Raw genomic sequence first — 56,232 nt, forward strand, 5'->3', positions numbered from 1 at the left:
CCACACGTGCGGCCCGGTGAACGCCCCCGCCACCAGGATGAATACGGTCATGGTTCCTCCTCGTCACCGCTGCCTTCCGCGCACCGGCCCGATCTCCCGGCAGCGCTCGCCGGTACCGTAGGAACTCCTCTTGGGGGAGGTTCACGTGTTTTCGTCGTACGACGGTCTGTGCACCATCGGCGAACTGGCCGAGCGGGCGGGTGTCAGTGTGAAGACCGTCCGTTTCTACTCGGACGGGGGGCTGCTGCCGGAGGCGTCCCGCAGTGCGGGCGGGCACCGCAGGTATGCCCCGGAGGCTGTGGAGCGGCTGAGCCTGATCCGTTCGCTGCGCGGTCTGGGCCTGCCGGTCGCCGAGGTGCGCCGCGTCCTCGACAAGCAGGACGAGGGGGATGCGGGGGACGCGCTGGAGGACGCCGTCGCCGGGCGGCTGCGCGTGCTCGGGTCCGAACTCAGGGCCCTGCGCTGGCGGGAGGCCGCGCTCCAGCTGGTGCGGGACTGCCCGCCGGCCGAACGCCCGGACCGGCTGCGCCTGGTCGGGGCGGTCGGCGCTCCGCCGAGCACCGCCGCACTGGTCCGGTTCTGGCGCGCCTGGCTCCCGGCCCGGATGCCCGCCCGGTCCGTACGCGCGTTCCTGGAAGCGGCCGTACCGGAGCCGCCCGAGGCCCCGGGGCCGGGGCAGGTGCTCGCCTTCGCGCGGCTGCACGCCTTCGTGAGCGGCCCGTGCGCCGGGAGCGGTCCCTGTCGGCCGAGGGCCCACCGAGGTGCGGGGGCGCGGGAGTCGGCGGTGCTGTACGCGGGTCTGGCCACGGCGTACGACCTGGCGGCCGGGGAGCTGCGCCGGGGCCGGGAGCCCCGTCCCGGCGAGGCCCTGGACGGGTTCGTGGACGCGTACGCGCGTACGTACGGCACCCGCGACACGCCCGGGTTCCGCCGTGGGCTGGCCGGTCAGCTGGCCGCCGACCCGCGGATCGACCGGTACTGGGAGCTGACGGCCGAGGTGCTCGGCGCGCCCGGCCGCCCTCCGGAGCCGACGCCCGGATCGGCGCACGACTGGCTCCTGGCGGCGCTGGACGCGCAGTTGGGGACGGCATCCGGCTGAGGATCGAGGCGCGGGGCCCGGGACGTGTGCGTCCCGGGCCCCGCGGCCGACGGTCCGGCTAGAAGGCGGTCCAGGTGAAGGCGACCTTGTCCCCGGCCTTCAGCTTGAACTGGCAGCCGCCGACCGGGATCGACGTGCCGTTGACGGCGATGTTCCAGTAGGCGACGCCACCGCCGCTGACGTTCTTTATGGTGTCGACCGAGAAGTCGTCGAACGAGGCGTACCAGGTGCCGTCCCAGGTGAAGTGTCTCTTCTTGGCAGCGTCGTCCAGGGCCGCGGTGGGCGTGGGAACGGCGCTCGGGTTCGCCCCTCCGTTGGTGCCGTCGCAGCGGTGCGTGCCACCGGTGGCGGTGGTCACGTCATGCCCCTTGGTCCTGATCTTTCCCTTGAAGAGGCGCCCGTCCGGCCCCTTCACGGTCAGCGTGACCTTCACCGGGGCGTTCGTGTGGGCCTTGGCCTGCGGCTGGGCCACGGCGGGGGCGGAGGCGAGAGCGAGGCCGAGGGCGGCCGTGACGACGAGGGTGCGGCGGGCGGATGTCAGGTGCACGAGCGTGCCTTTCCGGTGCGGGACGGCCTGCCGTGCCGCCGCACCGGAGCCGTCGGCCCGCGGCGCGTCCGGCCGCGTGACTCGCGGCGTACGCGCAGCGGTTCGCGGCTGCGGGCTTCGCACTGCAGACCATGACAGGGGAAGCGGTACACGTCACGCGCCGGGCTGTCCGACTCGCGGCCCGGGGGCCGCACACGGTTGCAGGTCAGCGCCGGATTCCCACCGGCTTCCCCCAGTCGCGCACGCATTCAGTTGTCGCTCCGGATCACCGGAGCCCTCGCATCGTAGGGCCGGGCGGCGGTGCGCTGCCGGGAAACGGCCCAACACGTGGGTGCCCACGAGCCGGTCGTACGGGAAGGGCGCCCCGGTACGCGGTGGTTCAGCGGCCGGCGGCCGGGCCGAAGCGCTCGGGGGCGAGCGCCGCCAGGAGGGAGGTGACCACGAGGTCCGTCGAGGCAGCCATGTCCACGGAGTCCGGGGAGAGCAGCCACTGGACCTGGAGGCCGTCCATGACCGCGATGATGGCGTTGGCCGCGTCCCGGGTGGTGCCCGCCCGGTCGGCGGGGAGGTCGCACGCCTCGTGCAGGGCGTCGGCGACGAAGGTCCGCAGGCCGTCGTAGCGGTCGCGGAAGTACTCCTGGGCGGGGTGGTCGTCGGTGACGGACTCCGCCGAGAGCACCGCGTAGAGCCGGACGATGCCTTCGCGTTCGGCGTTGCGCAGGGCGGTGTTCACCAAGTGGCGGAGGAATTCCAGCCCTTGGGGGCGGTCGGGGCCGAGCTGTTCGATGTCGGCCCGGTCGCGGAGTTCGAGGACGCTGGTCAGGAGCAGTGCTTTGGAGCGGAAGTAGTGCAGGACGCCCGCCTGGGTGAGGCCGACGCGGTCCGCGATCTCCGCCAGCGAGGCGTTGTTGTAGCCGCGGGCGGCGAAGGTGTCCATGGCGATGGCCAGGATGTCCTGCTGCCGCTGCTGGGCTTCGGGGCTGCGCGGCGTACGGGGCCGCGCGGGGCGGCGTGCCGGTCCGCCCACTGACTGGTTGCTCACCGGATCAGCTTAAGCCCGCCCCGGACGGCTCTTCGGGAGCCGTCCGCCTACTACTTACTAACCACTTAGTGGGTGTGGTTTCATGCCGTTGCCCCTCCGCTTCACGTCGTTGCCCCCTCATGCGTACGCGTACCGACCGAAGGAGAGCCGCACATGTCCCACCCCCGTCCCCCACATCCGAGAGCGCGCGCGGTGTGCGCCGCGCTCGCGCTGGCCGTCGCCGGGCTCGGCGTCAACGCCACCGTCACCACCGCCCGGGCAGCCGACCCGGTCGCGCAGGTCTGGGTCACCACCGCCGACGGCGGCAAGAAGCTCGCCGCCGAAGGGAACGTTCCGTTCGACGGCACCCCGCAGGGCGTCGACATCCGTATCGACGCGGGCAGCAAGGGCCAGAGGTTCACCGGTGCGGGCGCCTCCGTGACCGGCGCCTCCGCCCATCTCATCCAGGGCCTCCCCCAGGCGCAGCGCACCACGCTGCTGCGGTCGCTCTTCTCCGCGGAGGGGGACGGAATCGGGCTCAACTACCTGCGCCAGCCGCTGGGCAGCACCGACTTCGACGCCAACTCCAACGCGTACACCTATGAGGACACCCGGGGTTCCTTCTCCATCGACCGGGACCGGGCGCAGATCATCCCGGTCCTGAAGCAGGCCACCGCGATCAACCCGGCCATCCGGTTCATGGGCTCCCCCTGGTCTCCCCCGGCCTGGATGAAGACGAACAACTCCCTCAACGGCGGCAGCCTGCGGACCGAGCACCACCAGGCGTACGCCGACTATCTGGTGAAGGCGATCAGGGCGTACGGGCAGGAGGGCATCGCGCTCACGGACCTCACCGCCCAGAACGAGCCGGAGTTCGCGACGAGTTACCCGTCCATGAGCATGACCTCGGCCCAGCAGGCGGACTTCCTCCGGGTGCTGGACCGCACGCTCACCGCCGCGAACCTGCCGACCAACATCCTGGCGTACGACCACAACTGGGACCATCCGGACTACCCGCTGGACGTCTTCGCCAGGACGGGAGGCATCCAGCGGATCATCGGTGCCGCCTTCCACTGCTACGGCGGGGCCCCGGCGACGCAGCAGCAGATCGTGAACGCCGGGAAGCGGGTCTTCTTCACCGAGTGCTCCGGCACCGACAGCGTGAACCCCGCCGCGACCTTCGGCGACACCCTGAGGTGGCACGCCGAGAACCTCGTCGTACAGAACATGCGCAACGGCGGCGAGACGGTCATCAACTGGAATCTGGCCCTGGACCGGAACGGCGGACCCCACCAGGGCCACTGCGCCGACCGGTGCAACGGGATTGTGGAGATCGCCGACGGCCAGGTCACCCGGAACGCCGAGTTCTACGTCCTGGGCCATGTCACCAAGTTCATCAGGCCCGGCGCGACCCGTATCGGCTCCACCAGCCAGGGAGCGGGGGGTGTGCAGAACGTCGCCTTCCAGAACACCGACGGGACGCGTGCCGCCGTCGTCGTCAACACCGCCTCCGGTGACCGCCGGTTCTCGTTGACCGACCACGGGAAGTCCCTGGCGTACACGCTGCCCGCCGGTGCCGTCGCCACCTTCACCTGGGCCGGGGACGGCGGTACGACGGAGCCCCCGCCCGGCTCCATCGACCCGGCCGCCTGGTACCGGGTGCAGAACGCGGGCAGCGGCGCCTGCCTCGACGCCGCCGACTGGGGTACGGGGGACGGCACCGCGCTCCAGCAGTGGGCCTGCGGGACCGGGGCCAACCAGAGCTGGCAGTTCCGGCCGACGGGCGGTGGCCACTACCAGGTGGTGAACCGGCACAACGCGAAGGTCTGGGACGTGGACGGCGGCGCCGGGGCCACCGCCGACGGCACCCGGGTCCACCTGTGGTCCTCCGTCGGCTCCGCCAACCAGCAGTGGCGCCCCGAGCCCCTGGGCACCACCGGCCGGTACCGCTTCGTCGCCCGCCACAGCGGCAAGTGCCTCACCGTCAACAGCTCCTCCACGGCCGACGGCGCGAGGCTCTCGCAGCAGCCGTGCGGCGGCTCCCCGGCCCAGGCGTTCGCCCTGACCGGCTGACGCGGCGGAACCGGAGGCGCCCGGCCCCTCCGTCATGCGGGGCCCGGAGAAGGCGCGGCTCCGGTCCCCGCTCACGGCCCCCGGCCGCCCGGGGAGTCCCAACCGCCCCGGGACTCCGGACCGTCCTGGGAGTCCCGGGAGTCAGGACCGTACGGCGGCGGTGACAGCGAGGACTCGACCAGGGCGAGCTGCTGGGCGAGGCTCGTCAGCCACACCTCCAGGTCGACGGAGAGCACCGTCGGCGGCTCGGCCCCCGGTGCGGTCCGGCGCCCGGGGACCGGCCGCTCCCCGGTCATCCGCGAGGCGATCCGATCGGCTTCAGCCACCAGCTCCGCCGCCCCGGCCGCCACCCGCGCCGCGTCCTCGTCCGACGCGCCGGGCGCCGGGCGCAGCCCGAAGCGCCGCAGCCAGTGGGCACCGAGGAGCATGTGGTTCGACACGATGAGCGTCGCGTGCCAGTCGGTACGGGCGTCCTCCGGGACGTCCGAGGACTCGCTGCGGTACTGGGCGTACGCCGCCTCGGCGAGGCGCAGCCGGTGGGCGGCAGGCAGGGTGTGCGGCGAGGCCCGCGAACCGCCCGGCCGCTCCAGCAGCGCCCGGGCCGTCGGCTCCACCAGCGCGGCGCACGAGCGCAGCAGCTCCGCCATGGCCCGGCGCACCTCCCGCCGCGCCCCGGCCGGCCAGGCCAGCAGCCCGCACAGCAGCCCGATCACGCTGCCGGTGACGACATCGATCATCCGCGCCTCGGAGAGCCGCCAGGTGACGGGCTCGATCTGGGCGAACGCGGTGGCGACGACCAGCGTGAACAGCCCCTGGGCGTACGCGACGCCGAGCAGCGGCCCCAGGGCGAACGCCGCCAGCATCACCGGGGCGAGCAGAGCGGCGTACGCGTCGGTGTGCGGGCCCAGCCAGATCAGGAGCGCCCCCGCCACGAGCGCCCCGGCCGCGTTCCCCGCCACCGCCAGGCGGACCGTCCGCCAGGTCGCGCCCGCCGTCGTCCGGCCGAGGGTCAGGACGGCCAGCAGCACCCAGAAGCCGTGGGCCAGGTCGAGGGAACCGGCCACCGCGCGGGCGGCGGCGAGTCCGAGCGCGGTCCGTACGGCGTTCTGGAACAGCACCGACCGGAACGTCACGTTGCCTGCGACGCGCCGGGCCCACAGCCTGGGCGTGGACAGCTCCGCGTACCAGAACAGCTCGCGCGGGACGGCCGGAGCGGTGGGCCTGCCGTGCGCGGCGATGTCGGTGGTGACCTCCACCATCCGCGCCGATTCGGCCAGCGCCAGCACCCGCGACCGCCGCCGCTCCACGGCGACCGGGGGCCGTTCGCCGGGCGGTCCGGACGCCCCGCGTACGCGCTCCGCCTGGAAGTCCCGCATCGCCGCCTCCAGGGCCCCGGCCGGGGGCGGGCCGCCGCCGGTGCGCAGGAGGCGGGCGCAGTCGGTGCACAGCCCGGCGACGCGCTCCAGGAGGGCGGCGGAGGCGGGGTCGGCGGCCGGTGGGGCCTCGGCGAGCGTGGCGAGCTGGTTCAGGAGTCTGCGGACCGTACGGCCCGCCTGTTCCAGCGCACGGTCCGTGCGCCCCGCGCCCGCCGGGCGTTCGGCGGGCGGTACGGCGGACAGCCGCAGCTTCGCCCCGGTCTCGCGCAGCCTCTCCGGTGGTACGCCGCCGGGGGCGGTACCCCGGGCGGCCTCGTCGAGGGCGCAGGCCAGCCGTTCCCGGTAGGACGCGGCGGGCGGATCGGGCAGCAGGACCTCGCACACCGCGAGGAGCAGCAGGCCCGCGGTCAGCCCGGCCAGCCGTTCGCCGAGGCTGTCGGGGGCGTACGGCGGAAAGCAGGCGAGGATGTAGAAGAGCTGGAGGCCCGGGGCGACTCCGGCGGGGCGCGGGCCGCCCACGGCGGCGAACGCCAGCAGGAAGCCGACGACGAGCATGCCGCCGACGGCCGCCCAGGTGTCCACGGCGAGCAGGGTGCCGAGGGCCGTCAGGGCGAGGGCCGGGGGGAGCGCCCGCAGCATGGCGGAGGCGCGCTGGCGGCCGGAGCCCGGGACGGGCGAGAGCAGGCCGAGGGCGATGGGAGCGAAGAGGGCGTACAGGGCGGGGACCGGGAGCCCGGCCGCGTACAGCAGGGGGTAGAACCCGGCGCTCGCCGCGACGGTGACCCGGACGGCCCGGCGGAGAACGGCCGCCCGCCGCTCCCCGGCGGGGATCACCTCCCCCCTCCGCCCGGACCGGCCCCTTCGCCCGGCCCCGCGCGGAGGGGGGCTGCGGGGTGCGGGGGTGCGCTCGTGGTCTCGCTTACGGGAGGCAGGGGTTCGCGTACGAGGAGCGGGGATGCGCTCGTGCCGTCCGTGTCGGTGGCCGCCGGGTGCGGGGTTTCGCGTACCGGTGGCGGCTGTGCGGCGTTCATGCGGCACGCTCCTTTCCGGACCTCGGGTCTCCGGCCTCCCGGCCCCGGACCTTTGGCCTCCCGGGCCCCGGGCCCCAGACCGCCGGATCTCCGAACTTCCGGTTTCCTGACCTCCGGGCCTCCGAACCTCGGTTTCCGGCTTTCCGGCCTTCCGACTTTCCGGCCTCCCGGTCCTCGGGCCGTCCAGCCCTCGGGCCGTCCGGCTGAGGCCCGCTCCGCCGTCGGCCGCTGTCCCTCCCGCCATTGTCGGCCCGCTCCGGGCCGCTCGCCCGCCCGCTCGCTCACGACGGCGGGCGGGCGCGTGAAGGGCACCCGGTAGCCGGGCCCGGAGCGCTCAGATCGTCGCGGTGTCGATCACGAAGCGGTAGCGGACGTCGCTCGTGAGGACCCGCTCGTACGCCTCGTTGACCCGGTCCGCCGCGATCACCTCGATCTCGGCGCCCAGACCGTGCACGGCGCAGAAGTCCAGCATCTCCTGGGTCTCCGCGATGCCGCCGATCATCGAGCCCGCCAGCGCCTTGTTGCCGCCGATCAGGGAGAAGAGGTTCAGCGCGACCGGCTCCTCGGGCGCGCCCACGTTGACGAGGGTGCCCTCGGTCCTCAGCAGGTCCAGGTAGGCGCCGAAGTCCAGCGGGGCAGAGACGGTGGAGAGAACGAGGTCGAAGGTTCCGGCCAGCTCCTCGAAGGTCGTGGGGTCGCTGGTCGCGTAGTAGTGGTCGGCGCCCAGCTTGAGGCCGTCGTCCTTCTTGCGCAGCGACTGGGAGAGGACCGTGACCTCGGCGCCGAGCGCGTGCGCGATCTTGACGGCCATGTGGCCGAGACCTCCGAGCCCGACGACCGCGACCTTCTTGCCGGGGCCCGCGCCCCAGCGCCTGAGCGGGGAGTACGTGGTGATGCCCGCGCACAGCAGCGGTGCGGCCTCGTCCAGGGCGATGCCCTCGGGGATGGAGACGACGAACCCCTCGGTCACGACGATGTGCGTCGAGTAGCCGCCGTAGGTCGGCTCGCCGCTCCGGTCGAGGGCGTTGTACGTCTGGGTGCTCCCCTCGGCGCAGTGCTGTTCGCGGCCGATCAGACAGGCGTCGCACGTTCCGCAGGAGTCGACCAGGCAGCCGACGCCGACGCGGTCGCCGACCGCGAACCGGGTGACGCCGGGCCCCGTCTCCGTGACGATCCCGGCGATCTCGTGGCCGGGCACCATCGGGAAGATGCCCTCGCCCCAGCCGTCGCGGGCCTGGTGGATGTCGGAGTGGCAGATGCCCGCGAACTTGATGTCGATGAGGACGTCGAACTCGCCCACCGGGCGGCGCTCGATCGTGGTGCGCTCCAGCGGGGCCTTGGCGCGGGGAGCGGCGTAAGCGGCAACGGTGGTCATGCCGGAGGTTCTCCTCTGGGTGATGCGGTAGGAACGTCTCCCAGCATCGGGGGCCGGGCCGGGTTCACCCAGGTCACCGTTGTGCCTACGTCCGGTGGTCCTACTACTGGCGGGGACAGGCTCCCGCGCGTACGACCAGGAATAATGGGGTGCATGGACGATCAGCCCGAAGCCGCCGCCCCCGAGCCGCTCGACCGGCGCGCCGAGCTCAGCGAGTTCCTGCGCACCCGGCGGGCCCGGCTCCGGCCGCAGGACGTGGGGCTGCCGGAGTTCGGGCGGGCCCGCCGGGTGCCGGGGCTGCGGCGGGAGGAGCTTGCGCAGCTGGCCGGGGTCTCCGTGGCGTACTACACCCGGCTGGAACAGGGCAACGGGCGCAATGTGTCGGCCGAGGTGCTCGACGCGATCGCCCGCGCGCTGCGGCTCAGCGACGCCGAGCACGCGCACCTCACGCACCTGGCGAAACCGGCCCGGCACAAGGGGAGGCGCCGCCCGGCCAGAGTGCAGCGGGTGCGGACGGGGCTGCTCCACCTCCTCGACAGCATGGAGGGCGTTCCCGCGTACGTGCACGGGGCCCGCTCCGACATCCTGGCCTGGAACCCGATGGCGGCGGCGGTGTTCGGTGACTGGGGCGCGCTGCCGCCCGAGGAGCGGAACTGGGCGCGGCTGGTGTTCCTCTCCCCTGCCTGCCAGGACCTGTTCGTGGAGTGGGACTCCAAAGCCTCGGACATGGTCAGCTATCTGCGCCTGTACGCGGGCTGCCACCCGGACGATCCCCGGCTCTCCGCGCTGGTGGGCGAACTCTCGGTGAAGAGCGAGGAGTTCAGGCGGCTGTGGGCCACGCACAACGTGAAGGAGAAGGGGCACGGCACAAAGCTGATCCGGCATCCGCTCGTCGGGGACATGTCCCTGTCGTACGAGACGCTGCATCTGCCGGACGACCAGGAGCAGTGCCTGGTCACCTATCACGCGGAACCGGGGTCGGCGTCAGCCCAGGCGCTGCGCCTGCTGGCGAGCTGGGGCGCGGACGCGAGCCGGGCGCCCACCGGCGCGTAGGGAGGGTTCGCCGGCCGGCCCGCCCTCGCGTTCGGCCTCCTGCACCCGCCCTCGTGCCGGCCGCTCTCTCCCGCCCCTCGCGTCGGCCGCCCGCTCCCGGCCCTCGTGCCGGCCGTCCGGTCAGGTCCCGGCGAACGCTCCGGCGTGGTCCGCCGCCCAGGTGCGGAACGTCCTGGCGGGGCGGCCCGTCAGCTTCTCGACGGTCGGCACCACGGCCGCCTTCGCTCCCGCCCGCTGGCGCTCCGCGCTCTCCAGGAACGCCTCGGCCACCGGGCGCGGGTACTTCGCGAGGAGCGCCTCGCGCGCCCGGTCCGGGGTCAGCTCCTCGAAACGCAACGGGCGCCCCAGCGCCTCGGCGAGCTGTTCGGTCTGTTCGCGCGCGGTGATGGCCTCCGGCCCCGACACCGCGTACGTCCGCCCCTCGTGGCCCGTCCCGGTGAGGGCGGCGACCGCCACCGCCGCGACGTCCCGGGGGTCGACGCAGGCGACCGGCGATGTGCCGTACAGGGCCCGGACCACTCCCTCCGACCGGATGCCGGGTGCCCAGGACAGTGTGTTGGACATGAACGTCCTGGGGCGGACGAACGTCCAGGGAACCCCGGAGTCCCGGACGGCCTGTTCGTTGCCGCGCTGGAGGCGGGTGATGAAGTCGTCGGCGTCCGGTTCCTCCACCGCCATCATGGACAGCTTCACGAGACGGCGGACGCCCGCGGCGGCGGACGCCGTCGCGACCCTCTCGTCATCGGGCTCCGTGGGGCTGTTCGTCACCAGGAACACCGCGTCGACCCCCCGCAGCGCCCTGTCGAGGGAGTCCCGGTCGCCGTACTCCCCCGCCACGACGTCGACCTCGGGCCCCCGCACCGCCACACGCTCCGGGCGACGGGCCAGAATGCGCACCGGCCCGGTGCCCGCCAGCAGACCGGCGACCTCGCGTCCCACCGCTCCGGTCGCTCCCGTCACCAGAATCACCGCGCACACCCCTCACACACCGTCATCAACATGGTTCCACCCACCGCTCACCGCCCCCGGCGCAGGACTTCCGGGGTTCCGGAATCCGGGTCAGCGCGCCCCCAGAGGGCCCGACAGCACCGTCACGAAGACCGGCTCACCGTCCTGGTGGCCCGTCACCCGTATTCTCGCCCGGCCCGGCGCCGCGCCCGGCAGCACCTCCGCACCGATCGAGCACGGGCTGCCGAACTCCGCGTACCGGTGGAACCGTGTGGTGCCCTCGGCGGGGACGAACCCGCCCTCCCCCACCACCAGGCACGCGGCCTGCCGTGCCGCCTCCAGCAGCAGCATGCCCGGCACATGGTCGTTGGGCCGCTGGAACAGCGTCGGATGGCGGGTGTCCACCCGTAGCTCCCAGACGCCTTCGCGCGGGCTCTCCGACAGCACCACGTCCACCGCCCTGGCGCGGCCCGCCCGGGCCGCGGGAACGGGTGCCGTCCGGGGTATCACCTCGCCGGGCGCGGCGGCCCCGCGGCGCATCCGCTGGTAGACGCGGGGGCTGGTGAACCTCGTGGCCCCCATTCCCGTCGCGACCAGCTGCCCCGCCCGGTGCACCACCCAGTCCACCCGCCCCTGGACCGGCAGCCCGCCGCGCCACTTGAGCTCGGAGCAGGTGACCTCCACATCGATCACGGTGGGCAGGCCGCCCACCTCCAGGTGGTCGGGGTCGGTCGCGTAGTCCAGGTCGGCCATCAGGAAGTGGTGGCCGACCGGGACTCCGTACCCGGCGTGGAAGGCGAGCATCGCCGCCTGCCGCATCGCCTCCGTGACCAGGAGGGGGTCATGCCGGTCGGCTCCCACCGGGGCGAAGAACGGGTGGTCGTGCGGGAGCACCGCCTCCACGGAGAACCGGTCCGGTCCCAGCTTTTCCCAACTGCGCGGAAAAGCGTCCTCCGGCCTGCTCCTGTGCACCAGATCCATTCCCACCGGATGGACCACTCGGACCTCCGAACCCACGGCCGACGCCGGTACAGGGCCGGTCAACACTGCTGCTTCGGGCACAACTCCCCCCCAGGGGTCATGTAATGGCGGGTCATCACCTATGGCGCGCTGACAAGATACCGACTGAACGATCTTTCTTCTATCCTCGTTCCCGTCTCCCCGGGCCTGTGGGGGGTGCGAGGTGAGCAGGCAGGACCGGGGGATCGGCGCCCACCGGGAAATCCTGACGGCAGCGGCGGGCATGGCCTTCGGGAAACCCGGTCCGCAAGTCGCCGTCCGCAACGGAAAAGCCGAAATCGCGGGGCCCGGAAAAAGCGCTCCGCTTTTTCTTTTCCCGTCGGAGAAGGAGAGCGCGTCCGGCGTTCCGGAGTTCTGGGAAACACCGTCTCCCGTTTCCGGCCGACTTCTCGGCCGCCGGAAACCCGTGGGCAGAGGAACGCTGTTCGGCCGCCTCCACACCAGTCTCCTCACCCGTGCCGGTGTCCGTCCCTCCATGGCGCGGGCAGGCCCCGGATCGCACCGGCCCTCCGCTCGGCCGGCGGCGGACCGCCCGCGCCCTGCTCCCCCAGGCCAAACAGAACAGCGGATTCCGCCCGCGCGTCAACCCCTGTCCCAGCGCCGAACGGTCAGGTGGACAGGGCCAGTCGGGCGCCGATGCCGATCATCATCACGGCCACGAGACCGTCCAGGACCCGCCACGACGACGGGCGGGCGAGGACCCCGCTGAGCAGCCGGGCGCCGAACCCCAGGGCGGCGAACCAGCAGAGGCTGGCGGCCATCGCGCCCGCCCCGAACGTCCAGCGCAGCGATCCGCGTTCGGAGGCGATGGAGCCGAGCAGGAACACGGTGTCGAGATAGACGTGGGGGTTGAGCCAGGTCATCGCGAGGCAGGCGAGCACCGCGCCCCGCTTCGCCCCGGAGGGCGCCTCCCCGGGATGCAGGGCCGACGGGCGCAGGACCCGGCGCGCGGCGAGCACGCCGTAGCCGATCAGGAACGCGGCGCCCAGCAGGGAGACCGCGGTCAGGGCGGACGGCCAGGCCACGACGACGGCTCCGACCCCGGCGACGCCGAGGGCGATGAGCACCGCGTCGGACAGGGCGCAGATGGCCACCACGGGGAGAACGGCCTCACGGCGGACGCCCTGGCGGAGGACCAGGGCGTTCTGGGCGCCGATGGCGACGATGAGGGAGAGGCCGGTGCCGAATCCGGCGGCGGCGGTGGTCAGGGCATTGGTCATGGTCCCGACGCTAGGGAGCCCCGGCATCCCTGTACAGCTAATGATTCTTACGTATCATTAGCTGTCGTGATGCCGGAACTTCCCCTCGACCAGGTGCGGACCCTGCTCGCCGTGGTCGACGAGGGCACCTTCGACGCGGCGGCGAACGCCCTGCATGTGACGCCGTCGGCGGTCAGCCAGCGGGTGAAGGCCCTGGAGCAGCGCACGGGACGCGTTCTGCTGATGCGGACGAAGCCGGTCCGGCCCACCGAGTCCGGCGAGGTCGTGGTGCGCTTCGCCCGCGGGCTGGCCCGGCTGGAGCAGGACACGCGGGCGGCCCTCGGGATGTCCGGCCCGGGCGAGCCGACGCGGCTGACGATCGCGGTGAACTCCGACTCCCTGGCGACCTGGTTCCTGCCGGCGCTGGGCCGCGTGCCGGAGGAGCTGGGGATCGGTTACGAGCTCCGCCGGGAGGACCAGGACCATACGGCCGCACTGCTCCGCGAGGGGGTGGTGATGGCGGCGGTGACCTCCTCGCCGGAGGCGGTGTCCGGCTGTTCGGTGCGGGGTCTGGGCCGGATGCGCTATCTGCCGGTGGCCACCCCGGACTTCGCCGGGCGGTGGCTCGGGCCGGGCACCGGGGCTCCGTTGCGCGATCTGCTCGCGGACGCGCCGGTGGTGGACTTCGACCGGCGCGACGACCTCCAGGACTCCTTCCTCCGCTCCCTCGGGGGTGGGCGCGGGGAGCGGGCACGGCGCCATTTCGTGCCCACGTCGGAGGGGTTCGTCGACGCCGTGGCGGCCGGGATGGGCTGGGGCATGCTGCCCGAGGCGCAGGCGGGCCCGCTGCTCGCCGACGGCCGACTGGTGGGCCTCGCCCCGGACCGGCACATCGACGTCCCGCTGTACTGGCAGCAGTGGAAGCTCGACTCCCCGGCCCTGGCCGCCGTGGCGGAAGCCGTGCTGGCGGAGGCCGCCGGGGCGCTCGGCGGGGCCGCTTAGGATGGCGGGTCCTCCCCCGGGTCGGCGGGCCCGGCTCCGTACGGGCACCTTCCGGGGGCCGTTCCCGAGAGTTCCGGAGGCCCCTCCTTGCGCGTGCTGCTGGTGGAGGACGACGAGGACCTGCGGGCGGTGGTCGCGGCGGGGCTGCGCGAGGCGGGCTTCGCCGTCGACGGTGCGGGCGACTGGCCGGAGGCGGACGTGATGCTGCATGTCACCGCGTACGACTGTGTGGTCCTGGACCGGATGCTGCCCTCCGGCGACGCCCTCGGCGGGCTGGAGGGCAGGCGCCGGGCGGGCTGGTCCGTACCCGTGCTCTGCCTCACCGCCCTGGGCACCCTGGACGACCGGCTGCACGGGCTGGAGAGCGGGGCGGACGACTATCTGGCCAAGCCGTTCGCCCTGCGCGAGCTCGTCCTGCGGGTCCGCAGCCTGACCCGGCGCGCGGCCGAGCGGCTGCCCGCCTTCCTGAGCTGCGCGGACGTGGTGATGGACCTGGCCCGGCGGGAGGTGCGGCGGGGCGGGGTGCTGCTGTCGCTGAGCCCGAAGGAGTACGCCGTGCTCCAGCAGCTCCTGGTCCATCAGGGCAGCGTCGTCACGCGTACGGCGTTGCTGGAGCACTGCTGGGACGAGATGGCCGACCCCGTCTCCAATGTGGTGGACGCCGTCATCGCGGGCGTACGGCGCAAGCTCGGCGCCCCGGTGCTGGTGCACACCGTGCGCGGCCAGGGGTTCCTGCTGGGCGCCCGATGATCCGGACGCAGGGCTCCGGCTCCGCGCGGCGCCGCTCCCCGGCCCGGACCCGGCTGCGGCGGCTGCAACTGCGCCTGACCGCCGCGTACACGCTGATCACCGTCGTCGGGCTGAGCTGTCTGTCCTGGCTGGTGATCCGTACCGACGACCGGTCCCGGGAGAGCGCCGAGTACGACGAGATGCGCCGCCGGGCCTCCGTCGCCGCCTCGCTCGTCTATTACGAGGACGACCGCATCCGGCTGGACGGGCTCACCGACGACGAGGCGACGGCGGGCACGCCCCAGATCCTGGTGCTGGAGGACCGGCCGGGCGACGGTCCGGCCGTGGTGTTCCGGGGCAGCGTCCAGCAGTTCGACGTACCGGCGGCCACGGTCGCGCGGGCGGCGCGCGCGGCGATGCGTGAGGAGGAGCCCGTGCGGCAGGAGGTCAGCGACCGTACGGGCGGACCCGTCCGGCTGCTGGCGGTGCCCTTCTGGCACGACGCGACCGACGAGGTGGCGGGCGCGGCCGTCGCGGTCGGGGACCCGGCGTACGGGTCGGCCGAGCACCGCAGCCTGGTCCTCTCCCTCGTCGTCGGGTGTGCCGCCCTCACCGCGCTGGCCGCGCTCACCGGGCATGTGTTGTCGGGGCGGTCCATGCGGCCCGCCTGGCAGGCGCTGGAGCAGCAGGAGCGGCTGCTCGCCGACGCGGCGCACGAGCTGCGGACGCCGGTGGCGGTGATGCGCGGTTCGGTGGAGGTGGCCGAGCAGGCTCCGGGCGGGTGGGAGACCCATCTGCCGAGGCTCCGCCGGGCAGCGGACCGGATGGGGCAGGTGGTGGAGACGCTGCTCGTCCGGGGCAGGCTGGAGGCCGCCGTGGACTCCGTACGGACCGAGCCGCTGCGCCTGGACCAGCTGGTGGAGGAGGTGTGCGCCGATCTGCCGGAGGGCGGGCACCGCCTGGAGCTGCGGGCGGCGGAGTCGGTGGTCGACGCCGACCCGGCGCTGGTGCGGGTGGCCGTCCGCAACCTGCTGGACAACGCCGTGCGCCACGGCCGGACGCCCGGGGAGGCGGACCGGGCCGAGCTGCTCGTGACCGTACGGGGGCCGGAGGTGTCGGTCGCCGACCGGGGTCCGGGGGTGGAGCCGGGGCGGCTGCCGGAGCTGCTGGAGCGCTTCCGCTCCCCCGGTGGCGGTACGGGCATCGGCCTCTCGCTGGTGCACCGGGTCGCGCTCGCCCACCGGGGCACGCTGACCGTGCGCGCCCGGCCCGGCGGCGGTGCGGTGTTCGTCCTGCGGCTCGCGCCCGCCCGGTCGCGGCGGAGACGGGCCGGGACGGGCTGACGCTCACGATTCGCTCATGATCGGCCGTCCATGATGCGGGGGAGATACGCAGACGCACGCACGGGAGTCCCCTTGTCCAAGCACGCCCTCACCCCCTTCCTCCGCCGCCGGTCCACCCTCGCGGCCCTGGCCGGGGGCGTCGCCGCGACGTCCGCGGCGGGGCTCCTGCTCTCCAGCGCCTTCGCCGCCAAGCCCGCGCCCGAGGTCGTCCTCCCGAAGGCGAACGCGGCCTTCGACTACCAGATCGGCGGGGCCTACACCCCGCCCGCCGGGGTCAGGGCGGTCTCGCGCGACCGGGGCGCGAAGCCCGTACGCGGTCTGTACAACATCTGTTACGTCAACGCCTTCCAGACCCAGCCGGACGCGCTGGAACAGTGGCAGAAGAAGAACCCGGACCTGCTGCTGCGCGACGGCAGGGGCCGCCCGGTCAATGACGAGGCGTGGGGCGAGGCGCTGCTCGACACCTCCACGGCCGCCAAGCGGACCCGGCTGGCGAAGATCGTCGGCAGCTGGATCGACGGCTGCGCGAAGTCCGGGTTCCAGGCGGTGGAGCCGGACAACCTCGATTCGTACGAGCGCTCCGGCGGCCGGCTCACCCGGGCGCACAACGCCGCGTTCGCCAAGCTGCTGGCCGCGCGGGCGCACGCGGCGGGGCTGGCGATCGGCCAGAAGAACACCACGGACCTGCTGGGACAGCGCAAGGCGATCGGCTTCGACTTCGCGGTCGCGGAGGAGTGCGGCCGCTACGACGAGTGCGCCGACTACGCCACCGCGTACGGCAACCGGGTCTTCGTCATCGAGTACACCTCCCGCGATTTCCGGAAGGCGTGCTCCGCCGTGGGCAAGAAGCTCTCCGTGGTCCAGCGGGACCTGGAGGTGCGGCCCGCGGGCCGGGCGGGGTACGTGTTCCGCACCTGCTGAGACGTCCCGGAACCCGTCACTCCGATGGGGCGGCCTCCCGGCGGGCGATGACCGTGAAGAGGGAGCCGTCCCGGTCGCCGATCACCGATTCGGGCCCGTCGTCCGGGGAGACGGCGGGCAGGGAGGCCGTTCCGCCTGCCTCGCGCGCGGCCCCGGTGGCCGCCGTCAGGTCGTCGACCGGGAAGCGGACGTGCCAGCGGGGGCGGAGCCGGGGGTCGGGGGAGGCGCCGTCGCCCCCGCCGCGCAGGGTGGCCACGGTGCGGCCGCCCTGCCGGACGACCACGGTGTCCTCCTCGTAGGCGTAGCCGACCTCGCAGCCGCCGGGCTCCAGGGGGTCCCAGCCGAAGACCCCGGCGTAGAAGACGGCCGCGTCGAAGGCGTGGCTCGTCCGCAGGTCGAGGGAGACGGGTGCGCCGTCGCGGCCGATGGACCACGGCGGGGTGCGGCCCTCCCAGAAGCCGAACCCGGCCCCTTCGCGGTCGGCGGCCACGGCGCCCCGGCCGGGGCCGAGCCGGATCGGTCCGACGGCGATGGTGCCGCCGCGTTCCCGTACGCGGGCGGCGGTGGCGTCCACGTCGGCGACGGCGAAGTACGGGGTCCAGGCGGTGGCGGTGGGCAGCCCGGGTGCGATCTGCCCGATCCCGGCGACGGGCATGGTGCCCGCCTGCGCGACGGAGAACCCCTCGCCCAGGGTGCCGGAGCGGAAGGTCCACCCGAGAACGGCCGCGTAGAAGTCCTGTGCGGCGCGCAGGTTACGGGTCATGAGGCTGACCCAGCAGGGGACGCCGTGCACAGGGGTGCTCTGCTCTGCCGCCGTCATCGAGATCCGTCTCCTCGCCGGGACACCATGCCTCCCATACCTACGCTGCCCGGGTCGGCGGCGCCACCCGGCACCTGCCCCGGAACCGGCAGCCCGGGCGGCGCGGGGCGGTCAGCGGCCAGTGGCCGGGGCGGGTACCGCCGCCGCGGGTTCGCCCAGGTGCCCGGCGGCCGTGCGCCAGGCGGTGGTGACGGCTTCGCGCGCCGTGGCGGTCGCGGCCGCGATGCCCGGCGGCAGGTGCACCGGCGAGCCCAGGTGGACGTGGAGCCGGGGGCGGCGGGCCGGGGCGGTGAGGAACCCGGCGATCTGCTTGGCGCCCGAACCGGAGGTCACCCGGCGGGCGCCCGCCTGGCCGAGGGGGACGACGGGTGCACCCGACGCGTGGGCCAGACGGGCGAGGCCGCTGCGGAACCGCTCCGGCGGGGCCTCGGCCCCGTCCGTCCGCAGGGGCAACCGGCCCTCCCCGTAGATGAGGACGTGGCGGCCCGCCCCGAGCGCGGCGGCGGCCGTGTCGAGGGCCTCGGCCGCCCGGTGGGTGCCGCGGTGCACGGGCACATGGCCGCCGCGCTCCAGGAACCGGCCGAGGACCGGGACACGCCAGAGCCCGGCGGTGGCCATGACCACCGGTTCGATGTCGAGCCGCAGCAGCGCGGCGAGGACGACGCCGGGGTCGGCGAGGGAGGTGTGGTTGGCGACGATGATGGAGCCGGGCGCCGGGGCAGTGCCGTGGTCGGAGGTGACGGTGAGGCGGCCGAGGCAAGGGATGACGGCGGCTGCGACGCTGCTGAGCACGGCTCTCCTGGGGTCGGGATGACGGGGTGACCTGGTCGGTCGTGTTCATCGTCGCGACGGCGGAGGTCTCGGACCTGAGTTCGGATACTCACCCGGGGTGCGCTGCGGTGCTCGGGCGGCGCGTCCCGTCCGGCGCGGGGGCCGTCGTGCTCCGGTCCGGCGGAGGAGCCATCGTGATCCGCCTGGCGGAGGAGCCGTGGTGCGGTGCCCGGCGGAAGGACCCCTCTGCCCTGCCCGGCGGAAAACGGTGGGCGTGGGGTGCGGTCCCGGCGGCAGACTGCGGGGGTCACCGACGATGCCTCTCCACCTCGCAGAGGCGCCCCCGAGGAGCTGCCCCGTATGAGTCCCGCCCCCTCTCCCGGCTTCGGCTCCCCCGCCTTCGAGGTCCCCGGTGCCCTGGTCGCCTCGTACGGCGCACCCGGCGACACCCGGGGCCGGGCCTGGCTGGCCGCGCTGCCCGGGCTGGCCGCCGGTTTCCTGGACCGCTGGGGGCTGCGGCGGGACGGGCCGGCCGGGCACGGGACGGCCGGGCTCGTGCTGCCGGTGGTACGGGCGGACGGGACGCCCGCCGTGCTCAGGCTCCAGCCGCCCGCCGAGGAGAACTCCGGGGTGGCCGCGGGGCTCCGGGCCTGGGACGGCGCCGGGGCGGTCCGGCTGCTCGACGCCGATCCGGTGGCGGGCGCGCAGTTGCTGGAGCGGCTGGACGCGGGGCGCCCGCTGTCGGCGGAGCCGGACGAGGCGGTGGTGCTGGGGGTCCTGGCCGGGCTCATGGCGCGGCTGTCGGCGGTGCCCGCGCCGCCGGGGATGCGGAGGCTCGCCGATATCGCCGCCGCGATGGCCGAGCAGGCGCCCGGGGCCCTGCCGCTGCTGCGCGATCCGGCGGAGCGGGAGCTCGTACGCACCTGTGCCGCCGCCGTGGCGGAGCTGGCGGGCGAGGCGGGCGACCGGCTGCTCCACTGGGATCTGCACGACGGCAACGTGCTGGCCGGGGAGCGCGAGCCGTGGCTCGCCATCGATCCCGAACCGCTGGCCGGTGACCCCGGGTTCGAGCTGTGGCCCGCCCTGGACATCCGCTGGGAGAAGGTCGCGGAGGGCGGGGTGACGGGCCCGGTGCTGTACCGGTTCGACCTGCTCACCGAGGCGCTCGGCCTGGACCGGGCGCGGGCCACCGGCTGGACGCTGGGCCGGGTGCTGCAGAACGCGCTCTGGGATATCGAGGACGGGAAGGAGGCGCTGGAGCCCGCCCAGGTCGCCCTGGCCACGACGCTGCTGGAGCACCGGTCCTCATGATCCGGTCCCCGGCGTGATCCGCGTACGGGACATGGTCCGGTACGCGGCAGGGGCGAGCCGTCGGCTACCTTATTGCACATAGGTTGCAACTACTGATTCATGGCAAGGAGGCACCCGTGGGCTCTCCCGTGGTGCTGGGCATCGAGTCGTCGTGCGACGAGACCGGGGCGGGCCTGGTGCGGGACGGGCGTCTCCTCGGCCACGCGCTCGCGTCCAGCATGGACGAGCACGCCCGCTTCGGCGGGGTCGTGCCCGAGATCGCCGCGCGGGCCCATGTGCACTCCTTCGGCCCGGTCGTCCGGCAGGCGCTGGAGAGCGCGGGGCTGCGGATGGCGGACATCGGGGCGGTCGCCGTCACCACCGGGCCCGGGCTCTCCGGAGCGCTCCAGGTGGGGCTGGCCGGGGCGAAGGGGCTGGCGTACGCGCTGGATGTGCCGCTGTACGGGGTCCATCACCTGGCGGGGCATGTCGCCGCCGACACCCTGGAGCACGGCCCGCTCCCCGATCCCTGTGTGGTGCTGATCGTCTCCGGCGGCCACACCTCGCTGCTGCTCGTCCGCGATCTCGCCCGTGACCTCATCGTCCACCTCGGGGACACCGTGGACGACGCGGCCGGTGAGTGCTTCGACAAGGTGGCCCGGGTGTTCGGGCTGCCCTACCCGGGCGGTCCGGCGATCGACCGGGTGGCACGGGAGGGCGACCGGCGTGCGGTGGCGTTCCCGCGCCCGATGACCGGGGCGCGGGACGCCCCGTACGCCTTCTCCTTCTCCGGGCTGAAGACGGCCGCCGCCCGCTGGGCCGAGCAGCGGCGGGTGGCGGGCGGGGAGCTGCCGGTGGCCGACGGGGCGGCCTCGCTCCAGGAGGCGGTGGCCGATGTGCTGACCCGCAAGGCGGTGGCAGCCTGCCGTGACCACGGGGTGTCCACGCTGGTCGTGGTGGGCGGGGTGGCCGCCAATTCGCGGGTACGGGAGCTGGCCGAGCAGCGGTGCCGGGCGGCCGGGATCACGCTGCGGGTGCCGCCGCTGCGCCTGTGCACGGACAACGGGGCGATGATCGCGGCCGTCGGTGACCTGCTCGTACGGGCCGGGGCCGAGCCCGCGCCGATGGACGTGTCGATCGACCCGTCGGCGCCGCTGGAGTACGCGGCGCTGCACCCGGTGGCGCGGAGCGCGGTCGCGGCGGCGTGAACGGCCCGGTCCCGGACGCCGCTGCGGTGTCCGGGGCCGGTTCCGTCGTACGGAGTCGTTCTTCCTCGTACGGGGGTCAGACCGCCAGCCACACCGCCGTGTCCTTCGGCAGCCGGCCGTCCTCGTCCAGGGGGCCGCTGGCCAGCAGTACGCCGGTGTGGGCCGGGAGTTCGGCGGGGGCGTCGGCCAGGTTGACCGCGCAGACGAGGGCGGACCCGCGCGCGAAGACGAGGGCGTCCCGGTCCTCGCTCAGCCAGCGCAGCTCCCCGGTGTGCAGCTCGGGCAGGGCGCGCCGCTGCCGCAGGGCCTCGCGGTAGAGGGCCAGCATGGAGTCGGGGTCGGTGACCTGGAGGTCGGCGGCGCGGGAGGCCCAGTCCGGCGGGAGCGGCAGCCAGGGTTCCACCCTCGAGCCGAAGCCCGCGTACGGTTCGTCCGCCGCCCAGGGCAGCGGGGTGCGGCAGCCGTCACGGCCGGGGGCCCGGCCCTGGGAGCGGAAGTACATCGGGTCCTGGACGCGGTCCAGCGGTACGTCGGCCTCCGGGAGGCCCAGCTCCTCGCCCTGGTAGAGGTAGACGGAGCCGGGCAGGGCGAGGGAGAGCAGGGCGGCGGCGCGGGCGCGGCGGGTGCCGAGCTCCGGGTCGCTGGGGATGCCGAACGCCTTGGCCGTGAAGGCGAATCCGGTGTCCTCGCGGCCGTAGCGGGTGACGGTGCGGGTGATGTCGTGGTTGCACAGCACCCAGGTGGCGGGGGCGCCGACCGGGGCGTGTTCGGCCAGAGTCTCGTCGATGGACCGGCGCAGCCGCTCGCCGTCCCAGGGGCAGCTGAGGAAGCTGAAGTTGAAGGCGGTGTGCAGTTCGTCGGGGCGGAGGTAGCGGGCGAAGCGTTCGGAGTCGGGGAGCCAGACCTCGCCGACGAAGATGCCGCCGAACTCGTCGGCGATGGCCCGCCAGCTCCGGTAGATGTCGTGGAGTTCGTCGCGGTCGACGTACGGGTGGGGTCCCGGGTGTCCGGCGAGGTCGGGCAGGGCGGGGTCCTTGGCGACGAGGGCGGCAGAGTCGATGCGGACCCCGGCGACGCCCCGTTCGAACCAGAAGCGCAGGACGTCCTCGTGCTCCTGGCGGACGGCGGGGTGGGCCCAGTTGAGGTCGGGCTGCTCGGTGGCGAAGAGGTGGAGGTACCACTCGCCGTCCTCGACCCGGGTCCAGGGCACTCCCCCGAACTCGCTCTCCCAGTCGTTGGGCGGCAGTTCGCCGTTCTCGCCGCGGCCGGGGCGGAAGTGGAAGAGTTCGCGTTCCGGGCTGCCGGGGCCTGCGGTCAGGGCCGCCCGGAACCAGACGTGCTGGTCGGAGACGTGGTTGGGCACGATGTCGATGATGGTCCGGATACCCGCCTGCCGGGCCTCGGCGATGAGCTTCTCGGCCTCCGCGAGGGTGCCGAAGGCCGGGTCGATGACCCGGTAGTCCGCGACGTCGTAGCCGCCGTCCGCCATCGGGGAGAGGTACCAGGGTGTGAACCAGAGAGCGTCGACGCCGAGTTCGGCCAGGTAGGGCAGCCGGGACCGTACGCCGGTCAGATCGCCGGTGCCGTCGCCGTCGCCGTCGGCGAAGCTGCGGACGTAGACCTGGTAGATGACGGCCGAGCGCCACCAGTCATCGGCGGCGAGCTGGCTGCCTTCCATAAGGCGGGTTCCTTTCGGACGGGCGCGGTCGGCGGGTGTGCCGGTCCGCGCGACAGGGAGGAGCTGGGGGTTCTGGCGCCGCCGCCCCGGAGCGGGGCGGGAAGGCCGGGGCGGCGGCGGGTTCTGGGGCGTCCGGGCCGGTCAGCCCTTGGTGCTGCCCGCGCTGATCCCGGCGATGATGTGCCGCTGGAAGACCAGGAACATCAGGACCATCGGGATGCTCGCGATGACCATGGCGCCGATCAGCACGGTCAGGGGCACGTTCTGGGAGAGCTGGACCAGGGCCACGCTGATCGGCTGTTTCTCGGTGTCGGAGAAGACCATCAGCGGCCAGAGGAAGTCCTGCCAGACGGCGACGAGCGCGAAGATCGAGACGACGCCGAGGACCGGCCGGGACAGGGGCAGCACGATGGACCGGAGCGTACGGAGCTTTCCCGCGCCGTCGATCTCGGCGGCCTCCAGCACGTCACGCGGGATCTGGTCGAAGAACCGTTTGAGCAGATAGAGGTTGAAGGCGTTGGCGACGGCGGGCAGCCAGATGGCCAGGGGGTCGTTGAGCAGGTTGACGTGGATCAGCGGCAGGTCCGCGATGGTGAGGTACTTGGGTACGACGAGGGCCTGGACCGGGACCATCAGGGTGGCGAGGATGCCGCCGAGGATCACCGTGCCGAAGGCGGGCCTCAGCTTGGACAGGGCGTAGGCGGCGGCCGTGCAGAAGACGATCTGGAGCAGCCAGGCCCCAGTCGCCTGGACCACCGTGTTCCACAGGTGGGTCGGGAGCCGCATCAGGTCCCAGGCGTCGGTGTAGCCGGTCACCCGCCACTGTTCGGGGACGAGGGTGGGCGGGGTGCGGACCACTTCCTCGGGCGGTTTCATCGCGCCCGTGACCATCCAGTAGACGGGGAAGAGGAACGCGAGGACGAAGACCACGGTGACGAGGGCGAACACCGACCAGTACGTGGCCTTGCCGCGCCGCCGGGCGAGCGCGAGCGGGGAGACGAGGGTGCGTACGGACCGCTCGGCGGGGGCGTCGGCCGGCCGTTTCGTGAGGGCGGCGGGCTGCTGTACCGGGGGCGGGGCTGTCTGGGTCATGGTGGCGGGGCCGCTCCTCTCAGTCGGTGCGGGTGAGTCGCAGATACAGGGCGGAGAAGGCACTGAGCACCAGCAGGAGCAGCACGCTGAGGGCGGACGCGCCGCCGAAGTCGTTGTAGAGGAAGGCGTACTTGTAGATCAGGTAGAGCACGGTGACGGTGGAGTTCTCCGGGCCGCCTCCGGTGATGACGAAGGGTTCGGTGAACACCTGCATCGTCGCGATGATCTGGAGGAGCATCAGCATCAGGATGATGAAGCGGGTCTGCGGGATCGTGACGTGCCGGATGCGCTGCAGGAGGGATGCGCCGTCCAGTTCGGCCGCTTCGTACAGCTCGCCGGGGATGCCCTGGAGCGCGGCGAGGTAGATGAGGACGGTGCCGCCCATGTTGGCCCAGGTGGCGACGATGACCAGGGAGACCAGGGCAGTGTCGGCGCCGTTGGTCCAGTTCGACGTCGGCAGGTGGAGGAACCCGAGGACCTCGTTGGCGAGGCCCGCGCCGGGATCGTAGAACCACTTCCACAGCAGGGCGCTGACCACCGGGGGGATCATCACCGGCAGGTAGACGACGACCCGGAAGAACGCCTTGGCGTGCCGGAGTTCGTTGAGGACCAGGGCCATGACGAACGGGACGGCGAAGCCGATGACCAGGGCGAGCACGGTGAAGGTGAGCGTGTTGCGCCAGGCCGCCGTGAACTCCGGGTCCTGGAAGACCCGGGTGAAGTTGGCGGTGCCCACCCACTGGGGGTCGGAGCCGGGCGTGTACTTCTGGAACGCGATGATCACGGACCGGACGGCCGGGTACCAGGAGAAGAGGATGAAGCAGAGGAGACCGCCGGCCAGGAACGCGTAGGCGGTGGCCTGGTCGGCGATCTTCCGGCGCAGCGGGCCGTGGGGCCCGCGGCCCGCCGGGCGGGCGCCCCGGGTGGGGGGCGTCGCGCCGGAGGGCCGCGTCACCGCGGGTGGAGCGGGGCGGGACGTGGTCTTCATGGCGTTCAGCCCCGGGTCAGGATTCCGTCGATCTTGGCCTGGGCGTCCTTGAGGAGCCGGTCGATGTCGGCGTCCTTCTTGGTGAGGACGGCGGAGACGGCGCCGTCGAGGACGGCGTAGATCTGCTGGCCGTGCTTGGGCTCCAGCTTCATGTCGAGCTGCTGGCCGCCGTCGATGAACGCCTGGTAGTTCTCCACCGGCACGTTGGCGGACGCCTTCTTCAGCTCCTGGTCCCTGGCGTCGGTGGCGCCGGTGAAGAGGCGGGGCTCGGGCAGGCCGACCGGGGACTTGTCGGCGGCGGCGCGGGCGTAGTTGTTCATGAAGCCCTGGCCGGGGGTGAGGAAGGTCCACTCCAGCCACTTGAGCCCGGCCCTGATCTGGTCGGGGGTGGCCTTCTTGTTGAACATGTAGCCGTCGCCGCCCATGAGGGTGCCCTTGCCGCCGGGCATCGGGGCGAACGCGAGGTCCTCGTACTTCCCGCCGGCCTCCTTGACGATGCGCGGGACGTTGTCGGGGGCGGCGAGGTACATGCCGAGCTTGCCGGAGCCCATCATCTGGAGGGTGTCGTTGATGATGAGGAGCTGCTTGCTGCCCATGGAGTTGTCGCGCCAGCGCATGTCCTTGAGGTTCTGGAGGACCGCCTTGCCCTCGGGGGTGTCGACGGTGGCCTTCTTGCCGTCCTCGCTGACGACCGAGCCGCCCTGGGAGTAGATGTGCGCGGTGAAGTGCCAGCCGCCCTGGTTCTGGGCGCTGTACTCGGCGAAGCCAACAGTGCCGTCACCGAGGGCCGCGATCTTCTTGGCGGCGGCCTGGACCTCGGGCCAGGTGGCCGGGGGCCTGGCCGGGTCGAGACCGGCCTTGGTGAAGAGGGCCTTGCTGTAGAGCAGGCCCATGGAGTAGTTGGTGCGGGGGACGCCGTAGATCTTGCCGTCGACCGTGTAGGCGTCGCGCAGGGGCTGGGCTATGTCCTTGTACGCCTTGAGGTCCTTGACGTACTCGGTGATGTCGGCGGCCTGGTTGATGGAGACGACGCGTTCGGTGTCGGTGAAGTACGTGTAGAAGACGTCCTCCATCTGACCGCCCGCGAGCTTCGCGTCGAACGTCTTGGGGTCCTGACACGGGAAGGCGTCATGCGCGACGACGTCGATGTCCGGGTTCTGCTTCTCGAACGTCTTGACGTCCTCGTCGAACCGCTGGTGGTCGATCTTCGCACTCGGCTGGGGCCAGCAGTTGACGGTGATGCGCGTCTTGCCGTCCGCCGCGCTCCCGCCCTCGGAGTTGCAGGCGGCCAGACCGGTGACGGCCAGGGCGGTGGCGACGGCGGTGGCACAGGTACGACGGAGAACAGGACTTCTCATCGGTGGACCCCTCTAGGGCAGGAGTGCGGGAAGCCCACAGCCAGGAGCTGTGGCGCGGAGCACACTCAACCACCACCGACGAATGCCCGCAAGATGTCGCGCTGATTTCGTAAATCATTGACAGAAATGGTCTGTCGCGTGCAGCAGGCGCCCGCAGAAGCGCGGACGAGGGGCCGCACGGGGAGGGGTGGACGCGGCCACGACGGGGCACGCCGACGCCGCAACGGCCGCAAGCGGCGGCAGCCATGACAGGGCGCGGGGCACCGAGGAAAACCGGGAGGGGAAGGAGTGCCGTGGAGCCTGCGGCGATCGGGGCAGCGGCGGGAACACACGCGGCCGGTCCCGATCCGACGCTACGAACCTGATCTGCACCCGGCCCATTGGGAGCGCTCTCCGCACAGACGTGCGAGCTGCTCACCGGCGCAGGACGGGCTTTTCACGGCCTGCCGCCGGGTGGCCGCGGTGGCACCGGCACCCTCGGGGGCACTCGGCCGACCCGCGGCCCCACCCACTCCTGCGGGCGACGCTTCTTCAGTAAGCCGTCGCCTCGGATACGCAAGAATATGGCAATAGTTGCACGACGTTTATCGCCCCGTGATGGACAGGCCGGCCATCGTCGGGCGGTCGGCTCTCTCTAGCGGAAGGCGGCGGGCGAGCTCACGCCGCCGAAGTCGATCGCCCGGTCCGCGTCGCGCAGGACCTCCTCGGCCACGCGGCGCACCTCGGCGGGCACGTCCCCCTGTTCCTCCACGAGTCCGGCGTAGATCGGCGCGTCGGTGCTGTCTGCGGAATTCATGCGTGTTTTCCCCGGTCGGGTCTGGGTCGGAAGCCGCCGCCGGTCGGCGGAGGCGGGGGCGAGTGTACGTGGTGGGCAGCAGGCGCCGCGATTCCCACCGGGGACCGAGACACCCCCGTACCTGCTGGAACGGCGAGCGGGCGGCTGCCGGTGAGGTCCGGTGAGAGATCGGTCACCGGACGGGCGCGGCGGGGTGTCAGGCGTGTGCGCGCCCGGCGGTGGGCAGGGGCCGGTGCCCCTCGGTCCACTCGTTCACCCAGCCGCAGCCCGAACAGGCGTAGCGCCCGTCGAGCCCGGCGATCTGGGTGCCGCAGCGGGCGCATCCGACGTAGGTGATCTCCGGATGCTCCGTCGGCGCCCCGGACGGGGCGGGCTCCGGCGAGCTCTGCGTGGTCATCGCCCGGCTCCGGCGGCATCCGGGAGAGCGCGGGCGGGCCGGGCACCTGTCGTACGTACGAAGTTCGTCATGCCGGAAACGTAACGCAGGGGTCTGACAACGCCCCGTCCCCGCCCGGACGACCGACACCCGCTTCCTCTTGGGGCAATTTCTGATCGGACAGGAGATATTGTCGGCCGTTTTTGACTGCTTTTCGCTATGAACAGAGGCGATGGGACCCGGCGAGGCAGGATGTCCCCCGTGATGGGCAACCTCCCCGTGGTGACGACCAGTTTCGTCGGCCGCGGCCACGAACTGGACCGCATCGAACGGGCACTTCAGGATCACCGGCTGGTCACTCTCAGCGGGAGCGGCGGGGTGGGCAAGAGCCGGCTGGCCCTGCGCGCCGCCGAACGGGCCCGGGACCGGTACGCGGACGGCGTGTGGTGGGCCGACCTCTCCCATCTGGACGACGACCAGCTGCTCACCACCACCGTCTGCGACGGTGTCGGGCTGCTCGACCACAGCCCGCGCCGACCGGTGGCCGCGCTCTGCGAATGGCTCTCCGACCGCCGTCTGCTGCTCGTCCTCGACTGCTGCGAGCGGATCGTCGACTCCTGCGGGCAGCTCGTCGCCGAGCTGCTCTCCGCCGCGCCGGGGCTCACCGTCCTCGCCACCAGCAGGCAGCCGCTGGGAGCGGAGGGCGAGCACATCGTGGAGGTGCCCCCGCTGAGCGCGGGTGACGACGGCGACGAGGCCGTCCGGCTCTTCCACGACCGGGCGGCCGCCGTCGTCCCGGGGCTCTGCCTCGACTCCCCCGGCGACACGGCCGCCGTGGCCGAGATCTGCCGCCGCCTCGAAGGGATACCGCTCGCCCTCGAACTGGCCTCCGCCCAGCTGCGCGAGAGCAGCGCGCAGGAGATCACCGGGCGGCTCGCGTCCCGGCTGGACGCCCTCAGCGACGACACGCTCTGGCCCCGCCGCCACCGCGCCCTGCGCACCACGATCGGCTGGAGCCACGAGCTCTGCGCCCCGCTCGAACGCCTCCTGTGGGCGCGGCTGTCCGTCTTCCGCGGCGTCATCATGGCGGCCGACGCCGAGGCGGTGTGCGCGGGCGGGCCCCTCGGCGCCGAGGAGATCGCCCCCGCGCTGGAGAGCCTCGCCGACCAGTCCGTGCTCCGGCGTGCAGGTGACGGCTACCGGATGCTGGACACCCTGCGCGAGTACGGGGCGATGTGGCTCGCCGAGCTGGCGGAGGACGCGCTCTTCGCGGACCGGCACGCCCGGCACTTCGCGCAGACGGCCGTGCGGGCGCACACGGGCTGGCTGGGCCCCCAGCAGGTGGCGTGGTACCACAGGGTCGCCTCCACCCACGCGGACCTCTGCGCGGCCCTGGAGCACCTGCTGACGGAGGACCCCGAGCGGGCGATGGAGATGGCCGGGTGCGCCGGTCTGTTCTGGAGCTGCTGCGGCCATCTGCACCAGGCCCGCACCTACCTGGAACGGGTGCTGGCCCTGCCGCTGTCGGCCGGACCGCACCGCACCCGCGCGCTCTGGGCCCTCGGCATCACGCTGACCCTCCAGGGGGACCACGAGGCGGCGCGCCGGGTCGGTGCGGAGTGCGAGGAGGCGGCGCGCCTGGGCCAGGACGCCGAGGCGGCGCTCTCGGCGGCGCACTCCGTGAGCTTCACGTATCTGATGATGGGCCGGCCGCAGACCGCGCACCTGGTCAGCGACCGTGCCCTGCGCCTCCATCCGGGCGACCCCGCCGACGCGCCCTCCCAGATGCGCTGCCGGGTGATACGCCTCTTCTCACTGTCGGCGCTCGGCCGGCTGGACGAGGCGTACGAGGAGGCCACCCGGCTCCAGCGGATAAGCCTGCGGTTCGGCGAGCACTGGGCACGGGCCTACGCCGATCACCAGCTCGCCCTGATCCACCTGTTGCAGGGCCGCCCCCGGCACGCCGAGAGCCACGCCCGCGCGATGCTCGCCAGCAAGCACGAGCTCCACGACAGCCTCGGTATCGCCCTCGGCCTCGACCTGCTCGCCGGTGCCATCGCCGCCCGGGGGGACGGGGTCGCCGCGGCCCGGACCTCCGGCACGGGCCACACGTACTGGCGGATCATCGGCCACCCCCACCGCGGTACCCCGGAGCTGGGGGCGATCCGGGAGCAGTGGGAGCGCCAGGCCCGGCAGGCGGCCGGGGACTCCGCGTACGAACGGGCCTACCGGCGGGCCTCGGCCGACGACGCGGAACGCGGCCTGGCCCACGCCCTGGAACGGCGGCTCCCTTCGTAGACCGTCCGGTTCACCCCCTCCCGCCCCCTGCCCCTCCCCCGGCGGACCGGTAAGGGCGGGCGGGCCGCACTAGCCTGACGGTATGACGATCATCAGCCGGCTCCGCCCCGACCATGCCGCGGCTCTCCTGACGTTCGAGCGGGAGAACCGCGCCTACTTCTCGGCCTCCGTGCCGGACCGGGGCGACGACTACTTCACCGGCTTCGCCGCACGCCACGGCGAGCTGCTCGCCGAACAGGACGCCGGGCTGCACCACTTCCACCTCATCGAGGACGCCGACGGGACCGTGCTGGGCCGGATCAACCTCGTGGGGGTCGAGGGAGGGTCGGCGGAGCTCGGCTACCGGATCGCCGAGAAGGCGGCGGGGCGCGGGCTCGCGACCTGGGCGGTCCGGCAGATCTGCGCGACGGCGGTCACGGAGTACGGGCTCACCGCACTGCGGGCGGAGACGACGCTCGACAACGCGGGCTCCCGCGCGGTGCTGGCCCGTACCGGGTTCGAGGCGGTGGAGGACGTCATGTTCGGCGACCGCCCGGGGCGCCGGTACGTCCTCGACCTGAGCAGGACGGCATAGGTACGCAAAGAAGCAGGCGGCACAGGGAGAAGGGGTACGCCGGGTGTCCGGCGTACCCCTTCCCGCGCCTCGGCTCCATGCCGCGGAGACGGTCAGTCGTTGTCCGTCTCCTCACGGACGATGGTGTCGTTCTTGGCGTCCACGTCGAACGTGGTCTTCTTCCAGTCGGAGCCGACCACGTCGACCGACCAGATCACGCCGTCGCCGTCGTTGTCCTCCAGGTTGACGGAGGTGACGGTCCCCTTCTTCTTCTCCGTGGCGACCTTGGCCGCCTGCTCGGGCGTCTGCGTGGCCTGGGCGAGCCAGTCGGCCGTCTGCCGCTTGTCCTCGTCGTCCTGGTCCGCGTCGACACGGGCCTCGATCACCTTGCCGTCGACCGCGTTGATCCGCACGGTGTGGACCGTGCCGTCCTTCTCGGCGACCTCCGCGACCCAGACGGGGCCCTCGCCGCCCGGGCTCGGGCTCGGCGAGCCGGTGCCGGTGCCGGTCGGGCTGGGGCTCCCCGTCGGGCTGGGGCTGCCGGTGGGGCTGCTGGTACCGGTGGGGCTGGGGCTCTCGTCGCGGTCGTCGTCGTCCACACCCTCCAGGTCCAGTTCGACGAGCTTGCCTCCGGCCACTTCGCCGACCGCCGTCGTGGCCGCGTCGTCGAAGGTGACCTCGGTGGCGTCCAGGACCCTCTTGCGTTCCTGCTGCGCCTCGGTCAGGTCCGCGGTGGCGGACGGGGAAGCCGTCGTCCGCTGCGGCAGGACCTTGGCGGCCTCGGATGTGGCCGCGGACGTCGCACTGTCCGAGCTCTGACCACAGGCCGTCAGCAGCAGAGCCGCGGCCGCCGCGCAGGCGGCGGCGCCGGTCGCCCTGAGGTTGCGGGAGCGTGGGGAAAGACGGTTGTTTCGTCGGGGCTCAAGTCTCATGTACGCATGCCTAGCCCTCCCGGCGACCAGTCATGTTGTCCTACCGACCGGAGTCACCCGATCGACAAAACACCTCCGCCCGTTGGCCGTCGCGCGGTGGACACGCCCGGCTCCCCGGGCGATGCGTGCCCGGGTGGGAAACAATGGAGGCAGGGTCCGATGTCGTCATGGCCCCGCCGGGAGGCCGTCATGCAGCACACGGAGCGTTACGAACTCATCTTCCGGATGTCCGGCGCCGAGGACGACGTGGTGGCCGTCCGGCTCACCGACCGGACCGGGGCGGGCGGGTCTCCGGTGTACGAGGACGAGACCGGGATCGTCCGCGCCGAGATCAGCGACCGGGGCGAGGTGCGGATGCTCGCCAGCGGAGGACATCAGATCCCCGGCACCCCGCTTCTCGTCCGGCCGCTGAGCGAGGGCGTCGCCGGGAGGCGCTGAGCGCCGGGAGGCGCTGAGCGCCGGGAGGCGCTGAGCGCCGGGAGGCGCTGAGCGGCGGACGGACCGGCGGGGCGCACCGACGGACGGTGCGCCCCGCCGACGTACGCCCTGCCGCGCATCCGGCTGACGTCCGCGCCGCGCGCACGCCGCCGACGTCCGCCCCTGCCGCGTCCGCCGTGCCGCGCGCCGCCCCGTTGACGTATGCCTGTCACCGCCCCCGTTCATGCCCGCTTCTCGCCCGATTGTGTTTACATTCCCGCACCTCAGTCGTAACCTGAGCGCGAAACCACAGACCCGGGCATGAAACGGATACGAAACCACATGTACGCACCGGAGCGTCAGCAGGAGATCCTCCGCCTCGCCCAGGAGGGCGGCCGGGTCGATGTGCTTTCCCTGGCCGAGGAGTTCCAGGTGACCGCCGAGACCGTCCGGCGCGACCTCAAGGCGCTCGACCGGGCGGGGCTGCTGCGCCGGGTGCACGGCGGGGCCATCCCGGTCGGACGGCTCGACTTCGAGCCCGACCTCGCCGAGCGCGACGCCGTGGCCGCCGACGAGAAGGACCGCATCGCGCGGGCCGCGCTCGCCGAGCTCCCCGCCGACGGCAACGTGATCATCGACGCCGGGACGACGACGGCCCGGCTCGCCGCGGCCCTCCCCGTCGACGCGGCGCTGACCGTGGTGACGCACGCGCTGCCGGTGGCCGCCCGCCTGGCCGACCACCCGGGCATCGCCCTGCACCTGGTCGGCGGCCGGGTCCGGCACCGGACGCGGGCGGCGGTCGACGCGTGGGCGCTCGGCTCGTACGCCGAGATCAGCGCCGATGTCGTCTTCCTCGCCACCAACGGCTTCGCCCCCGACAGCGGCCTCACCACGCCCGACCTGGCCGAGGCCGCCGTGAAACGGGCGGTGGTGAAGGCCGCGCGCCGGGTGGTCCTGCTGGCCGACTCGGGCAAGTTCGGGCAGCGGCACTTCGCCCGCTTCGGCGACCTCACCGATGTGGACCTCCTCATCACCGACACGGGCCTCGGTCCCGACGACGCCCGCGCCATCGAGAGCGGGGGCACGGAAGTGGTACGCGCATGATCCTCACCGTCACCCCCAACCCCAGCCTGGACCGCACCTACGAGCTGCCGGGCCTGGTGCGCGGCACCGTCCTGCGCGCCACGGCGGACCGCGTCGACCCCGGCGGCAAGGGCGTCAACGTCTCCCGCGCGGTCGCGGCGGCCGGCCACCGCACGGTCGCCGTCGCCCCCATGGGCGGACCGGAGGGCGCGCTGCTCGCCCGGCTGCTCGGCGAGCACGGCATCGAGGCCGCCGGGGTGCCGGTCACCGGCTCCACCCGGATCAACGTCACCCTCGTCGAACCCGACTCCACCCTCACCAAGGTCAACGCCGCCGGGCCCGAGCTCAGCGCCGCCGAGGCGGAGGACCTCCTGGAGGCCGTACGGACCCGCTCCGCCGCCGCCGACTGGATCGCCTGCTGCGGAAGCCTGCCGCGCGGGCTGCCGCCCCGGTGGTACGCGGAGCTGGTCGCGCGGAGCCACCGGGCCGGGGCGCGGATCGCGCTGGACACCTCCGGTGCGGCGCTGACCGCCGCGCTCCGGGAGCGCCCCGACGTGATCAAGCCCAACGCCCAGGAGCTCGCCGGGGCCGTCGGCCGCCCGCTCACCACGGTGGGCGACGCGCTGAAGGCGGCCGATGAGCTGCGCGAGCGCGGCGCCCGGGCGGTGCTGGCGAGCCTGGGGGCCGACGGGCAGCTGCTGGTGGAGGCGTCGGGCGCGTACTTCGCGACGGCCCGGGTCACGACCGTACGGAGCAACGTCGGCGCCGGGGACGCCTCCCTGGCCGGTTTCCTGACGGCGGGCGGGCAGGGCCCCGAGGCGCTCGCATCGGCCGTCGCCCATGGCGCGGCGGCGGTGCGGCTGGCGGGAAGCATCATGCCCACCCCGGCCGATCTGGATCTGTCGGCGGTCGTGACGAGCGCCGAAGTCCCCCTGGACCGCCCGCTGACGGAACCCGCCCCATGAGCGCCTCCCTCTCCCCCACGAGCCCGCCGCCCCACGTCCCCCGAGCCGCCGCAGGGCGGTCCTCTGAGCAAGGAGCACCGCGATGAGCGAGCTGATCACCGCGGAACTGGTCGACCTCGATCTGTCCGCCGCAACGAAGGACGCCGCCGCGAGGTCGCTCGCCGAGCGGATGGTGGCCGCGCACCGCGTCACCGACCTCGACGGCTTCCTGGCCGATGTCGCCGCCCGCGAGGCCCAGATGCCGACGGGTCTGGACGGCGGGATCGGTATCCCGCACTGCCGGAGCGAGCATGTGAGCGCCCCGACGCTGGCCTTCGGGCGCAGCGCCCGGGGCATCGACTTCGGCGCGGCCGACGGCCCGGCCGACCTGATCTTCCTCATCGCCGCGCCTGCCGGGGCGGACGACGACCATCTGACCATCCTGTCGGGGCTGGCCCGCAGGCTGATGGACCCGGAGTTCACCGCCGCCCTGCGCGCCGGGGACGATCCGGGCACGGTCGCCGCGCTGATCCGGGGCGAGGAACCGGCGCCGGAGCCCGAAGCCGCGACGCCGATACGGACAGCCGAAGAGGCCGCCCCCGCCGAGGACGCCGCGCCCTTCCGGATCGTCGCCGTCACCTCCTGCCCCACCGGCATCGCGCACACCTACATGGCCGCCGAGTCCCTCACGGCGGCGGGCCGCGCCGAGGGCGTCGAGGTGACGGTGGAGACCCAGGGGTCGGCGGGCTTCAGCAAGCTGGACCCGGCCGTCATCGCCGCCGCCGACGCGGTCATCTGGGCGCATGACGTGGAGGTGCGGGAGAAGGGCCGCTTCCGGGGCAAGCCGCTGGTGGACGTCGGGGTGAAGGCGGGCATCAACCGGCCCGCCGAGCTGATCGCCGAAGCCCGCCGCAAGGCGGAGCGCGGTGAGATCGCCGCCGTACCGCAGGGCGAGGGCGGGGACGGGGCGGAGGGCGGTGCGGACGGCGGATCGGGTGCGGACCGTGCGCACTTCGGCGTCCGGCTGCGTACGTATCTGATGTCCGGCGTGAGCTACATGGTGCCGTTCGTCGCGGCGGGCGGTCTGCTGATCGCCCTGTCGTTCGCCATCGGCGGCTACGAGGTCGCGGACGCCAAGTCGGTGGCCGACCACTTCGTGTGGGGCCAGGCGGACAGCTGGGCCGCGCTGCTCAACCAGATCGGCTCCGCCGCCTTCGGCTTCCTGGTGCCGGTGCTCGCCGGGTACATCGCGTACGGGATGGCCGACCGTCCCGCGCTGGTGCCCGGCTTCGTCGGCGGGGCGATCGCGCTCACCGTGGAGGCGGGGTTCCTCGGCGGTCTGGTCGCCGGTCTGCTGGCCGGTGCGGTGGTGATGGCCATCCAGCGGGTCCCGGTCCATCCCACCCTGCGCGGGATCATGCCGGTGCTGGTGATCCCGCTGATCGCGTCGGCGGTCGTCGGGTTCCTGATGTTCATCGTCGTCGGCAAGCCGATCGCCGCGCTCCAGAGCGCCCTGACGGACTGGCTGAACGGTCTGTCGGGCTCCAACGCGGTCATCCTGGGAGTCGTCCTCGGGCTGATGATGTGCTTCGACATGGGCGGCCCGCTGAACAAGGTGGCGTACGCCTTCGCGGTCGGCGGTCTCACCGATCCGACCGACGGCAGCCTCAAGGTGATGGCGGCGGTCATGGCGGCCGGGATGGTGCCGCCGCTGGCGCTGGCCCTCGCCACCGCCGTACGGAAGAAGCTGTTCACGAAGACCGAGCGGGAGAACGGCCGGGCGGCCTGGGTGCTGGGCGCCTCGTTCATCACCGAGGGCGCGATCCCGTTCGCCGCCGCCGATCCGCTGCGGGTGATCCCGTCGGTGATGGCGGGCGGTGCGGTCACGGGTGCGCTGTCGATGGCCTTCGGGTGCACGCTGCGCGCTCCGCACGGCGGCGTCTTCGTCGTACCGCTGATCGGTGAACCGTTCCTGTATCTGCTGGCGATCGGCGCGGGCACCCTGGTGGCGACCGCGCTGGTCGTGCTGCTCAAGGGGGCCCGCCGGACGGCGGCGGTCCCGGCCGGGGAGGCCACGGCCGCCGGTGCGCGGGTCGGCGTCACCGCCTGACCGGCGCGCTCACGGAAACGGGGTGCGTGTTTTTCCGATCATGTACTCCGTTCCCCGTGTCCGCCCCGGTCCCGGTCGCTAGATTGAGGGCATGACCGACAGCTGGGACGCGGCCGACCGGGCCGTGCTGACATTGCCCTCCGGGCGTCTGATACGGGGCCGGGGGCTCCGCAAGCCTCTTCCCGACGGCCCGGAGCCGGAGTTCGCCGTCTATCTGCTGGGACACGCGCCCGCCCCGGCCGGCTGGGAGTCGCGCTGGCTCCGGTGGCCGGACTTCCGGCTTCCGGCCGACCCGCAGCAGGCCCGGGAGCTCCTGGAGGAGGTCTGGCGGCGGGCCCCCGACGAGCGGGTCGAGGTGGCCTGCGGCGGCGGGATCGGGCGGACCGGGACGGCGCTGGCCTGTCTGGCCGTGCTGGACGGGGTGCCCGCCGAGGACGCGGTGGCGTTCGTCCGGCGGGGTTACCACCCGCGCGCCGTGGAGACACCGTGGCAGCGCCGTTACGTACGCAAGTTCGGCCGGCCGGGGTAGCGGGGAGCGCCCCGCCCTCCCGGCCGCCGCCGTCAGTTCGGCGCCCGGCGGCGCAGCAGGAGGAGGACCGGGACGGCGGTGGCCACGGCCGCCGGTCCGGGTCCCGGGAGGAGCGCCGCCCCGGCCACCGTGGAGAAGGTGTCGGGGACGGGGAGGTCGCTCCAGCGGCCGACCGGCCAGGCGATGACGACGGCGCGGCCGACGACCTCGTCCACCGGGACCATGCCGTTGTTGCGGTCGTCGGTGTGGTAGCGGGAGTCCGACGACGCCTGGCGGTGGTCGCCCATCACCCAGAGCCGGCCCTGCGGGACGGTGACCTTGAAGGTGCCCTTGGGGTCGTTGCTGCACGGGGTGTTGCCGGGGAACACATAGGGCTCGTCCAGCGCCTTGCCGTTGACCTTGACCGGTCCGTCGCCCGCGCACTCCACGGTGTCGCCGCCGACGCCGATCACCCGCTTGATGAGGTCGCGCTGCTCGGCCGACGGCATCAGGCCGACGAAGCCGAGCACCTTCTGCACGGTGTTGGGCGGGTCGACGGCCACGTCGTCGAGCCAGCCGTCCGGGTCGTGGAAGACGATCACCTCGCCCCGTTCCGGTTCGGAGCCGAACCACGGGGTCAGCTTGTCGACGAGGACCCGGTCACCCTTCTGGAGGGTGTTCTGCATGGAGTCCGACGGGATGGAGAACGCCTGGACGAGAAAGGTCTTGATGAGCAGGGCCAGGACCAGGGCGATCCCGATGAGGAGCGGGAGCTCCACCCAGAACGGCCGGTGTTTCCTCGTCCCCGCCCGGCGTCCGCCCGCACGCACCATCACACCGCTCCTCGCCCCGTGTCCCGCACACCCGCCCCGGTGGGGAACGGATCTTGTCGGGTCACTCTATGGGGCTCGGCGGATGCGGCGGGTCGCGGCTCCGGGGGCGGACACACTCTAGGAGGCGGGTGCGGCGGGGGCGGTGCCCTCCGGCGGGACCGTGGCTCCCGCTCCGGCGCGTACGGCCTCGACCACGCTCTGGTGGAAGGCGCGGCTCTCCTCCTCGGATGCGCACGGCACAGGGCTGCCCGCGAGGGTGAACCAGTCCGACGAACCGCTGTACTGCACGGCCACCGACGCCTGGCCCTCGGACCACGTCGTGTGCACCGTGAGGTCTCCGCTCAGGATGCCTGCTTCTTCGGTGCGGACTCCGCCGGTTCCCGCGAAGACACCGCTGGTCGTCCACGATGCCCAGCTCATGACGCGTCGCCTTTCGGACGATGACAGGTCTCTGCGGCGGACTGCTTCCGAGTATGGCACCGCTGTCGGGAGGGTGCACGGGGTGCGGAAGCGGTTCGTCCGCCGCCCTTTACTACAGACGTTCCCGTACTCCGCGGACATATGCGGCCTGACCCGCGTGCTGGAGGCCCTCGGCGACGACGCTGATCAGCCGGACGCCCAGGGTCACCGGGGGCGACCATGCCTCGTCGACGATCCGGTCGAGGGCGCGGCCGTCCAGTCCGTGGACGAAGGCGAGGGTCTGCTCCTGGACGGCGTCGTAGTAGCCGAGGAGCAGGTCGGCGGAGTCGACGCGGACGGCGGCGACCTCTTCGGCGCTGTGCCCGAATCCGGTCGCCTCCTGGTCGAACGGGAGGCCGAAGCGGTCGGCCCAGCCCTGGGTCAGCCAGACCTGGCCGGTCCCGGCGGCGTCGGCGATGTGGTCGTCCTGGACCCGGGTGAGGTGCCAGACCAGCCAGGAGATCGAGTTCGCCCCGTCGTCGGGCCGGGCGTTGAGGTCGTCGGGCGGGAGCCCCTCGGCCGCCGCGTGGACCGCCTCCCCGACCCGGCCGAACGCCTCGGCGAGCATGCCTGCGCTGTTCATCGGTCCACCTTCGCTCCCGGCTTCCAGGCCCCCGCACACCCCCGCTTACGATCGACTCATGGTCCGCGGGGGCGCGCAAGGCGTCGGTCAGGATCTCGCCGGGCCGCCCGGGGGCCCGGCGAGGCGCGGCCCCGGGCAGGCGGGTCAGACGAGCAGCCGCAGCAGGTGGGCGCAGGCGGCGGACTCGTCCGGGTGGCGGGCCATGACTTCGTCCCGGCCGCGTTCGTACGCGCCGGTCTCCCAGCCGCCGTCCGCCGCCCGTCGCAGGAAGAGGAAGTCGGTCGGGGTGGGGGCGGGCTCGTGGACGCCCTCGATCCGGTAGTAGCCGCCGGGGATGCGGGCGTCCACGAGTGCGGTGTGCAGGGCCTGACGGTCCATGGGGTGTTACGCAGCCGGGGTGAGGTAGCCGTGGTCCAGCAGCCACTTCACGTTCAGCCGCTCACCCTCGCCCGGGTTCAGGAAGACGGGGTCGAGCTTGATCTGCCGGCCGCCGCCGGGCTGCTCGAACCACGGGGCGATGCTGCCCTGCCAGACCCAGAAGGGCTTCGCCACCTTGTAGACGCGGTAGTCGCAGGGGGTCGCCGCCTCACGGGTGTTGAGGTTCTGCGGGGGCAGGGCACGCTCGGCGTAGGCGTCACCGGCCGGGGCCAGATAGCCGCCGTACTCCGAGCCGAAGCGGTCCAGGCGCTGGCCGGTGCGGAGCTTGGCGGGCTCCTTGTCGACCTCCCCGTTGACCTCGGCGAAGCCGTCGTTGGGCGGGTACTTCCAGCTTCCGGTGTCCGCGGGCCCCTCCCAGTACTTCTTGAGGAATGCCTGCGGGGAGAGGTCGCCGGTGCGCTGGTACCCCTTCAGGAGCGGGCCGACCGGGGCCAGGCGGTTGTTCGGCAGCCACTTCGGGCCGAGCCGGGCGTCGCCGCGGTACTCGCCGGTGCAGGGCGCGTGCCGCTCGGCGGCCACCGGGGCGGCGGGCTGCGGGGCGGCGCTCGCGGCGGGTGCGGTGATCAGTCCGGCGGTGATGCCGAGCGCGGCAAGTACGGTACGGATGCGGTTCATTCAGGAATCCCCTCGAGCACTGATGATCAATCAGACAGCTGACGAAGGGTAACCGCTCGACTACGTGGAGCCTTTGCGCCATGCCGGTTTCCGGCCGGGCCGGGACCGCGCCTCTCCGGGCCGCCGGGACGGAACGGCACCGCGCCCCGGCCGGGAGGAGCACGGGCCCGGCCGGGGCGCGGTGGGGAAGAGAGCCCGCGGTCAGCTCACGTTGACGTCGATACAGGCGTAGAAGGCGTTCGGGGTGTCCGCGATGTTCCAGACCGCGAGGACCTTCTGCTCGCCCGTCCTGCTGCCGAAGTCGACCTGATGGGTAACGGTCGCGCCGGGCTGGGCGCCGCCGTCGTCGAACTCGGCGATCTTCTCGCCGCCGACGAAGTACTGCCAGGTGCTGGTCGCGTGGCGGGCGGTGAGCCGCCACTCGAACTGCTGCGAGCGGTTCACCGGGGTGACCGCCCAGCCCTTGGAGTCGTCGTCGAGCTCGGCGAATCCGCTGTTCCCGCCGCTGCAACTGCTGAGCCCCTTGGGGCCCTCGACGCTCTGGGGTTCGTAGCTGATCGATCCGCAGCTGACCGTTCCGGCGGCGCACTGTGCCTGCCTGCTGGGCGGATCGGAGATGTAGCCGTGGGCGCTGGCGGAGCTCGCCGGGAGGCTCAGGGCGAGGACCGGGGCGAGGACGGCACCGACGGCGAGTGCGGTCTTCCTTTTCGCGTGCATGCTTTCTCCTTCACAGGAGACCGCACCGCGCGGTGGCGGGCCGTGGGGGGCCCGGCTTCGGCGGCGCGGCCTCGCGAGTGTGGGGCCAACGAGGCGCGAAGGGCCGCAAGTCCCTTGCCGGACAGGCCCGATGACCGGTGCCGGAAAGGTCTTACACTTGGACTGGACCATACTCTCCGTCGCGTACGCGTCAAGGGGGGTGCGCGAGGGGCGGGAGGGGCGACGGCCCGGCCCGCCCCGTGACGCACGGTCACCGGGCCGCGTGGCGGGACGCCATCACCCCTGGTCGTCGCCGTAGCGGACCGTGACCCGTTCGAAGCCGAGGGAGCCGAGCAGACCCTTCAGCATGTCGGCGGTGTTCTTCTCCGCGCGGGCGGTCAGCCCGCTCTCCTTCGCCGCCTCGCCGATGTGCCGGACGGCCAGCTGGTTGACCGCCTGCTCGCTGCTCGGGTTGTCGGAGAAGAAGTCGCCAAGCCGGTCGAGGATTCCGCGCTGCTTGGAGACGGTGTAGGAGCGGTCCGGGTCCAGCGCGGGCTTGCCCAGCACCGCGCGCGGCAGCCGGATCTCGGCGGTCGTACGGTCCTCGTTGACGACGACCTCGCTCTCGGTGATCTTCCCCAGGTCGACGGAGGCGCCGACCGTGCCCGCGCCGACGAACAGGGTCCGGGTGCCGCGTACGGCGTCGGGCAGGAACCTCGCGTCCTTCTCCAGGTCGACGACGACCTGGAAGTTGCCCGAGGCCGCCTCGTACGCGCTCATGTCCTGGATCGACTTGAGCACCGCCGGGCCGGACCGGTCGCGGGTCTCCTCCCCGAAGAGGCTGTCGAGGCCCGGCAGGAGGCTGAGCCTGCCACCGGCGAACAGCAGGGCCAGAACCGCCGCGCAGATACCGAGAACCGTCAGCACCCCCCGGCCTCGGCGGGGCGTGCGCTGCTTCCCGCCCTGCGGGGCGGAGTCCGTGGGTGCGTCGCTGGACGTCATGGACTGCGTGTGACCCGCCACCGGACTTTCAACCCATCTCCCTTGCGAAATGGGCCGGTTCAGGTATGCGGGCGCAGACGGGCGGCCTTCAGGGGCGGCCGGAGACCCTGACCGTGTCGTCGTTGTCGGAGGTCGTGGTGGTGGTCACCGATGTGGTGACGTGCCCCGCGAGGCCGAGCACCAGGAACAGCACCACGAGCCACTTCGCCGCACTGCTCATGACCAGCGGCCGGGTGGCGGAGCGGGGGTGCTCCCGCGGTACGGGGAGGTCGTCGTCCCCGAAGAGGCCCTTGGGGTAGGCCGGGGTGAGCATCATGACGTACGCGGAGAACCTCATCCGGTAGCGCAGGGTGGCCGCCGTCGCCTCGAACAGGGGACGCGGCATCCGGCCCAGGACCAGGGTGATCAGCCACCACACGAAGGACAGGGCCCACCAGCCGTAGACCGCGAGGCTCTGCACGACCGCCGCCGGGATCATCAGGAAGATCCGGAACAGCACCGCGAGCCGGTTGAGCCCGGTGGGCCGTACGTCGATCTGGACCGGGTAGTCCGGGGGCGGGGTCAGGGCGAAGGGCGGGTAGCGGTCGATCAGCAGCATCTCGCTCGCCGACACGCGCATGTCGTAGCCGAGGAACCCGGCGAGGAAGCGGAAGACGGGGTCGGGCAGACGGCCCAGCACCAGGGCGGCGAACCAGCCCGCGATCACGGTGAAGAACGCCGCGATGTGCAGGAAGAACAGCACGATGAAGTGGGGGATCAGGAGCAGCAGCCGCACCAGCACCGTCAGCCGGCGCTGACGGCCCGGCTCGATGATGTCGAGGACGGGCCTGAACTCGTCGGCGTCGGCCTCCTTGCGGCCCGGGCTCCATCGGCCGTCGGCCATGTCGCTCCTCCTCGGCAGGGGGTCCGTACGGCATCCGCGCGCAGGACGTGTCCCCACGCTGCGGCAGGACGGGGCGGCCCGCAAACGGCCGCGGCCCGAACGGGTGCCCCGGCCCGGACCAACCCCCTCCCCCGCACAGGCCCCTGCCCCGCTGACGGCCGGAGTTCCGCCAGCGGTCGGGGGGTGCCCCCTGCGGTCAGCGCCTGCGGAGCCGGTTCAGCAGGGCTCGGCGGGAGCCGGGCCGGGTGCCGTCCTCGGCGGTGCCGCGCCCGCCGCCCGGACCGGTGGCCTTCGCCGAGCCGACGCCACCGGCCTTCGTAGCACCGGCCTTCGCCCCGGCGGTGGACGGTTCCTTCGCACCGGCCCTGGGCGGCTTCTTCACGTCGGCCGTGTCCCGGGCCTTCGTCCTGGCACCGGAGGCAGACGGCCCGGCGATGGCAGGTTCGGGGGCGGCCTTCGGGTCCGCGTCCTTCCGCTCCGGCCGGGGCTTCTCCGCCTCGGGCCGGGGCCTGCCCAGGTACGCGTGGTAGTGGTGGCTGATCCGGCGGCCCAGCAGGAAGTAGCCGAGCAGGGCGCCCGACGTGTTGAGGATGACGTCGTCGATGTCGAAGGCGCGTCCCGTGACCAGGGCGCCCTGGACCAGTTCCACGAGGACCATGGCGGCGGCGGTCAGCAGCGTCATGCTGATCATCCGCAGACGGCGCGGCACGAGGAACGGCAGGAGCAGCCCGAAGGGCACGCCGAGCAGCAGGTTTCCGCCCGCCTGCTTGCACGCGGCGAGGAAGGTGTAGTCCTCCGCGTACTGGCGCAGCGACCGGCCCGGCTGGAGATTCGACGTGACGATGTCCGCGGAGGCCGGTGAGGGCGTGAGTGTCACCTTGGCCAGGAAGTAGGAGAACACCACCAGCCCCAGCAGCACCACCGTCAGAACGCTCACCCTCAGCAGCACGCGCGCCCATGTCCCCTGTCGCGCTAGGGGTTTCGTCTCGGCAGTCATGGCGGACGGATGCCCGCGCCGGGGCGGAAAACACCCGGCCGGTCGTCCGGTCCTCGAAATCGCCCGGCCGTCCGGTGGCGCCTGCGACGATGGGCGTATGAGCGCACGCGAGAAGAAGGACCTGCTGGCCGAGACCGACCGGCTGCGCGAGGAGGGGCGGGCCGGGGAGGCGCGCGAGCGGCTGCTCGCCCTGACCGCCCGGTTCCCCGACGACGCGGAGGTGGCCTACCGGACCGCTTGGGTCCACGACGTCCTGGGCCTGGAGACCGAGGCGGTGGCGTATTACGAGCGCAGCGTGGCGGGGACGGGGCTCGGGGCGGAGGACCGGCGGGGGGCGCTGCTGGGCCTCGGCAGTACGTACCGGGTGCTGGGGCGGTACGGGCAGGCCGTGGAGACACTGCGCCGGGGCGTCGAGGAGTTCCCGGACGACGGGGCGCTGAAGACGTTCCTGGCGATGGCCCTGTTCAACACGGACGAGCACCACGAGGCCATGCAACTGCTGCTGCGGCTGGTGGCGTCGACGAGTGACGACCGGCATGTCCAGGAGTACCGGTCGGCCATCGAGCACTACGCGAAGGATCTGCGCGAGACGATGTGAGCCGGGGGGGGCGGAGGTGAGGGTCGGGGGTCGGGGCGGCGGAACGCGACGCGCCATGCGGGCGGCCGAGCGCGGTCCCGGGGCGCGGGCCTGCCGAGAATGCTCGCGTGCACTCCGCTCCCCCGCCCTCGTCCTCCCCGTCCACCCCGTCTTCCTCTTCCGCCTCGTCCGCCGCGCCTGGGGCTGATGTCCTCCCACCGCGCGGCGCGTGGGCGCTGCTGCTCCTGTCGGCGGCTTCCGGGGCGGCGGACGCGTTCGCCTTCCTCTGTGTGGGGGAGGTCTTCGCGGGGGTGATGACCGGGAACCTGGTCCTGCTGGGGGCCTCGGCCGCCGGAGCCGGGGAGGACGGTGTGGCGCTGCGGGTGCTCACCGCCCTGGCGGCGTACGTCTGCGGGGCGGCGGCCGGTGCCGTGATGACGGGGCGGCTGGGGCTGCCGCTCGGGGTGGTGCTGCTGGCCGAGGTCGTCCTGCTCGGGGCGGCGGCGGTGCTGTGGGGGCTGGGCCTGGTGGCGTCGTCCGGTGACCGGCTCGGGCTGCTGGCCCTCGTATCGCTGGCGATGGGCGTCCAGGGGCGCGTCCGGGTGACGCCGACGAACTATTTCACCGGGACCCTCACCTCACTCGCCGGCCGCGCGGCGGCGGGTGAGCTGGGGCCGGGTGACGCCTGGGCGCTGGGCCGGCTGGGGGCGGTGGTGGCCGGGGCGGCGGTCGCGGCTCTGACGGAGCGGTGGTGGAGCCCCGGGGCGGCGCTGGGCGCGGTGGTTCTGGCGGCGGGGGCGCTGGCCCTCGAAACCGCGCCGCGCCGGGGCCGGGGAACGGGGAAGCCCCGGCTGGATCGGGGGAATCCAGCCGGGGCGGCTTGATAGCGAGCATCACACCCGCGTATAGATGAACGATAAACCATCTTGGGCCGTTCCGGAGAACCCGCCCCCACGGATGTGACCCATGGCACGGAATTCTCGATTCCGCCCCCTTGGCGGCTTCGGCCGCAGCCCGCGCCGGTCAGCCGCGCGACGCGTCACCGGTGCCGTAACGGCGGCGGAACCGCTCGACACGGCCGGCCGTGTCGAGCACCCGACGGCCCCCGGTGTAGAACGGGTGGCTCGCCGACGAGGTCTCCACGTCGATGACGGGGTAGCTGTTGCCGTCCTCCCAGGTCACGCGCTCGCCGGAGTCGGCGGTCGAGCGGGTCAGGAAGGCGGTGTCCGCGACGCGGTCACGGAAGACCACGGGGCGGGAGACGGGGTGGATACGGGACTTCATGGATGCGTTCCTTCCTCACCGCCGATATCGATGCCCGGTGGCGGTGATGGTGCCGGTGGCGGTCGCTGTGGCGGTCGCGTACAGGGGACTCGTACGCCGAACGCCGTACGTCAGCGCGTCTCACGGAAGAGGACGTGCCGCCCGGCCGCCGGGTCGAACTTGCGCAGTTCCAGCCGGTCCGGGGTGTTGCGGCGGTTCTTGCGGGTCACATAGCCGTGCCCCGTTCCGGCGGTGGACCGGAGGGTCACGACGGGCCTGAGCTCACTGCGTGCCATGGGCGCCTCCTGCGGTGTTCGACGACCCCGCCCCCGTTATGGGAATGGGATTCGTTTTCGTTCTGGTGAGGGTAACGTGGCGCGCCCCGTCGGCATTCCCGGGCCGGACCGGCCCACCCGGACCGGGCCCACCCCCGGGGCACCCGTACCACCGGGGCAGACCAACAGCCCTTATGCGTACGTCAGTTCGGGAATCCCGCACGCCGCACAGCCGCTGGCATATGCCAGAAGCAACAACGCATCGAGTGTTGCCAAATCCCTTACGGGCCGCCGCGGCCTGTGCGACAGTCGATAGCGGTCCACCCCTGAGACCCGGCCGTTCCGCGCCTGTATCGGAGTACGAGATGCCGTCCCATCTGTTCGCGGACCGCCCCGCACCACAGCCCTCCGCGCACGATGCCGCTGTGCTCGACGGCCTGATCCACCGCACACGTCAGCTGCGCGAGGACGTCAATGCCGTCGCCGTCGGACGGAGCGCGGCGGCGGTCGGCGAGGACGGCCCTCAGGCACGTCGGCAGCGCGCCCTGTTCGATCTGGCCGTCCAGCACCTGGACGGCCTCGACGAGCGGCTCGGACAGCTCAGGGCCGGGCTCCCGGCTCCGCGCGCCACCGGCCGGGACGGCCTCGGAGCCCAGGACGGCCTCGGAGCCCAGGACGGCCCGGCGGCCGGGGCGCCCGCGAGCCGGGCGGGCAGCGCCGAGTGGAACCTCATCACCGACGAGGTCAGCTGGTCCGACGAGCTGTACGAGATCTTCGGCAGGCCGCCCGGTTCGCCGCCGCTCTCCCTGGACGACCTGCCGTCCGTGCTCGTGCCCGAGGACCAGCCGCAGCTCACCTCCATGGTGACCGGCTGCCTCGTCGACGGACGGCCGATGGACGGGGAGTTCCGTATCGTGCTCCCCGACGGCCGGGTGCGCGGGCTCCGTATGACGGGCGAGCCGGTCCTCGACACCGAGGGCTGCACCGCCTCCATGTGGGCCGTCCTGCGGGAGACCGGCGAGGAGAGCGCCAGGCACGGCCCGGACGCGGCGCAGCGCGACGAGCCCGTCGAGCGCACGGAGCACCGGACGGCCGTGGAGCTCCAGGAGGCCGTTCTGCCGCCGTGGCGCGGTTCGTCACCCCTTCCGCGGCCCGCCTCGGGCGCCCTGGACGTCGCCGCCCACTACCTCCCTTCCGCGTCGGGCGGCCGCGTCGGCGGCGACTGGTACGACGCGATGGCGCTGCCGGACGGCCGGACCCTGCTGACCGTCGGCGATCTGGCCGGGCAGGGGATTCCCGCGGCCTCGGCCATGGCCATGGTGCTCGGCGCGCTGCGCGGCATGGCCGTCGCCGGTATCGAGCCGGGCGCCCTGCTGGGCCACCTCGACCACCTCCTGGAAACGTCGGCGCAGCCCGCCCCGGGCAGCGCCCTGTGCGGGCTCTTCGACCCCTCGACCGGCCTCCTCACCTGGGCTCAGGCGGGCCACCCCGCGCCCCTGCTCTTCCGCGCGGGAACGGGACGGGTGCTGCCGTCCCCGGACGGGGTGCTGCTCGGTGCCGGGGCCCGGTTCGCCCATGAGCAGGACGACGTGCGCCTTCTCCCCGGCGATGTGCTGGTGCTGCACACGGACGGACTGACGCGGCGCGGCGACCGGGGTGCGGGCCCGGAGGCGCTGCTCGCTCTCGCCTCCCGGTTCGCACAGGCCCGTACGGCACAGGAGTGCGTGCGGGGCGTGGTCGAGGAGTTCGGCGGGGCCGAACGGCTGGACGACGCGTGTGTGCTGGTGGCCCGGGTCGGGGCGTGAGGGAGCGCGTGCGCGCAGGACGGTGTGGCGCGGGACCTGTCGGAGTGTCAGGACGGTAGAGGGTTCGCGGGCGGTTACGGCCTCCGTCGGCGGATGCGGACGGGCGGCGGTCAGGTCTGCGTACCCCTGGCCTTCCTGGCGACCGGGCTCTGCGGCAGCGAGAGCTCGATCTGCTCGCGGAGGTCCTGGATCTTGGTGTGGCCCGTGAACTGGCCGGTGAGCCGGTACATCTCGCGCAGCCGGTCCCAGGTGCGGTGCGAGGAGGTCTCCCCCATCGACACCAGGGCGAGCCGGGCGTAACGGTCGCCCTGCTCGGGGTCGTTGGCGATGAAGCAGGCCGAGGCGAGTGAGATGTGGTCGAAGAGCTTGGACCGCTGACGTCCGCCCACCCGCAGCTCCAGGGCCTGCTTGGCGTGGTGCTGGGCGATGACGGCGGCGGCCGGGTCGTGCTCGGCCAGGGTGCGGAACGCCAGGGCCTGCATGCCGTGCATGTCGGCCTCGTCGAACATCTGCATCCAGCTGGGCGGCGGCACATCGCCCCTGTCCGAGACGAACAGCTCCTCCGCCTCACCGAGGGTGCGCCGCATGGCCTGGCCCCGGCCCATCGCCGCCTGCGCCCATGCCTCGATGGTGCGCAGCATCGCCTGCGTACGGGGCAGGGTCTCCTCGCCCGAGCCGGACTTGGCCAGCTTCATCAGGTCGAGGGCGTCGTCGGGGCGGCCCAGGTGGACCATCTGGCGTGCCGCGCGGGAGAGCGCCTCACCCGCGCGCGGCCGGTCGCCGCCCTCCCTGGCCGCGTGGGCGGCGATGACGAAGTACTTCTGGGCGGTGGGCTCCAGGCCGACGTCGTGGGACATCCAGCCCGCGAGTACGGCGAGATTGGCGGCGACGCCCCACAGGCGGCGCTGGAGATGGTCGGGGTGGCGGTAGGCGAGCATGCCGCCCACCTCGTTGAGCTGGCCCACGACGGCCTTGCGCTGGAGTCCGCCGCCCCGGGAGGCGTCCCAGGCGCGGAACACCTCGACCGAGTGCTCCAGGGCCTCGATCTCCTCGGAGCCCACGGGCGCGGCCTCGTACCGGTCGAAACCGGCGGGGTCGGCGTGCTGCGGGTCGTTGGCGCGTGGCGCGTCGGCCGCGAGGACGGGGTCGCTGTGCAGCCAGTCGTACATGGGGCCGGCGATGGTTGAGCCGGCGGCGAGCGCGGCGCCCGCACCCACCAAGCCGCGTCGGTTGAGCATGAGGTCCATTCCCGTGAATTCGGTGAGGACCGCTGCCGTCCGTTCGGGCGCCCACGGCAGTTGATCGGGATTCTTCTCCGAGCCCGAGTCACGCCGTTTCCCCACACGCCCGCGTCGGCCGAACCCGAGGTCCTCGATGGTCACGACACGGCCGAGCCGCTCGGTGAACAGGGCTGCCAGCACTTCGGGCACGGGATCGCGCGGGGACTCCCCCATGTCGATCCAGCGCCTGACGCGCGAGGTGTCGGTGGCCAGCTGCGGGTGGCCCATGGCCGCCGCCTGCCGGTTCACCATTCTCGCGAGTTCGCCCTTGGACCAGCCGGCCAGGCCGAACAGGTCAGAAAGGCGGGTGTTGGGTTCTCCGGTCACGTCAAGCCCCCAGGTTCTCGGCTGACTTGACACTAACCCCCTGTCAGATGCGCTGTGACTATTCGCCAGGGTTCGCCAGGGTCCGCCAGATGGTCTGCCACCCGTGACCCGTTGTCAGGTAGGAAAGCGCCACCCCGCCCGGCAGCCCTAGGTACTCCCCAGGGTGCCGAACGGCCGCCGGCCGGGTTGGCGCACGTGACTTGTCGGCGCACGAAGGGATCTGTCTCGCCCATGTACACAGCATCGTCCTCCGTGTCCGCCCCGCCCCGGCCGCTCCGTCCCATGGGGACGGGCGGCGGGCCGTATCTCGCCCCCCACGCCGGCGCACCGGCGCAGGGCCTGGGCCGGACCCGGCGGGCGGCGGGACCGGGTGCGGGACCTCTCAGCGGAAGGATCGACCTCTCCGGGCCGCAGGGCGCGCAGGTACGGATGGCCATCGCCTCCGTGCAGCGCATCTGCCCCGAGTTCAACCCGGTCCAGGTGCTGCGGCGCAGCGGCCGGTCCGTCCTGATCGTGGGCACCACCGGGCGGGCCACCGCCGTGGCGAAGTGTTTACTGGACCACTCCCCCGCGTGGACGGAGCGGTTCCGGCACGAAATAGCGGCATACCGCGCGTTCGTCCGGCACCGCCCCCCGGTTCGGGTGCCCCGGCTGATCGCGGCGGACCCGGAGAACTGCACGCTGGTGATCGAGCGGATGCCCGGCCGGGTGGCCGCGCTGACCCGGCACCCGGCGGAGGCTCCGCCCCGGGCCGACATCCGTGCCGCGCTCGGCGCGGTCGCCCGGGTGAACGCCTGGCGTCCGCCGCCCGGGCTCTTCGAGGCGCCGCTCGACTACGCCTCGCGGATCGCGCGCTACCACGAGCTGGGGCTGTTCACCGACCGCGACCTCGGTGATCTCCAGAAGCTGCTGCACGGTCTGGCCCACGCGGGCGGCCGTCAGGGCATGGGCCAGTTCTGCCACGGTGACGCGCTGCTCTCCAACATCCTGCTGTCACCGACCGGGCCGGTGCTGGTCGACTGGGAGCACGCGGGCTGGTATCTGCCGGGCTACGACCTGGCCACCCTGTGGGCGGTGCTCGGCAACGCCCCCGGGGCACGCCGCCAGATCAGCCAGCTGGCCCAGGCCAGAGGGCCGGCCGCGCGGGACGCGTTCCTGGTGAACCTGATGCTCGTGCTGACCCGTGAGATCCGGAGCTACGAGACGGCCGTGCAGCGCACCATGCGCGAGGCGCCCCCGGTGAGCGCGGGCCAGGACCGGCCGGGCGCGCTCTCCTCGGGCGAGGAGCAGCGGTTGCTGCTGCGCAGGCTGCACGACGACTGCGCGATGGCGCGCCGGGCCGTGCGGGCGGCGGTCGGTACGCGCTGAGAGTCCCGCTAAGAGTCCCGCGCTGAGAGTCCGCCCGCCCGCTGCGGAAGGCGGGCGGAGCGGAAGGCGGGCGGGCGGGCGGAAGAGCCACTGTGCAGGGAAAGCGCGCTGCGGGACCGGTGCCGACACACCGGTCCCGCAGCGCGCTGCGCTGTTCCCGCGCCGCTGTGTGACAGCGCACTGACGGATTGCCACCCGGAGGCCCTCCCCGGGTGAGGCGCGCCACGAGACCCACGTCACCTACGACCTCCGGTAGTGGGTCCGGACCCTCCCCTGCGGCGCGAAGAAACCCCCAAAGCACGTATTCCGCCCTATCCACTACCAGGGGTAGTAAATAGGGTCATTGCTTCCTGTTCGGGTGCCCGTTAACCATGGATTCCGGCAAGCACCGAGACCGAGTCTGCGACGAGCGCCCACGGCGGTCGGCAGCCGATCCCCCTCGGTCTCTGCTCACGCGGCCCAGGCCGCAGATCCCGTCCCCAACAGGAAGAGCTCACGCATGCCCCGCACCATCCGCATCACCCGCTCGCACAAGCTCGCCACCGCCGTGCTCGTCGCGGCCGGTTCCGTCACGGCCATCACCGCGACCGGCGGGCAGAGCGACGCACAGCCCGCCGCGGCCCGGTCCTCCATCGCCGCCGAGAAGGTCTCCGCCGAGGCCCCCGCAGCGAAGGAAGCCGCGGCCAGGAAGGCCGCCGCCCAGGAGGCCGCCGCGGAGAAGGCCGTGGCCGAGCGCAAGGCCGCCGAGAAGGAAGCCGCGGCGAAGAAGGCCCTGGCCGAGCGCAAGGCGGCCGCGGAGAAGGCCGCGGCCGACCGTAAGGCGACCGCGAAGAAGGCCGCCGAGAAGGCGCGCTCCGAGAAGCAGGCCGCCAACCGTTCCACCGAGCGCAAGGCCGTCGCCGCGCCCAAGCAGTACACGAACAACCTCGACGGCTGGATACGCGAGTCGCTCGACATCATGAAGAAGAAGAACATCCCCGGCTCCTACGAGGGGCTGCACCGCAACATCATGCGCGAGTCCAGCGGCAACCCGAACGCCGTCAACAACTGGGACATCAACGCGCGGAACGGCATTCCCTCCAAGGGCCTGCTCCAGGTGATCCAGCCCACCTTCGACGCGTACCACGTCAAGGGCACCCCGAAGCAGCTCACCGACCCGGTCGCCAACATCACCGCCGCCGCCAACTACGCCGCGGACCGGTACGGCTCGATCGACAACGTCGACTCCGCCTACTGAGCGGCCGTCACCCACGGAGCCATCGCCACCGAGCAGGCGCGAACCAGACCGCGATTATCTGACTAATCGCCGTTATGCGTGCCCCGGATGGCCGAAGGGTAGTGCTGGCGCGGACACCACCGGTCCGCGCACTCCGCGCGGAGGCTTCTCGAAAGGCCCGACGCACATGGCACAGCCCTTCTCACTGCCGGACTTCTATGTTCCGTATCCGGCGCGGCTCAACCCCCACGTGGAGGCGGCACGGACGCACACCCGGCAGTGGGCACGGGGGATGGGGATGCTGGAAGGTTCCGGCGTCTGGGAGGAGAAGGACCTCGAGGCGCACGACTACGCCCTGCTCTGCGCCTACACCCACCCCGACTGCTCCGCCGAGGCGCTGTCGCTGGTCACCGACTGGTATGTGTGGGTCTTCTTCTTCGACGACCACTTCCTGGAGCTGTTCAAACGCACGCTCGACCGTGAGGGCGCCAAGCGGTATCTGGACCGGCTGCCCGCCTTCATGCCGATGGAGCGCGGGGCGGCCGTGCCCGAACCGGAGAACCCCGTCGAGGCGGGCCTCGCCGATCTGTGGGAGCGGACGGTCCCCGCCATGTCGGACGCGTGGCGGGCCCGGTTCGCGGTGGCCACGGAGAACCTGCTCAACGAGTCGATGTGGGAGCTCTCCAACATCAACGAGGGCCGCATCGCGAACCCCGTCGAGTACATCGAGATGCGCCGCAAGGTCGGCGGCGCCCCCTGGTCGGCCGGGCTCGTGGAGTACGCGGCCGGTGCCGAGGTGCCCGCCGAAGTGGCCGGCTCCCGCCCCCTGCGCGTCCTGCGCGACGCCTTCTCCGACGGGGTGCACCTGCGCAACGACCTGTTCTCGTACCAGCGCGAGGTCGAGGAGGAGGGCGAGAACAGCAACGGGGTCCTCGTCCTGGAGAGGTTCCTCGGCTGCTCCACCCAGGAGGCTGCGGAGGCGGTCAACGACCTGCTGACCTCGCGGCTCCACCAGTTCGAGAACACCGCCCTGACCGAACTGGGCCCGCTCTGCGCGGAGAAGGGCCTCGATCCGGCGCAGACCGCGTCCGTCCTCGCGTACGTCAAGGGGCTCCAGGACTGGCAGTCCGGGGGCCACGAGTGGCACATGCGCTCCAGCCGGTACATGAACGGCGGCGGGGCCGCCGACGCGGTCCCGGGCTTCGGCATGTCCGCCGCCTCCATCAGGTTCACACCGCGTTCGGAGACGGCGCGGGCCCGCAGCCACAGCCACCGGCCCTTCCAGCACGTGGGCCCCTCGATCGTCCCGGACCTGAAGCTGCCGTTCTCCACGACACTGAGCCCGCACCTGGAGGGGGCCCGGGTCCGGCTCGTCGACTGGGCGCGCCGGATGGGCATCCTGGAGGCGCAGCCCGGGGTTCCCGGGTCGCACATCTGGGACGAGGAGCGGATCATCGCGATCGACCTCCCCCTCTGCGCCGCGGGCATCCACCCGGACGCCTCGCCGGAGGCGCTGGACATCTCCTCGGCGTGGCTGGCCTGGGGCACGTACGGGGACGACTGGTTCCCCGTGGTGCACGGGCGGACCAGGGACCTGGCGGGGGCGCGGCTGGCCAACGAGCGGCTCTCGCTCTTCATGCCGCTGGACGGCGAGGGCGCCCCCGAGCCGGTGAACGCGCTGGAGCGGTCGCTCGGCGATCTGTGGCTCCGGACGACGGCACCGATGGACCTCGGCGCCCGGCGCACCTTCCGGACCGCGATCGAGTCGATGACCGAGAGCTGGCTGTGGGAGCTGGCCAACCAGGCGCAGAACCGCATCCCCGATCCGGTCGACTACGTCGAGATGCGGCGGGCGACCTTCGGTTCGGACCTGACGATGAGCCTGTGCCGGCTCGGGCACGGCAGGACAGTGCCGGAGGCGGTCTACCGGAGCGGTCCGATGCAGTCGCTGGAGAACGCCGCCGCCGACTACGCATGCCTGCTCAACGACCTGTTCTCGTACCAGAAGGAGATCGAGTACGAGGGCGAGGTGCACAACGGCGTCCTGGTCGTCCAGAACTTCTTCGGCGTCGACTATCCGACGGGCGTACGGATCGTGCACGACCTGATGGAGTCCCGGCTGCGGCAGTTCCTGCATGTGGCGGAGGTCGAACTGCCGGTGCTGTACGACGACTTCGGGCTGGAAGCCGAGGCGCGGGAGGTGCTGGCGGGCTATGTGCAGGAGCTGAAGCACTGGCTCGCGGGCATCCTGATCTGGCACCGGGGCTGCCGCCGGTACCGCGAGGAGGACCTGCGGCGCGGACACAGCACCCCGCAGGTCCTCGCGGGGCCCACGGGGCTCGGCACCTCGGCGGCGCAGGTGACCCGTCTGATGGCGGAACTCTCGGGCAGCAGGGCGTAGTTCCGGTCCCGTACGCGAGATCCGCGGGCGTACGGGCCTGGCCCCGTACCGGCGGCAGGCAACCGCCTGCCCCGGCGGCACCGGGCCACGGGGCGGCCGACCGGTGGCGGGCATCGGGGCGGTCGGCGGGATCGGCCGGTCGGCGGCGGGCATCGGCCGGGCGTCGTGCCCGCCACCGACCCTGCGGCGGGCCGCGGGGGCGGCCGCTCCCGCACCCGATGGCGCCGCGCTTCCGGCGCCCCGCTCCGGCCTCCTTGTACGGTGCGGGGGTGAGCACCTTCGGTACGCCCTCCGGGCCCGGGGACCCCGACGCCCTGTTCGGCCTGGAGGAGATCCGCCCGGGCCCGCCGGTCCCCCGGCCCCCCGGGCCGTCCTTCCGTACCTCGGCGGAGGCCCGGCGGATGCTGGAGGTGCGGGAGATCCACGCGGAACCTGCGGCGGCGGCCTCCCCCCGGGGCCGGGAGATCCTCGCGCGCTTCCCGGACGCCGAGGTGATCCCCGTCGGTTCGCACTGGCGCATCCCGGGGCTGCACGGCAACCCGGGCAACGCCGGGAACTGGGTGCGGACCAAGAAGACCGTCCTGGTCCTGGGCGAGAGGAAGTCGCTCACGGTCCGGCCCAACGGCCGGTCCGCCGACTGGATCGCCCCCGGCGCGGCCAACGGATGCGCGATGGCGTGCGCGTACTGCTATGTGCCGCGCCGCAAGGGGTACGCCAACCCGGTCACCGTCTTCACCAACATCGAGCAGATCATCGGCCGTCTGGGCCGCCATGTGGCGGCCTCGGGGCCCAAGCGCGAACCCAACCAGTGCGACCCCAGGGCGTGGGTCTACGACATCGGGGAGAACGGCGACTGCTCGGTCGACGCCCTGATCAGCGAGAACACCGCCGACCTGGTGCACGCCTTCACCCGGTGGCCCACCGCCAAGGCGTCCTTCGCCACCAAGTTCGTCAACCCCGATCTGCTGCTGCTCGACCCGCGGGGCCGCACCCGCGTCCGCTTCTCGGTGATGCCCCCGGAGGACGCCCGTCTGCTCGACATCCGTACGAGCCCCGTCGAGGACCGGATCGCCGCCGCCGGGGACTTCGTCGAGGCCGGGTACGAGGTCCACTTCAACTTCTCGCCCGTCGTCATCAGGCCGGGCTGGGAGGAGGCGTGGTCCGGGCTGCTGCGCAGGATGGACGACGTCCTGCCGCGTACGGTCAAGGAGCAGGCGGCGGCCGAGGTGATCATGCTGACCCACAACCGGGAGCTGCACGAGGTGAACCTCGCCTGGCACCCCCGCGCCGAGGCCGCCCTGTGGCGCCCGGAGATCCAGCAGCCCAAGCGGTCCGAGAACGGGAGCTGGAACGTGCGGTACGCCACCGGGGTCAAGGCCGGGGCGGTGGAGGCCGTACGGCGTCTGGTGGAGCGCCACACGCCGTGGCTCCCGATCCGTTACGCGTTCTGAGGTCCGGGCGGCCGTCGGCGCGGGGGAACAGCCGCGCGGTCAGAGCAGCACATGGCGCAGGACGGCCTCGAACTCCGCCGCGTCCGGCGGTGTGTCGGTCAGCAGGCCCTGGAGGAGCAGGCCGTCGACGACGCCCTTGAAGACCCGCACCCGGACCGGGTCGGTGGTGTAGCGGTGGGCGCACCCGGCGATGGCGTCCAGCCAGCGCCCGGTGGAGGCGCGCAGCTCCGGCCTGCGGGCGGCGAGGAGGTAGAGCTCGTACTCGGCGAGCAGCCGGGCGGGGCCCGCCATGACGTCGGCGAGCAGCTCGGCGAGGGCGGTGAGGCCCTCGGGGCTGCCGTCGGCTTCCTCGGCCAGGCGCCGCATCCGTCCGGCGTCCTGGTCCATGCAGGCGGTGAGCGCGGCGGTGAGCAGGTCGTCGATGCTCTTGAAGTAGTAGGCGGCGGCGGTGGCGGGCTGGTTCGCCTCACGGGCCACCGCCCGGTGGCTGACGCCCGCCACCCCCTCGCGGGCGACCACCCGGAGGGTCGCCTCGATGAGCTCCTGCCGCCGGAGCTCGCCCTTGAGCAGGCGTCCGTCGGTCTGCGGTGTGTGCATCGTGCCCTCCGGGCGTCGGGGTCGGAGCGGGGCGGGAACGGCGGGGCCGTTCCCTTCATCCCCTGCGGCTGCGGGGCCTGGTGCGTCTACGGGGCGGCCTTCGCGTGGCCCTCGTCGGCGGGCTCCCGCAGGCTTCGGCCCAGGGGGCGCTGGGCGGTCAGCGCCAGCAGCACCGTCGCACCGCCCGCAGCGATGGCCACGGCGAAGCCGCCGGAGGGGCCGAACCGGTCGACCATGCCGCCGGACAGCGAGGCGCCGAGCGCCACGCCGACGCTGAGGCCGGTGATCGCCCAGGTCATCCCCTCGGTGAGGGCGGCCGGCGGCACCGTCCGCTCCACCAGTCCCATCACCACGATCATGGTAGGGGCGAAGAAGAGGCCGGAGAAGAAGACGGCGGCGGAGAGCGTGGCGAGGTCGGAGACGAGCAGCAGGGGGAGCGTCGTCAGGGCGGTGCCGGCCGTGCTGAGGAGGAGCAGCCGGGGCAGCGGGGTGGTGAGCCCGAGGGCCCCGAAGGCCAGTCCGGCACCGGCCGAGCCGACCGCGTAGACGGAGAGCACGATGCCCGCACCGGCCGGTGAGCCCTGCTCCTCGGCGAACGCGACGCTGACCACGTCGACGGTGCCGACGATCGTGCCGCCCGCGACGAGGGTGAGGGCCAGCAGGGCGAGCGGTCCGCCGCGCAGCGCCGACGCGGCCGGGGTGCCGTCGGCGGAGGGCCGGATCACCGGGGGTTCGGTGCGCTTCTGCGGGACGAACAGGAGCACGCCGAGGATGAGCAGTACCGCCGCCACCAGGGGCCCGGCCTCCGGGAAGAGCGCGGTGCTCAGCGCGACCGAGAGCGCGGGGCCCACCACGAAGGTGAGTTCGTCGACGACGGACTCCAGGGAGTAGGCCGTGTGCAGCCGGTCGGAGCCCCGGTACACATGGGTCCAGCGGGCCCGGACCATCGCGGCCATGTTGGGCATGGTCCCGGCGACCACCGCGCTGACGAACAGGGTCCAGACGGGGGCGTCGTAGCGGGCGCAGAGGAGCAGGACGCCCATCGCGAGAGCACCGGCACCGGTGGCGGGCAGCAGCACCCTGCCCTGGCCGCGCCGGTCGACCAGACGGGATATCCGGGGGCCGCAGAGGGCCGTGGAGAGGGTGAAGGCGGCGGAGACGGCTCCGGCGAGCCCGTACTCCCCTCGCATCTGGGACAGCATCGTGA

The 56,232-nt window shown here is 73.0% G+C and carries 53 protein-coding genes and 1 riboswitch (2 of these 54 running past the window's edge); of the genes, 23 read left to right on the forward strand and 30 right to left on the reverse strand.

The window, feature by feature from the left end; translation table 11 throughout:
• A protein-coding gene (locus tag B7C62_00245) for an alpha/beta hydrolase (GenBank protein ARF70847.1) crosses the window boundary here: on the reverse strand, positions 1-51 show its start. It extends 1,515 nt beyond the left edge of the window; only the first 51 of its 1,566 coding nucleotides appear in the window; it begins with the start codon at positions 49-51; its stop codon lies off the left edge, out of view.
• A 94-nt stretch (positions 52-145) separates the two neighbouring features.
• On the opposite strand from B7C62_00245, the gene B7C62_00250 reads away from it, so the two are divergent.
• Positions 146-1,099: a MerR family transcriptional regulator gene (locus B7C62_00250; protein ID ARF70848.1), complete on the forward strand. Its 954-nt coding sequence runs from the start codon at positions 146-148 to the stop codon at positions 1,097-1,099.
• A gap of 58 nt (positions 1,100-1,157) precedes the next feature.
• Here the strand turns inward: B7C62_00250 and B7C62_00255 are convergent, their stop codons facing one another.
• Positions 1,158-1,646: a DUF4430 domain-containing protein gene (locus B7C62_00255; protein ARF70849.1), complete on the reverse strand. Its 489-nt coding sequence runs from the start codon at positions 1,644-1,646 to the stop codon at positions 1,158-1,160.
• A gap of 141 nt (positions 1,647-1,787) precedes the next feature.
• Positions 1,788-1,902: riboswitch (cobalamin riboswitch) on the reverse strand.
• Between the two features lie 123 nt (positions 1,903-2,025).
• Positions 2,026-2,583, reverse strand: coding sequence for a TetR family transcriptional regulator (locus tag B7C62_00260; GenBank protein ID ARF76910.1), 558 nt, complete (start codon positions 2,581-2,583; stop codon positions 2,026-2,028).
• Between the two features lie 258 nt (positions 2,584-2,841).
• Between B7C62_00260 and B7C62_00265 the strand changes: the two genes are divergently transcribed.
• A complete protein-coding gene (locus tag B7C62_00265; protein ID ARF70850.1) occupies positions 2,842-4,740 on the forward strand; it encodes a glycosyl hydrolase in 1,899 nt (632 codons plus the stop codon).
• Positions 4,741-4,811: 71 nt separating this feature from the next.
• On the opposite strand, the gene B7C62_00270 is transcribed toward B7C62_00265, so the two are convergent.
• Together B7C62_00270 and B7C62_00275 are read right to left on the reverse strand one after the other, a co-directional pair.
• Positions 4,812-6,950 carry a hypothetical protein gene (locus tag B7C62_00270; protein ARF70851.1) on the reverse strand — a complete coding sequence of 713 codons (2,139 nt, stop codon included), beginning with the start codon at positions 6,948-6,950 and terminating at the stop codon, positions 4,812-4,814.
• A 531-nt stretch (positions 6,951-7,481) separates the two neighbouring features.
• A complete protein-coding gene (locus B7C62_00275) occupies positions 7,482-8,522 on the reverse strand; it encodes an alcohol dehydrogenase (GenBank protein ID ARF70852.1) in 1,041 nt (346 codons plus the stop codon).
• Positions 8,523-8,675: 153 nt separating this feature from the next.
• On the opposite strand from B7C62_00275, the gene B7C62_00280 reads away from it, so the two are divergent.
• Positions 8,676-9,575, forward strand: a complete 900-nt coding sequence (locus tag B7C62_00280) for a transcriptional regulator (protein ARF70853.1) — start codon at positions 8,676-8,678, stop codon at positions 9,573-9,575.
• 120 nt (positions 9,576-9,695) lie between these two features.
• Here B7C62_00280 and B7C62_00285 read toward each other — a convergent pair whose 3' ends face one another.
• The 3 genes from B7C62_00285 to B7C62_00295 all read right to left on the reverse strand — a co-directional run bounded on the left by B7C62_00285 (position 9,696) and on the right by B7C62_00295 (position 12,763).
• Positions 9,696-10,544 carry an NAD(P)-dependent oxidoreductase gene (locus B7C62_00285; GenBank protein ID ARF76911.1) on the reverse strand — a complete coding sequence of 283 codons (849 nt, stop codon included), beginning with the start codon at positions 10,542-10,544 and terminating at the stop codon, positions 9,696-9,698.
• A gap of 90 nt (positions 10,545-10,634) precedes the next feature.
• The gene (locus tag B7C62_00290) at positions 10,635-11,585 is read right to left on the reverse strand and encodes an adhesin (GenBank protein ID ARF70854.1); all 951 of its coding nucleotides are present in this window, start codon (positions 11,583-11,585) and stop codon (positions 10,635-10,637) included.
• A 566-nt stretch (positions 11,586-12,151) separates the two neighbouring features.
• Positions 12,152-12,763, reverse strand: coding sequence for an amino acid transporter (locus B7C62_00295; protein ARF70855.1), 612 nt, complete (start codon positions 12,761-12,763; stop codon positions 12,152-12,154).
• 66 nt (positions 12,764-12,829) lie between these two features.
• Between B7C62_00295 and B7C62_00300 the strand changes: the two genes are divergently transcribed.
• The 4 genes from B7C62_00300 to B7C62_00315 all read left to right on the forward strand — a co-directional run bounded on the left by B7C62_00300 (position 12,830) and on the right by B7C62_00315 (position 16,737).
• Entirely contained in the window at positions 12,830-13,744 is a 915-nt protein-coding gene (locus B7C62_00300) for a transcriptional regulator ArgP (GenBank protein ID ARF70856.1), read from the forward strand.
• A gap of 87 nt (positions 13,745-13,831) precedes the next feature.
• On the forward strand, positions 13,832-14,494 hold the full coding sequence (locus B7C62_00305) for a DNA-binding response regulator (protein ID ARF70857.1): 663 nt from the start codon (positions 13,832-13,834) through the stop codon (positions 14,492-14,494).
• Positions 14,491-15,816 carry a two-component sensor histidine kinase gene (locus B7C62_00310; protein ID ARF70858.1) on the forward strand — a complete coding sequence of 442 codons (1,326 nt, stop codon included), beginning with the start codon at positions 14,491-14,493 and terminating at the stop codon, positions 15,814-15,816. The genes B7C62_00305 and B7C62_00310 overlap by 4 nt, the downstream gene beginning before the upstream one ends.
• 72 nt (positions 15,817-15,888) lie before the next feature.
• Positions 15,889-16,737, forward strand: a complete 849-nt coding sequence (locus B7C62_00315; protein ID ARF70859.1) for a hypothetical protein — start codon at positions 15,889-15,891, stop codon at positions 16,735-16,737.
• Between the two features lie 16 nt (positions 16,738-16,753).
• Here B7C62_00315 and B7C62_00320 read toward each other — a convergent pair whose 3' ends face one another.
• Both B7C62_00320 and B7C62_00325 read right to left on the reverse strand, forming a co-directional pair.
• Positions 16,754-17,557 carry a bleomycin resistance protein gene (locus B7C62_00320; protein ID ARF70860.1) on the reverse strand — a complete coding sequence of 268 codons (804 nt, stop codon included), beginning with the start codon at positions 17,555-17,557 and terminating at the stop codon, positions 16,754-16,756.
• Between the two features lie 111 nt (positions 17,558-17,668).
• Positions 17,669-18,349: a 1-acyl-sn-glycerol-3-phosphate acyltransferase gene (locus tag B7C62_00325; GenBank protein ARF70861.1), complete on the reverse strand. Its 681-nt coding sequence runs from the start codon at positions 18,347-18,349 to the stop codon at positions 17,669-17,671.
• Positions 18,350-18,688: 339 nt separating this feature from the next.
• Here B7C62_00325 and B7C62_00330 point away from each other — a divergent pair, with 339 nt between their 5' ends.
• Positions 18,689-19,639: a hydroxyurea phosphotransferase gene (locus B7C62_00330; protein ID ARF70862.1), complete on the forward strand. Its 951-nt coding sequence runs from the start codon at positions 18,689-18,691 to the stop codon at positions 19,637-19,639.
• Positions 19,640-19,755: 116 nt separating this feature from the next.
• Positions 19,756-20,826 (forward strand): tRNA (adenosine(37)-N6)-threonylcarbamoyltransferase complex transferase subunit TsaD, encoded by a 1,071-nt coding sequence (locus B7C62_00335; GenBank protein ID ARF70863.1) that lies wholly within the window; start codon positions 19,756-19,758, stop codon positions 20,824-20,826.
• Between the two features lie 76 nt (positions 20,827-20,902).
• Here B7C62_00335 and B7C62_00340 read toward each other — a convergent pair whose 3' ends face one another.
• The 5 genes from B7C62_00340 to B7C62_00360 all read right to left on the reverse strand — a co-directional run bounded on the left by B7C62_00340 (position 20,903) and on the right by B7C62_00360 (position 27,135).
• Positions 20,903-22,504: an alpha-glucosidase gene (locus B7C62_00340; GenBank protein ARF70864.1), complete on the reverse strand. Its 1,602-nt coding sequence runs from the start codon at positions 22,502-22,504 to the stop codon at positions 20,903-20,905.
• A 141-nt stretch (positions 22,505-22,645) separates the two neighbouring features.
• Complete coding sequence (locus B7C62_00345; protein ARF70865.1) at positions 22,646-23,596, reverse strand: ABC transporter permease; 951 nt, start codon at positions 23,594-23,596, stop codon at positions 22,646-22,648.
• A gap of 19 nt (positions 23,597-23,615) precedes the next feature.
• Positions 23,616-24,584: an ABC transporter permease gene (locus tag B7C62_00350; GenBank protein ARF70866.1), complete on the reverse strand. Its 969-nt coding sequence runs from the start codon at positions 24,582-24,584 to the stop codon at positions 23,616-23,618.
• Positions 24,585-24,589: 5 nt separating this feature from the next.
• The gene (locus B7C62_00355; protein ARF70867.1) at positions 24,590-25,942 is read right to left on the reverse strand and encodes a sugar ABC transporter substrate-binding protein; all 1,353 of its coding nucleotides are present in this window, start codon (positions 25,940-25,942) and stop codon (positions 24,590-24,592) included.
• Positions 25,943-26,934: 992 nt separating this feature from the next.
• On the reverse strand, positions 26,935-27,135 hold the full coding sequence (locus tag B7C62_00360; GenBank protein ARF70868.1) for a hypothetical protein: 201 nt from the start codon (positions 27,133-27,135) through the stop codon (positions 26,935-26,937).
• A 243-nt stretch (positions 27,136-27,378) separates the two neighbouring features.
• Between B7C62_00360 and B7C62_00365 the strand changes: the two genes are divergently transcribed.
• Positions 27,379-29,412 (forward strand): regulator, encoded by a 2,034-nt coding sequence (locus B7C62_00365; GenBank protein ARF70869.1) that lies wholly within the window; start codon positions 27,379-27,381, stop codon positions 29,410-29,412.
• A gap of 82 nt (positions 29,413-29,494) precedes the next feature.
• Positions 29,495-29,986, forward strand: coding sequence for a GNAT family N-acetyltransferase (locus B7C62_00370; protein ID ARF70870.1), 492 nt, complete (start codon positions 29,495-29,497; stop codon positions 29,984-29,986).
• Between the two features lie 92 nt (positions 29,987-30,078).
• On the opposite strand, the gene B7C62_00375 is transcribed toward B7C62_00370, so the two are convergent.
• Positions 30,079-30,897, reverse strand: coding sequence for a peptidase M4 (locus B7C62_00375; protein ARF70871.1), 819 nt, complete (start codon positions 30,895-30,897; stop codon positions 30,079-30,081).
• 189 nt (positions 30,898-31,086) lie between these two features.
• Between B7C62_00375 and B7C62_00380 the strand changes: the two genes are divergently transcribed.
• From B7C62_00380 to B7C62_00400, 5 genes are all read left to right on the forward strand, one after another.
• Positions 31,087-31,335: a hypothetical protein gene (locus B7C62_00380; protein ID ARF70872.1), complete on the forward strand. Its 249-nt coding sequence runs from the start codon at positions 31,087-31,089 to the stop codon at positions 31,333-31,335.
• 321 nt (positions 31,336-31,656) lie between these two features.
• On the forward strand, positions 31,657-32,418 hold the full coding sequence (locus B7C62_00385; protein ID ARF70873.1) for a D-beta-D-heptose 1-phosphate adenosyltransferase: 762 nt from the start codon (positions 31,657-31,659) through the stop codon (positions 32,416-32,418).
• Positions 32,415-33,362 (forward strand): 1-phosphofructokinase, encoded by a 948-nt coding sequence (locus tag B7C62_00390; protein ARF70874.1) that lies wholly within the window; start codon positions 32,415-32,417, stop codon positions 33,360-33,362. The genes B7C62_00385 and B7C62_00390 overlap by 4 nt, the downstream gene beginning before the upstream one ends.
• 82 nt (positions 33,363-33,444) lie before the next feature.
• Positions 33,445-35,451 carry a PTS lactose transporter subunit IIC gene (locus B7C62_00395; protein ID ARF70875.1) on the forward strand — a complete coding sequence of 669 codons (2,007 nt, stop codon included), beginning with the start codon at positions 33,445-33,447 and terminating at the stop codon, positions 35,449-35,451.
• A gap of 91 nt (positions 35,452-35,542) precedes the next feature.
• Positions 35,543-35,980, forward strand: coding sequence for a protein phosphatase (locus B7C62_00400; protein ID ARF70876.1), 438 nt, complete (start codon positions 35,543-35,545; stop codon positions 35,978-35,980).
• Positions 35,981-36,012: 32 nt separating this feature from the next.
• Here B7C62_00400 and B7C62_00405 read toward each other — a convergent pair whose 3' ends face one another.
• From B7C62_00405 to B7C62_00445, 9 genes are all read right to left on the reverse strand, one after another.
• On the reverse strand, positions 36,013-36,792 hold the full coding sequence (locus tag B7C62_00405) for a signal peptidase I (GenBank protein ID ARF70877.1): 780 nt from the start codon (positions 36,790-36,792) through the stop codon (positions 36,013-36,015).
• A 117-nt stretch (positions 36,793-36,909) separates the two neighbouring features.
• Entirely contained in the window at positions 36,910-37,212 is a 303-nt protein-coding gene (locus B7C62_00410) for a hypothetical protein (GenBank protein ARF70878.1), read from the reverse strand.
• A gap of 112 nt (positions 37,213-37,324) precedes the next feature.
• Positions 37,325-37,834, reverse strand: a complete 510-nt coding sequence (locus B7C62_00415; protein ID ARF70879.1) for a hypothetical protein — start codon at positions 37,832-37,834, stop codon at positions 37,325-37,327.
• A gap of 144 nt (positions 37,835-37,978) precedes the next feature.
• A complete protein-coding gene (locus B7C62_00420; protein ID ARF70880.1) occupies positions 37,979-38,212 on the reverse strand; it encodes a hypothetical protein in 234 nt (77 codons plus the stop codon).
• 6 nt (positions 38,213-38,218) lie between these two features.
• Positions 38,219-38,887 (reverse strand): hypothetical protein, encoded by a 669-nt coding sequence (locus B7C62_00425; protein ARF70881.1) that lies wholly within the window; start codon positions 38,885-38,887, stop codon positions 38,219-38,221.
• A gap of 201 nt (positions 38,888-39,088) precedes the next feature.
• On the reverse strand, positions 39,089-39,604 hold the full coding sequence (locus B7C62_00430; GenBank protein ARF70882.1) for a chitin-binding protein: 516 nt from the start codon (positions 39,602-39,604) through the stop codon (positions 39,089-39,091).
• Positions 39,605-39,880: 276 nt separating this feature from the next.
• A complete protein-coding gene (locus B7C62_00435) occupies positions 39,881-40,585 on the reverse strand; it encodes a hypothetical protein (GenBank protein ARF70883.1) in 705 nt (234 codons plus the stop codon).
• Between the two features lie 88 nt (positions 40,586-40,673).
• Entirely contained in the window at positions 40,674-41,468 is a 795-nt protein-coding gene (locus tag B7C62_00440; GenBank protein ARF70884.1) for a hypothetical protein, read from the reverse strand.
• A gap of 196 nt (positions 41,469-41,664) precedes the next feature.
• On the reverse strand, positions 41,665-42,465 hold the full coding sequence (locus tag B7C62_00445) for a VanZ family protein (GenBank protein ID ARF70885.1): 801 nt from the start codon (positions 42,463-42,465) through the stop codon (positions 41,665-41,667).
• A 97-nt stretch (positions 42,466-42,562) separates the two neighbouring features.
• Here B7C62_00445 and B7C62_00450 point away from each other — a divergent pair, with 97 nt between their 5' ends.
• Together B7C62_00450 and B7C62_00455 are read left to right on the forward strand one after the other, a co-directional pair.
• Positions 42,563-43,063, forward strand: a complete 501-nt coding sequence (locus B7C62_00450; GenBank protein ARF70886.1) for a hypothetical protein — start codon at positions 42,563-42,565, stop codon at positions 43,061-43,063.
• A gap of 218 nt (positions 43,064-43,281) precedes the next feature.
• Positions 43,282-43,926, forward strand: a complete 645-nt coding sequence (locus B7C62_00455; GenBank protein ARF76912.1) for a DUF1275 family protein — start codon at positions 43,282-43,284, stop codon at positions 43,924-43,926.
• 139 nt (positions 43,927-44,065) lie between these two features.
• On the opposite strand, the gene B7C62_00460 is transcribed toward B7C62_00455, so the two are convergent.
• Positions 44,066-44,326 carry a 50S ribosomal protein L31 gene (locus B7C62_00460; GenBank protein ARF70887.1) on the reverse strand — a complete coding sequence of 87 codons (261 nt, stop codon included), beginning with the start codon at positions 44,324-44,326 and terminating at the stop codon, positions 44,066-44,068.
• Between the two features lie 110 nt (positions 44,327-44,436).
• Complete coding sequence (locus B7C62_00465) at positions 44,437-44,601, reverse strand: 50S ribosomal protein L33 (GenBank protein ID ARF70888.1); 165 nt, start codon at positions 44,599-44,601, stop codon at positions 44,437-44,439.
• 344 nt (positions 44,602-44,945) lie between these two features.
• On the opposite strand from B7C62_00465, the gene B7C62_00470 reads away from it, so the two are divergent.
• Positions 44,946-46,385, forward strand: coding sequence for a phosphatase (locus tag B7C62_00470; GenBank protein ID ARF70889.1), 1,440 nt, complete (start codon positions 44,946-44,948; stop codon positions 46,383-46,385).
• 110 nt (positions 46,386-46,495) lie between these two features.
• On the opposite strand, the gene B7C62_00475 is transcribed toward B7C62_00470, so the two are convergent.
• The gene (locus B7C62_00475) at positions 46,496-47,992 is read right to left on the reverse strand and encodes a hypothetical protein (protein ID ARF70890.1); all 1,497 of its coding nucleotides are present in this window, start codon (positions 47,990-47,992) and stop codon (positions 46,496-46,498) included.
• 231 nt (positions 47,993-48,223) lie between these two features.
• Here B7C62_00475 and B7C62_00480 point away from each other — a divergent pair, with 231 nt between their 5' ends.
• The 4 genes from B7C62_00480 (at position 48,224) to B7C62_00495 (ending at position 54,428) form a co-directional block, all read left to right on the forward strand.
• On the forward strand, positions 48,224-49,360 hold the full coding sequence (locus tag B7C62_00480) for a phosphotransferase (GenBank protein ID ARF70891.1): 1,137 nt from the start codon (positions 48,224-48,226) through the stop codon (positions 49,358-49,360).
• 499 nt (positions 49,361-49,859) lie between these two features.
• Positions 49,860-50,597, forward strand: a complete 738-nt coding sequence (locus B7C62_00485; protein ID ARF70892.1) for a lytic transglycosylase — start codon at positions 49,860-49,862, stop codon at positions 50,595-50,597.
• 166 nt (positions 50,598-50,763) lie between these two features.
• The gene (locus tag B7C62_00490) at positions 50,764-52,977 is read left to right on the forward strand and encodes a Geosmin synthase (protein ARF70893.1); all 2,214 of its coding nucleotides are present in this window, start codon (positions 50,764-50,766) and stop codon (positions 52,975-52,977) included.
• Between the two features lie 218 nt (positions 52,978-53,195).
• Positions 53,196-54,428 carry a spore photoproduct lyase family protein gene (locus B7C62_00495; protein ID ARF70894.1) on the forward strand — a complete coding sequence of 411 codons (1,233 nt, stop codon included), beginning with the start codon at positions 53,196-53,198 and terminating at the stop codon, positions 54,426-54,428.
• A 39-nt stretch (positions 54,429-54,467) separates the two neighbouring features.
• On the opposite strand, the gene B7C62_00500 is transcribed toward B7C62_00495, so the two are convergent.
• Positions 54,468-55,025, reverse strand: a complete 558-nt coding sequence (locus B7C62_00500) for a TetR family transcriptional regulator (protein ARF70895.1) — start codon at positions 55,023-55,025, stop codon at positions 54,468-54,470.
• 86 nt (positions 55,026-55,111) lie between these two features.
• Positions 55,112-56,232: the 3' portion of an ABC transporter permease gene (locus B7C62_00505; protein ARF70896.1), read on the reverse strand. 106 nt of this gene lie beyond the right edge of the window; the window shows 1,121 of its 1,227 coding nt (coding positions 107-1,227); its start codon lies beyond the right edge, outside the window — the gene reads right to left on this strand; its stop codon occupies positions 55,112-55,114.

Origin of the sequence: Kitasatospora albolonga (assembly GCA_002082585.1) — a bacterium.
Taxonomy (GTDB): Bacteria; Actinomycetota; Actinomycetes; order Streptomycetales; family Streptomycetaceae; genus Streptomyces; species Streptomyces stephensoniae.

Coding starts and splice junctions, on each gene's coding strand:
- B7C62_00480 (ARF70891.1), top strand. CDS start 48,224: ATGTACACAGCATCGTCCTCCGTGTCCGCCCCGCCCCGGCCGCTCCGT.
- B7C62_00500 (ARF70895.1), bottom strand. CDS start 55,025: ATGCACACACCGCAGACCGACGGACGCCTGCTCAAGGGCGAGCTCCGG.
- B7C62_00365 (ARF70869.1), top strand. CDS start 27,379: ATGGGCAACCTCCCCGTGGTGACGACCAGTTTCGTCGGCCGCGGCCAC.
- B7C62_00450 (ARF70886.1), top strand. CDS start 42,563: ATGAGCGCACGCGAGAAGAAGGACCTGCTGGCCGAGACCGACCGGCTG.
- B7C62_00400 (ARF70876.1), top strand. CDS start 35,543: ATGACCGACAGCTGGGACGCGGCCGACCGGGCCGTGCTGACATTGCCC.
- B7C62_00385 (ARF70873.1), top strand. CDS start 31,657: ATGTACGCACCGGAGCGTCAGCAGGAGATCCTCCGCCTCGCCCAGGAG.
- B7C62_00380 (ARF70872.1), top strand. CDS start 31,087: ATGCAGCACACGGAGCGTTACGAACTCATCTTCCGGATGTCCGGCGCC.
- B7C62_00280 (ARF70853.1), top strand. CDS start 8,676: ATGGACGATCAGCCCGAAGCCGCCGCCCCCGAGCCGCTCGACCGGCGC.
- B7C62_00330 (ARF70862.1), top strand. CDS start 18,689: ATGAGTCCCGCCCCCTCTCCCGGCTTCGGCTCCCCCGCCTTCGAGGTC.
- B7C62_00350 (ARF70866.1), bottom strand. CDS start 24,584: ATGAAGACCACGTCCCGCCCCGCTCCACCCGCGGTGACGCGGCCCTCC.
- B7C62_00495 (ARF70894.1), top strand. CDS start 53,196: ATGGCGCCGCGCTTCCGGCGCCCCGCTCCGGCCTCCTTGTACGGTGCG.
- B7C62_00410 (ARF70878.1), bottom strand. CDS start 37,212: ATGAGCTGGGCATCGTGGACGACCAGCGGTGTCTTCGCGGGAACCGGC.
- B7C62_00435 (ARF70883.1), bottom strand. CDS start 40,585: ATGACGTCCAGCGACGCACCCACGGACTCCGCCCCGCAGGGCGGGAAG.
- B7C62_00370 (ARF70870.1), top strand. CDS start 29,495: ATGACGATCATCAGCCGGCTCCGCCCCGACCATGCCGCGGCTCTCCTG.
- B7C62_00375 (ARF70871.1), bottom strand. CDS start 30,897: ATGAGACTTGAGCCCCGACGAAACAACCGTCTTTCCCCACGCTCCCGC.
- B7C62_00465 (ARF70888.1), bottom strand. CDS start 44,601: ATGGCACGCAGTGAGCTCAGGCCCGTCGTGACCCTCCGGTCCACCGCC.
- B7C62_00390 (ARF70874.1), top strand. CDS start 32,415: ATGATCCTCACCGTCACCCCCAACCCCAGCCTGGACCGCACCTACGAG.
- B7C62_00295 (ARF70855.1), bottom strand. CDS start 12,763: ATGACCAATGCCCTGACCACCGCCGCCGCCGGATTCGGCACCGGCCTC.
- B7C62_00470 (ARF70889.1), top strand. CDS start 44,946: ATGCCGTCCCATCTGTTCGCGGACCGCCCCGCACCACAGCCCTCCGCG.
- B7C62_00425 (ARF70881.1), bottom strand. CDS start 38,887: ATGAACCGCATCCGTACCGTACTTGCCGCGCTCGGCATCACCGCCGGA.
- B7C62_00420 (ARF70880.1), bottom strand. CDS start 38,212: ATGGACCGTCAGGCCCTGCACACCGCACTCGTGGACGCCCGCATCCCC.
- B7C62_00485 (ARF70892.1), top strand. CDS start 49,860: ATGCCCCGCACCATCCGCATCACCCGCTCGCACAAGCTCGCCACCGCC.
- B7C62_00415 (ARF70879.1), bottom strand. CDS start 37,834: ATGAACAGCGCAGGCATGCTCGCCGAGGCGTTCGGCCGGGTCGGGGAG.
- B7C62_00320 (ARF70860.1), bottom strand. CDS start 17,557: ATGACGGCGGCAGAGCAGAGCACCCCTGTGCACGGCGTCCCCTGCTGG.
- B7C62_00345 (ARF70865.1), bottom strand. CDS start 23,596: ATGACCCAGACAGCCCCGCCCCCGGTACAGCAGCCCGCCGCCCTCACG.
- B7C62_00440 (ARF70884.1), bottom strand. CDS start 41,468: ATGGCCGACGGCCGATGGAGCCCGGGCCGCAAGGAGGCCGACGCCGAC.
- B7C62_00265 (ARF70850.1), top strand. CDS start 2,842: ATGTCCCACCCCCGTCCCCCACATCCGAGAGCGCGCGCGGTGTGCGCC.
- B7C62_00260 (ARF76910.1), bottom strand. CDS start 2,583: ATGGACACCTTCGCCGCCCGCGGCTACAACAACGCCTCGCTGGCGGAG.
- B7C62_00275 (ARF70852.1), bottom strand. CDS start 8,522: ATGACCACCGTTGCCGCTTACGCCGCTCCCCGCGCCAAGGCCCCGCTG.
- B7C62_00405 (ARF70877.1), bottom strand. CDS start 36,792: ATGGTGCGTGCGGGCGGACGCCGGGCGGGGACGAGGAAACACCGGCCG.
- B7C62_00460 (ARF70887.1), bottom strand. CDS start 44,326: ATGAAGTCCCGTATCCACCCCGTCTCCCGCCCCGTGGTCTTCCGTGAC.
- B7C62_00340 (ARF70864.1), bottom strand. CDS start 22,504: ATGGAAGGCAGCCAGCTCGCCGCCGATGACTGGTGGCGCTCGGCCGTC.
- B7C62_00360 (ARF70868.1), bottom strand. CDS start 27,135: ATGACCACGCAGAGCTCGCCGGAGCCCGCCCCGTCCGGGGCGCCGACG.
- B7C62_00355 (ARF70867.1), bottom strand. CDS start 25,942: ATGAGAAGTCCTGTTCTCCGTCGTACCTGTGCCACCGCCGTCGCCACC.
- B7C62_00310 (ARF70858.1), top strand. CDS start 14,491: ATGATCCGGACGCAGGGCTCCGGCTCCGCGCGGCGCCGCTCCCCGGCC.
- B7C62_00430 (ARF70882.1), bottom strand. CDS start 39,604: ATGCACGCGAAAAGGAAGACCGCACTCGCCGTCGGTGCCGTCCTCGCC.
- B7C62_00445 (ARF70885.1), bottom strand. CDS start 42,465: ATGACTGCCGAGACGAAACCCCTAGCGCGACAGGGGACATGGGCGCGC.
- B7C62_00395 (ARF70875.1), top strand. CDS start 33,445: ATGAGCGAGCTGATCACCGCGGAACTGGTCGACCTCGATCTGTCCGCC.
- B7C62_00490 (ARF70893.1), top strand. CDS start 50,764: ATGGCACAGCCCTTCTCACTGCCGGACTTCTATGTTCCGTATCCGGCG.